General features: G+C 61.1%; 51 protein-coding genes and 1 other RNA gene. 22 read left to right on the top strand and 30 right to left on the bottom strand.

What is annotated here, in order from left to right:
- The first annotated feature begins 124 nt into the window (after positions 1-124).
- The 3 genes from HHJ18_RS07935 to HHJ18_RS07925 all read left to right on the top strand — a co-directional run bounded on the left by HHJ18_RS07935 (position 125) and on the right by HHJ18_RS07925 (position 1,664).
- Positions 125-337, top strand: a complete 213-nt coding sequence (locus HHJ18_RS07935) for a hypothetical protein (protein ID WP_296913656.1) — start codon at positions 125-127, stop codon at positions 335-337.
- Positions 338-339: 2 nt separating this feature from the next.
- Positions 340-588: a hypothetical protein gene (locus HHJ18_RS07930; protein WP_296913654.1), complete on the top strand. Its 249-nt coding sequence runs from the start codon at positions 340-342 to the stop codon at positions 586-588.
- Positions 589-1,346: 758 nt separating this feature from the next.
- Complete coding sequence (locus HHJ18_RS07925; RefSeq protein ID WP_296913651.1) at positions 1,347-1,664, top strand: hypothetical protein; 318 nt, start codon at positions 1,347-1,349, stop codon at positions 1,662-1,664.
- 89 nt (positions 1,665-1,753) lie between these two features.
- Here HHJ18_RS07925 and HHJ18_RS07920 read toward each other — a convergent pair whose 3' ends face one another.
- The 3 genes from HHJ18_RS07920 to HHJ18_RS07910 all read right to left on the bottom strand — a co-directional run bounded on the left by HHJ18_RS07920 (position 1,754) and on the right by HHJ18_RS07910 (position 4,896).
- Positions 1,754-2,662, bottom strand: coding sequence for a sulfurtransferase (locus HHJ18_RS07920; RefSeq protein WP_296913649.1), 909 nt, complete (start codon positions 2,660-2,662; stop codon positions 1,754-1,756).
- Positions 2,663-2,677: 15 nt separating this feature from the next.
- Positions 2,678-3,664: an EamA family transporter gene (locus HHJ18_RS07915; RefSeq protein WP_296913648.1), complete on the bottom strand. Its 987-nt coding sequence runs from the start codon at positions 3,662-3,664 to the stop codon at positions 2,678-2,680.
- 113 nt (positions 3,665-3,777) lie between these two features.
- Entirely contained in the window at positions 3,778-4,896 is a 1,119-nt protein-coding gene (locus HHJ18_RS07910) for an aromatic ring-hydroxylating dioxygenase subunit alpha (RefSeq protein WP_296913645.1), read from the bottom strand.
- Positions 4,897-5,176: 280 nt separating this feature from the next.
- On the opposite strand from HHJ18_RS07910, the gene HHJ18_RS07905 reads away from it, so the two are divergent.
- From HHJ18_RS07905 to HHJ18_RS07890, 4 genes are all read left to right on the top strand, one after another.
- Entirely contained in the window at positions 5,177-5,437 is a 261-nt protein-coding gene (locus HHJ18_RS07905) for an exodeoxyribonuclease VII small subunit (protein ID WP_296913642.1), read from the top strand.
- A 58-nt stretch (positions 5,438-5,495) separates the two neighbouring features.
- Positions 5,496-6,434 carry a polyprenyl synthetase family protein gene (locus tag HHJ18_RS07900; protein ID WP_296913639.1) on the top strand — a complete coding sequence of 313 codons (939 nt, stop codon included), beginning with the start codon at positions 5,496-5,498 and terminating at the stop codon, positions 6,432-6,434.
- A 40-nt stretch (positions 6,435-6,474) separates the two neighbouring features.
- Positions 6,475-8,376, top strand: coding sequence for a 1-deoxy-D-xylulose-5-phosphate synthase (gene dxs, locus HHJ18_RS07895; protein WP_296913636.1), 1,902 nt, complete (start codon positions 6,475-6,477; stop codon positions 8,374-8,376).
- A 253-nt stretch (positions 8,377-8,629) separates the two neighbouring features.
- Positions 8,630-9,712 carry a TRAP transporter substrate-binding protein gene (locus tag HHJ18_RS07890; protein ID WP_296913634.1) on the top strand — a complete coding sequence of 361 codons (1,083 nt, stop codon included), beginning with the start codon at positions 8,630-8,632 and terminating at the stop codon, positions 9,710-9,712.
- A 224-nt stretch (positions 9,713-9,936) separates the two neighbouring features.
- On the opposite strand, the gene HHJ18_RS07885 is transcribed toward HHJ18_RS07890, so the two are convergent.
- The 4 genes from HHJ18_RS07885 to senB all read right to left on the bottom strand — a co-directional run bounded on the left by HHJ18_RS07885 (position 9,937) and on the right by senB (position 14,662).
- The gene (locus tag HHJ18_RS07885) at positions 9,937-11,706 is read right to left on the bottom strand and encodes a TRAP transporter large permease subunit (RefSeq protein WP_296913633.1); all 1,770 of its coding nucleotides are present in this window, start codon (positions 11,704-11,706) and stop codon (positions 9,937-9,939) included.
- 13 nt (positions 11,707-11,719) lie between these two features.
- The gene (locus tag HHJ18_RS07880; RefSeq protein ID WP_296913632.1) at positions 11,720-12,319 is read right to left on the bottom strand and encodes a TRAP transporter small permease subunit; all 600 of its coding nucleotides are present in this window, start codon (positions 12,317-12,319) and stop codon (positions 11,720-11,722) included.
- Between the two features lie 192 nt (positions 12,320-12,511).
- Positions 12,512-13,591 (bottom strand): selenide, water dikinase SelD, encoded by a 1,080-nt coding sequence (gene selD / locus HHJ18_RS07875; protein WP_296913630.1) that lies wholly within the window; start codon positions 13,589-13,591, stop codon positions 12,512-12,514.
- Positions 13,592-13,675: 84 nt separating this feature from the next.
- Positions 13,676-14,662, bottom strand: coding sequence for a selenoneine biosynthesis selenosugar synthase SenB (gene senB / locus HHJ18_RS07870; RefSeq protein WP_296913825.1), 987 nt, complete (start codon positions 14,660-14,662; stop codon positions 13,676-13,678).
- Positions 14,663-14,732: 70 nt separating this feature from the next.
- Between senB and senA the strand changes: the two genes are divergently transcribed.
- Positions 14,733-15,950, top strand: a complete 1,218-nt coding sequence (gene senA / locus HHJ18_RS07865; protein WP_296913628.1) for a selenoneine synthase SenA — start codon at positions 14,733-14,735, stop codon at positions 15,948-15,950.
- 74 nt (positions 15,951-16,024) lie between these two features.
- Here the strand turns inward: senA and HHJ18_RS07860 are convergent, their stop codons facing one another.
- The 3 genes from HHJ18_RS07860 to HHJ18_RS07850 all read right to left on the bottom strand — a co-directional run bounded on the left by HHJ18_RS07860 (position 16,025) and on the right by HHJ18_RS07850 (position 18,978).
- A complete protein-coding gene (locus HHJ18_RS07860) occupies positions 16,025-16,714 on the bottom strand; it encodes a PIG-L deacetylase family protein (protein WP_296913626.1) in 690 nt (229 codons plus the stop codon).
- Between the two features lie 7 nt (positions 16,715-16,721).
- Positions 16,722-17,498: a sugar phosphate nucleotidyltransferase gene (locus HHJ18_RS07855; protein WP_296913623.1), complete on the bottom strand. Its 777-nt coding sequence runs from the start codon at positions 17,496-17,498 to the stop codon at positions 16,722-16,724.
- Positions 17,499-17,874: 376 nt separating this feature from the next.
- Positions 17,875-18,978, bottom strand: a complete 1,104-nt coding sequence (locus HHJ18_RS07850) for a substrate-binding domain-containing protein (protein WP_296913621.1) — start codon at positions 18,976-18,978, stop codon at positions 17,875-17,877.
- 147 nt (positions 18,979-19,125) lie between these two features.
- Between HHJ18_RS07850 and HHJ18_RS07845 the strand changes: the two genes are divergently transcribed.
- The 4 genes from HHJ18_RS07845 (at position 19,126) to HHJ18_RS07830 (ending at position 21,946) form a co-directional block, all read left to right on the top strand.
- Positions 19,126-19,902, top strand: coding sequence for an ABC transporter permease (locus HHJ18_RS07845; protein WP_296913616.1), 777 nt, complete (start codon positions 19,126-19,128; stop codon positions 19,900-19,902).
- Positions 19,899-20,588: a phosphate ABC transporter ATP-binding protein gene (locus HHJ18_RS07840; protein ID WP_296913613.1), complete on the top strand. Its 690-nt coding sequence runs from the start codon at positions 19,899-19,901 to the stop codon at positions 20,586-20,588. The genes HHJ18_RS07845 and HHJ18_RS07840 overlap by 4 nt, the downstream gene beginning before the upstream one ends.
- A gap of 11 nt (positions 20,589-20,599) precedes the next feature.
- Positions 20,600-21,421, top strand: coding sequence for an extracellular solute-binding protein (locus HHJ18_RS07835; protein ID WP_296913821.1), 822 nt, complete (start codon positions 20,600-20,602; stop codon positions 21,419-21,421).
- Between the two features lie 66 nt (positions 21,422-21,487).
- On the top strand, positions 21,488-21,946 hold the full coding sequence (locus tag HHJ18_RS07830; RefSeq protein ID WP_296913611.1) for a copper chaperone PCu(A)C: 459 nt from the start codon (positions 21,488-21,490) through the stop codon (positions 21,944-21,946).
- Between the two features lie 15 nt (positions 21,947-21,961).
- On the opposite strand, the gene HHJ18_RS07825 is transcribed toward HHJ18_RS07830, so the two are convergent.
- Both HHJ18_RS07825 and crcB read right to left on the bottom strand, forming a co-directional pair.
- On the bottom strand, positions 21,962-23,143 hold the full coding sequence (locus tag HHJ18_RS07825) for a helix-turn-helix domain-containing protein (protein ID WP_296913609.1): 1,182 nt from the start codon (positions 23,141-23,143) through the stop codon (positions 21,962-21,964).
- 125 nt (positions 23,144-23,268) lie between these two features.
- The gene (crcB, locus tag HHJ18_RS07820; protein WP_296913818.1) at positions 23,269-23,655 is read right to left on the bottom strand and encodes a fluoride efflux transporter CrcB; all 387 of its coding nucleotides are present in this window, start codon (positions 23,653-23,655) and stop codon (positions 23,269-23,271) included.
- A 177-nt stretch (positions 23,656-23,832) separates the two neighbouring features.
- Between crcB and HHJ18_RS07815 the strand changes: the two genes are divergently transcribed.
- Positions 23,833-27,444 (top strand): hydantoinase B/oxoprolinase family protein, encoded by a 3,612-nt coding sequence (locus tag HHJ18_RS07815; RefSeq protein ID WP_296913607.1) that lies wholly within the window; start codon positions 23,833-23,835, stop codon positions 27,442-27,444.
- A gap of 103 nt (positions 27,445-27,547) precedes the next feature.
- Positions 27,548-28,093, top strand: a complete 546-nt coding sequence (locus HHJ18_RS07810; protein WP_296913605.1) for a DinB family protein — start codon at positions 27,548-27,550, stop codon at positions 28,091-28,093.
- A gap of 16 nt (positions 28,094-28,109) precedes the next feature.
- Here the strand turns inward: HHJ18_RS07810 and HHJ18_RS07805 are convergent, their stop codons facing one another.
- From HHJ18_RS07805 to mtnP, 4 genes are read right to left on the bottom strand one after another with little or no spacing between them, the layout of a single operon-like run.
- A complete protein-coding gene (locus HHJ18_RS07805) occupies positions 28,110-28,850 on the bottom strand; it encodes a TIGR04282 family arsenosugar biosynthesis glycosyltransferase (protein WP_296913603.1) in 741 nt (246 codons plus the stop codon).
- Positions 28,847-29,527: a TIGR04283 family arsenosugar biosynthesis glycosyltransferase gene (locus HHJ18_RS07800; RefSeq protein ID WP_296913600.1), complete on the bottom strand. Its 681-nt coding sequence runs from the start codon at positions 29,525-29,527 to the stop codon at positions 28,847-28,849. The genes HHJ18_RS07805 and HHJ18_RS07800 overlap by 4 nt, the downstream gene beginning before the upstream one ends.
- A 7-nt stretch (positions 29,528-29,534) precedes the next feature.
- Positions 29,535-30,497, bottom strand: coding sequence for an arsenosugar biosynthesis radical SAM (seleno)protein ArsS (gene arsS, locus HHJ18_RS07795; RefSeq protein ID WP_296913597.1), 963 nt, complete (start codon positions 30,495-30,497; stop codon positions 29,535-29,537).
- Positions 30,498-30,541: 44 nt separating this feature from the next.
- Entirely contained in the window at positions 30,542-31,420 is an 879-nt protein-coding gene (gene mtnP, locus HHJ18_RS07790; protein ID WP_296913595.1) for an S-methyl-5'-thioadenosine phosphorylase, read from the bottom strand.
- A gap of 232 nt (positions 31,421-31,652) precedes the next feature.
- Between mtnP and HHJ18_RS07785 the strand changes: the two genes are divergently transcribed.
- The 4 genes from HHJ18_RS07785 (at position 31,653) to HHJ18_RS07770 (ending at position 36,609) form a co-directional block, all read left to right on the top strand.
- Positions 31,653-33,815, top strand: a complete 2,163-nt coding sequence (locus HHJ18_RS07785; protein WP_296913593.1) for an FAD-dependent oxidoreductase — start codon at positions 31,653-31,655, stop codon at positions 33,813-33,815.
- Between the two features lie 163 nt (positions 33,816-33,978).
- A complete protein-coding gene (locus tag HHJ18_RS07780; protein ID WP_296913591.1) occupies positions 33,979-34,677 on the top strand; it encodes a DUF547 domain-containing protein in 699 nt (232 codons plus the stop codon).
- The gene (locus tag HHJ18_RS07775) at positions 34,622-35,401 is read left to right on the top strand and encodes a DUF3047 domain-containing protein (protein ID WP_296913587.1); all 780 of its coding nucleotides are present in this window, start codon (positions 34,622-34,624) and stop codon (positions 35,399-35,401) included. Before HHJ18_RS07780 ends, HHJ18_RS07775 begins: the two co-directional genes overlap by 56 nt.
- Positions 35,398-36,609, top strand: coding sequence for an FAD-dependent oxidoreductase (locus tag HHJ18_RS07770; RefSeq protein WP_296913585.1), 1,212 nt, complete (start codon positions 35,398-35,400; stop codon positions 36,607-36,609). The genes HHJ18_RS07775 and HHJ18_RS07770 overlap by 4 nt, the downstream gene beginning before the upstream one ends.
- A 321-nt stretch (positions 36,610-36,930) precedes the next feature.
- On the opposite strand, the gene HHJ18_RS07765 is transcribed toward HHJ18_RS07770, so the two are convergent.
- The 13 genes from HHJ18_RS07765 to gyrA all read right to left on the bottom strand — a co-directional run bounded on the left by HHJ18_RS07765 (position 36,931) and on the right by gyrA (position 51,689).
- On the bottom strand, positions 36,931-37,404 hold the full coding sequence (locus HHJ18_RS07765) for a helix-hairpin-helix domain-containing protein (RefSeq protein ID WP_296913582.1): 474 nt from the start codon (positions 37,402-37,404) through the stop codon (positions 36,931-36,933).
- Between the two features lie 134 nt (positions 37,405-37,538).
- On the bottom strand, positions 37,539-38,546 hold the full coding sequence (rfaD, locus tag HHJ18_RS07760; RefSeq protein WP_296913580.1) for an ADP-glyceromanno-heptose 6-epimerase: 1,008 nt from the start codon (positions 38,544-38,546) through the stop codon (positions 37,539-37,541).
- Positions 38,547-38,609: 63 nt separating this feature from the next.
- Positions 38,610-39,551 (bottom strand): D-glycero-beta-D-manno-heptose-7-phosphate kinase, encoded by a 942-nt coding sequence (gene rfaE1, locus HHJ18_RS07755; RefSeq protein WP_296913578.1) that lies wholly within the window; start codon positions 39,549-39,551, stop codon positions 38,610-38,612.
- Between the two features lie 4 nt (positions 39,552-39,555).
- On the bottom strand, positions 39,556-40,701 hold the full coding sequence (lapB, locus tag HHJ18_RS07750; RefSeq protein WP_296913575.1) for a lipopolysaccharide assembly protein LapB: 1,146 nt from the start codon (positions 40,699-40,701) through the stop codon (positions 39,556-39,558).
- Positions 40,691-40,987, bottom strand: a complete 297-nt coding sequence (locus HHJ18_RS07745) for a lipopolysaccharide assembly LapA domain-containing protein (RefSeq protein ID WP_296913572.1) — start codon at positions 40,985-40,987, stop codon at positions 40,691-40,693. The genes lapB and HHJ18_RS07745 overlap by 11 nt, the downstream gene beginning before the upstream one ends.
- Before the next feature lie 67 nt (positions 40,988-41,054).
- Positions 41,055-41,369 carry an integration host factor subunit beta gene (locus tag HHJ18_RS07740; RefSeq protein WP_296913569.1) on the bottom strand — a complete coding sequence of 105 codons (315 nt, stop codon included), beginning with the start codon at positions 41,367-41,369 and terminating at the stop codon, positions 41,055-41,057.
- A gap of 75 nt (positions 41,370-41,444) precedes the next feature.
- Positions 41,445-43,133, bottom strand: coding sequence for a 30S ribosomal protein S1 (rpsA, locus tag HHJ18_RS07735; RefSeq protein ID WP_296913566.1), 1,689 nt, complete (start codon positions 43,131-43,133; stop codon positions 41,445-41,447).
- 169 nt (positions 43,134-43,302) lie between these two features.
- Positions 43,303-45,312 carry a bifunctional 3-phosphoshikimate 1-carboxyvinyltransferase/cytidylate kinase gene (locus HHJ18_RS07730; RefSeq protein WP_296913563.1) on the bottom strand — a complete coding sequence of 670 codons (2,010 nt, stop codon included), beginning with the start codon at positions 45,310-45,312 and terminating at the stop codon, positions 43,303-43,305.
- 9 nt (positions 45,313-45,321) lie between these two features.
- The gene (locus tag HHJ18_RS07725; protein ID WP_296913560.1) at positions 45,322-46,200 is read right to left on the bottom strand and encodes a prephenate dehydrogenase/arogenate dehydrogenase family protein; all 879 of its coding nucleotides are present in this window, start codon (positions 46,198-46,200) and stop codon (positions 45,322-45,324) included.
- Positions 46,201-46,272: 72 nt separating this feature from the next.
- Entirely contained in the window at positions 46,273-47,355 is a 1,083-nt protein-coding gene (gene pheA / locus HHJ18_RS07720; protein ID WP_296913558.1) for a prephenate dehydratase, read from the bottom strand.
- 1 nt (position 47,356) lies between these two features.
- Positions 47,357-48,463: a 3-phosphoserine/phosphohydroxythreonine transaminase gene (gene serC / locus HHJ18_RS07715; RefSeq protein ID WP_296913555.1), complete on the bottom strand. Its 1,107-nt coding sequence runs from the start codon at positions 48,461-48,463 to the stop codon at positions 47,357-47,359.
- Positions 48,460-49,041 carry a DUF2059 domain-containing protein gene (locus HHJ18_RS07710; RefSeq protein ID WP_296913552.1) on the bottom strand — a complete coding sequence of 194 codons (582 nt, stop codon included), beginning with the start codon at positions 49,039-49,041 and terminating at the stop codon, positions 48,460-48,462. Before HHJ18_RS07710 ends, serC begins: the two co-directional genes overlap by 4 nt.
- Positions 49,041-51,689: a DNA gyrase subunit A gene (gene gyrA, locus HHJ18_RS07705; protein WP_296913550.1), complete on the bottom strand. Its 2,649-nt coding sequence runs from the start codon at positions 51,687-51,689 to the stop codon at positions 49,041-49,043. Before gyrA ends, HHJ18_RS07710 begins: the two co-directional genes overlap by 1 nt.
- A gap of 255 nt (positions 51,690-51,944) precedes the next feature.
- On the opposite strand from gyrA, the gene ompA reads away from it, so the two are divergent.
- The 4 genes from ompA (at position 51,945) to ssrA (ending at position 54,461) form a co-directional block, all read left to right on the top strand.
- Positions 51,945-52,589: an outer membrane protein OmpA gene (ompA, locus tag HHJ18_RS07700; RefSeq protein ID WP_296913547.1), complete on the top strand. Its 645-nt coding sequence runs from the start codon at positions 51,945-51,947 to the stop codon at positions 52,587-52,589.
- Positions 52,590-52,656: 67 nt separating this feature from the next.
- A complete protein-coding gene (gene ubiG / locus HHJ18_RS07695; RefSeq protein WP_296913543.1) occupies positions 52,657-53,364 on the top strand; it encodes a bifunctional 2-polyprenyl-6-hydroxyphenol methylase/3-demethylubiquinol 3-O-methyltransferase UbiG in 708 nt (235 codons plus the stop codon).
- 33 nt (positions 53,365-53,397) lie between these two features.
- A complete protein-coding gene (gph, locus tag HHJ18_RS07690; RefSeq protein WP_296913539.1) occupies positions 53,398-54,063 on the top strand; it encodes a phosphoglycolate phosphatase in 666 nt (221 codons plus the stop codon).
- 11 nt (positions 54,064-54,074) lie between these two features.
- Positions 54,075-54,461, top strand: a transfer-messenger RNA (tmRNA) gene (gene ssrA / locus HHJ18_RS07685).
- Positions 54,462-54,832: 371 nt separating this feature from the next.
- Here ssrA and HHJ18_RS07680 read toward each other — a convergent pair.
- A partial coding sequence (locus HHJ18_RS07680) for an IS3 family transposase (protein WP_296913537.1) occupies positions 54,833-56,365 on the bottom strand: 1,533 nt, incomplete at its 5' end.

Below are 56,365 nucleotides of genomic sequence, written 5' to 3'. Positions count from 1 at the left end.
TTGGGCTGTGTCAGCCAGTGCCTTACAAAGACAAGGCTTGACGGCCTATAAGCCGTAATCGGCGCTTACGGGAAACTTAAGGACATGGAAGAATATTTACACCATATTGATAGTCAAGCTCTTCATGAACTTCAAATTTTCTGCTGCAGTGCCAATGCTTGGTGACAAAGCTGGCAAAGAGAGCAAAGGCGGTGGCGCCTTTGCAGTTTGGCTGCTGCGCCGGCTTCATTCGCAATGGGCGGCTTCCTCGGCGTTTTTTGCTACCGTGCTGGCCAGTCTGGCTTCTGCTGCTGCGGTGATCAGCAGCGACTTGCCACTGCTGCGGGGAGGGCTGTAGCGATGGCTGACACCCGCTCGTTTGATCAGCGCGACGCGCCCGCCGGTGCCGCGCCAGTCTCGTCCGCTAGAGGGCCTTCTGGGCACGACAAAAATGCTGACGTGCCGCCGTCGCACAAACCTGACAACGAGGAGCCTGTCATGACGCTGGAGGCGGACTTGCCCTCTGATGGTCGCGACGAGGTCGGCGAAGCCATGATCCGGAATTTGCTGCAGCGACCCCCAAAGTCAGAGCCGCCCGTCCTGGGCTGATTCAACCCACCCCTCAACTCGAGAGATTGCCATGGCTACCAATCCGAATGTGCCCCCGCCTGAACCTGTGCCACCCATTTCCTCGCCGCCCGAACCGGGCGAAGTGCAGACCACCCCCATGCCGATGGGATGACCGGGGCGGTCCACTGGCAACACGGTTCGCAGGCGATGCGGTGCCTGCAAGCGAGCGGTGAATTGCAAGGTGTTCGATGAGGCCCATTGATTGAAAGCCGTGTTCTGCCTCCCATGTGAAAACCTTTACACCAGTACCCCGGCGCGGCACTGAAAGCCGCGAGCTTCGCCAAGCTGCTGCTGCTGCCACAGGTCTGTTTTAAGCGTTGCCAGTTCTGCTCAGGAGATTGCTATGAAACACCTCACGCCGATCCGGGAACCCAAATCCAGCCCGTCCAAAAATAGGGCGAGCGAGCGACCAGACAACGGCGCCCAAAGCAGCTGGGGCCAGGGGCCCAGCTCGGGTGCCCATAAGGACAATCCGCACAAACAGCTCCAACTTGTGGGTCACGCTGTTTGAATCGCTAGGCGACCGGTCAATTCCCGCTGCCCCCGGAAATCTCGTTATTTCACGGGTCCTGCAGGCTGTAGCAGGCAAAAACGGGGCCTCTGGGCTGCTTCAGCCTTGCGAAAAATCCTTACAGGTTGCCGCGCGTGTTTCTCTTTAGAAAAACCCGCCGAGCGGATAAATTGGAGTGGGGCTGACCGAAAGTCGGTCCATCGACCATTCTTGAAAGGAAATTGACATGTACGAAAGCAAATTTGCATCAGTTGCCGTGACGGCGCTGGCTCTGGCTGCTGCGCTGGCACTCGGCGCTTGTGGCAAAAAGACGAACGACACCACCACCGCGCCAGGCTCGTCCTCCTCACCCATGGGCAGCCCTTCGAGCGGTAACACCGGCTCAACGGGCTCCTCAGGTGCGGCTCCAGCGTCTCCCATGGGCAGTGGTTCCATGGGTTCGTCTAGCGGAACGTCCCCAGGTGCCATGCCGCCCGCCAACACCAGCAGCGCGCCCGGTGGCGTGATGCCGCCTGAAGGGGCTGCCAGCGGCGGACGCAACTGATTGGAGGGCGGTCAGCCCACTACAAAAACCTGCGGTGCGACTTGTGCCGCGGTTCTTTGGGCTTCGAATGAGCTTAGCGGCTCCAGAGATCAGTCCCGTGCTACCGGCCGGCCCGGGTCGCTGCACCAGTCGCTCCAACTACCCGCGTAAAGGCCAGTTGGGCCCAAGCCGGCGACTTCCATCGCCAGCAGGTTGGGCAGCGCACTGACGCCGCTGCCGCAATGGTGCACCACAGTGGCGGGGTCGCGTCCGCCCAGCAGCGCTTCAAACTCTGTCTTTAATTGCGCTGCAGGTTTGAATTTGCCGTCGGGCGTCAAATTCTGGCCGAACGGGCGGTTCAACGCGCCCGGAACGTGGCCGGCCACCGGGTCCAGCGGCTCGATCTCGCCCCGAAAACGCGCCGGTGCCCGCGCGTCGATCAGGGTTTGGGTCGGGCGCTCCAGCTGACCCAAGACGGTCTGTGCGTTGACCAGTAGGGCCTGCGCCGGGGCCAGTTTGAAACTGGTCTGAAAGTGCGCCGGTTCCTCGCCCCTGTTGACGGCGCCGCCGGCGGCCTGCCAGGCCTGCAGCCCGCCGTCGAGCACGGCCACGTTGCGGTGGCCGGCCCATTTGAGCATCCACCAGAGGCGGCCACAGTAGTTGGCGCCATTGCGGTCGTAGACGACGGCCTGCATGTCGTTGGCAAAGCCGACGCTGGACAGCCAGATGGCAAACTTTTCGCGATTCGGCAGCGGATGCCGTCCGCCCGAGGCGGGCGCGTCGGCGCCGGTCGCCGTGATAACGCCGTGGGCACCCGGCACGCCGTGCCTGGCGCTGAGCGCGGTCTCCAGGTTGGCATACACCGCGCCCGGAATATGCGAGGCCAAATACTGCTGCTCGCCGGCGTGCGCATCCATCAGATCAAAGCTGCAGTCAAACACGCGCAGCTGTACGGCAGGCGGGCCGTCGGCCATCAGCGCCTGCAACTGCGCGGCGGAAATCAGGGTGGTGTAGCTCATCTCGTCCTCCTGCGGTCAATGTTCCTCGGCGGGCGCGTCGGGTGCGGCGCGCGCTCGCAAAGCCGTAGCGGCGACGGCGCTGACGATAATTAGCGCCATGCCGGCCCAGCCCATCAAGGGAATATTGTCGCCAAACAAAATCAGACTGTACAGCGCGGCAAAGACGATGCCCGAGTACTGCAGATTGGCCACCATCAGCGTTCCGCCATGGTTTTCCGACATGGAATAGGCCTTGGTCATGGCAAGTTGACCCAGCGAGGCCAGAATGCCCAGCGGCGGCAGCCACAGCGCTTGCTGCCAGTCCCAGGGCGACACGCCCATCAGCACCATGCCGAGCGCGCCGGCCACCGCCGTGCCGACGGCAAAGTAAAACACCGTGCGCGTTTCGGGCTCGCCCAGGCGGGACAGCGCCATCACCTGCATGTAGGCAAAGGCGGCGCCCAGGCCCGACAGCAGGCCGATCAGGCCGGCAAAAGTCTGGTCCTGGTCCATGGAAGGGCGCAGCAGCAGCACCACGCCGCCAAAGCTGGCCAGGATCGCCAGCACCAGCGGGCCTTGACTGGCTGTTTTGGCCCCCACGCTCCTCGCTTCGCGTAGTTCGCTGCCCCCCGAGGGGGCTGAACTTGCTAGGGGCGGCCCGTCGCGGCGTTCGCCGGCCTTTACCCCTGCTGACATCAGCGCGCCGCCGACCAGAAAGCAGGCAATCCAGACGCTGCTCATGTAGTTGAGCGTCATGGCGGTGGCCAGCGGCAGATGGGCAATCGCGTAAAACCAGGCCGACAGCGCCACCACGCCGACGACGCTGCGCCAGGCATGCATGGCGGGCACGCGGGTAGCCAGCGGGGTGCCGCGCGCGTGCGCATAAGCGGCCATGAAGGCAATGCCGATCAGCCCGCGGTAAAACACCAGCTCGGCGCTGTTGAAGTGCGCCGACGCAAACTTGACGCACACGCCCATGCTGGCAAACAGGAACGAGGAAAGAATCATCCAGACGGCTTGCATGGCGTGTTTTTGCTTCAGGGGCGTTTTTAGGAATGAAATAAGGCTCTAGCCCAGTAAGCACGGGCGCAAGTAGCTATTAAAAAAATAGCAATTAAGTGGCGCGGGCGGTTTGCTCAGATCATCTGGGTGGTTTTGCTGGCGCCCATTTCGCGGCGGTACCACTCGTGAAAGTGCTGCATGCCGTCTTCCATCGGGCTTTGGTAGGGGCCGAACTCGTTGTCGCCACGCAGCATCAGGGCTTTGCGGCCGGCGTCCATGCGCAGGGCGATTTCGTCGTCTTCCACGCAGGTTTCCATGTAGGCGGCCTGCTGCGCTTCGATGAACTCGCGCTCGAAGGCGCAGATTTCCTCGGGGTAGAAAAACTCCACCACGTTGAGTGTCCTGTCGGGGCCCTGCGGATGCAGCGTGCTGACGACCAGCGTATGCGGGTACCACTCCAGCATCACATGCGGGTAGTAGGTGAGCCAGATCGCGCCGTAGCGCGGCGCCACACCGTTGCGGTATTGCAGCACCACGTCGTGCCATTTTTTGTAGGTGTCGGTGCCGGGCTTGCCCAGCTTGTCGGAAACACCAACGGTCTGCACGGAGTAGTGCCGCTGCAGCTCCCATTGCAGGTCATGGGTAGAGACAAAGCCGCCCAGCCCGGGGTGGAACGGGCCGACGTGGTAGTCCTCCAGGTAAACCTCGATAAACGTTTTCCAGTTGTAGTTGCATTCGTGCAGATGCACTTTGTCGAGCTGGTAGCCTGCAAAATCCAGGTCGGCCAGGGTGCCCAGCGGCGCCATTTCGGCCGCAATGTCGCGTCCGTTGTCCTCAAACACCAGGCCGTTCCAGCGCCGTGTCGGGTAGCGGTTCAGGTTCAGGCAGGGGTCCACTTCAAAGTGCGGCGCACCCACCAGTTCGCCGCTGGTGTTGTAGGTCCAGCGGTGCAGCGGGCAGACGATATTGCTGCCGGTGTTGCCGCGGCCCTGCAGCATGGTGGACTGGCGATGCCGGCAGACATTGGAAATCAGCTCGATGCCCGAGGCATTGCGCACCAGCGCGCGGCCTTCGCCCTCATGCGGCAGCGCATAAAAGTCGCCCAGATTCGGCACCGCGAGTTCATGGCCGAGGTAGCGCGGCCCGCGTGCAAAGAGCTTTTGCTGCTCGCGCTGGTACAGGCCCGCATCAAAATAGCTGGAGATGGGCAGCTGGCTGGTGGCCTGCAGCAGGCGAAGGCTTAGATCAGACATGCAGTAGGGTGAGTAGGCCGCCGCGCTCAAGCTGGGAGGCAGTGAAAACACCGGGAAATGAGGCAGGCTCAGAGCACGGAGACGGTGCTTGGGCGCTGATATCAAAACCAACTATTAATTCTACCCGTGCGGCTTGCTGGCGCGGTGCTGAAAAAAGGGTTTCGCGTGGCCGCGCCGGGTGCTGCCGTGCCGCCGCCGATAATGGCTCTATGCCCGGGCTGCTGCGGCGCCTGAGTCCCGATTTCATTGCACGGCCTAAAATCAGGCCTTTTCAAACACCATGGCCAAAAGCACCCCTTCGTCTGCATCTTCCAGCCCCGCGGTCGGTGCGGCATTGCCGGCCACCTATGAGGCGGCGTTGCAAGAGCTGGAAGCGCTGGTTGCCAGCCTGGAAGCCGGCCAGTTGCCGCTGGACCAGTTGCTCACCGGTTACCAGCGCGGCGCCCAGTTGCTGAAGTTTTGCCGGGACAAGCTCGAAGCCGTGGAAACCCAGATCAAGGTGCTGGAAGGCACGGAACTCAAGCCCTGGGTGAGCGAATAGTTTGCAGCAATCCACCCCCTGAATGCCAAAGAAACGCCAAAGCGCAAGAGACACTCGATTGAACGCCCCTGAAAAGATAACCCTGTTCACGCTGAACGGCTGGAGCGCGCAGCAGCTAGCTGCCGTGGAGCAGGCGCTGTCGCGCTGGGTCGCCGGTCCGGCCGATGCACCGGCGCCTGCCGGCCTGGGTGATGCCATGCGTTATGCCGTGCTCGACGGCGGCAAGCGACTCCGTCCATTGCTGGTGCTGGCGGCCTGCGAAGCCGTCGCGGGCAACGCGCAGGCGGCGTTGCGCTCGGCCTGCGCGGTGGAACTGATTCATGCCTACTCGCTGGTGCACGACGATATGCCCTGCATGGACAACGACGTGTTGCGCCGGGGCAAGCCCACGGTCCACGTCAAGTTTGGCCAGGCGCAGGCGCTGCTGGCCGGTGACGCGCTGCAGGCGCTGGCTTTTGAACTTCTAACGCCCGATGACGATTCGGTCGATGTCGCGACGCAGGCCAAGCTGTGCCGCATGCTGGCGCAGGCCGCAGGCTTTCAGGGCATGGCCGGCGGCCAGGCGATAGACCTGGCCAGCGTCGGCCGGCCTTTGACGTCAGAGCAACTGCACGAGATGCACCGCCTCAAGACTGGCGCGCTGCTGCAAGCCAGCGTGATGATGGGGGCGGCCTGTGGCGCCTCTTCACAGGCCAAGCAGGCCACGCCAGCGGCTCAGCGCGCATTGCGTGACTACGGCGCGGCGGTGGGCCTGGCGTTTCAGGTGGTCGACGACATTCTGGATGTCACCGCCGACTCGGCCACGCTGGGCAAGACCGCCGGCAAGGACGCGGCGCAGGACAAGCCCACCTTTGTCTCGCTGCTCGGGCTGCAGGCCTCGAAAGACTATGCGCAGCAGCTGCTGGCGCAAGCGCTGGCCAGCCTGCAGGCCAGTGGATTAAAAAACACCAATGCCCTGCATGCGCTGGCCGACATGCTGGTCAATCGCGCGCACTAATGTTGCGTCCCGACCTACCCGACAAGCCCATCCCCACACGATGTACCAACTGCTAGACACCATCAACAGCCCCGCCGATCTGCGGCGACTGCCCCGCGCCCAGCTCAAGACTCTGGCCGATGAACTGCGCGCCTACGTCATCGACACGGTGTCCAAGACCGGCGGGCACTTGAGCTCCAACCTCGGCACGGTCGAGCTGACGGTGGCCTTGCACTACGTCTTCAACACGCCCGACGACCGGCTGGTCTGGGACGTCGGCCACCAGACTTACCCGCACAAAATCCTAACGGGGCGGCGCGAGCGCATGAGCACGCTGCGCCATTTAGGCGGGCTGTCGGGTTTTCCGCGGCGCGACGAGAGCCCCTACGACACTTTCGGTACCGCCCATTCGTCAACCTCGATTTCCGCGGCGCTAGGCATGGCGCTGGCGTCACGGCAAAAGGGTGAAGAGCGGCAGGCTGTTGCCATCATCGGCGACGGCGCCATGAGTGCCGGCATGGCTTTTGAGGCCTTGAACAACGCCGGCGTGCATGACGACTGCCGACTGCTGGTGGTGCTCAACGACAACGACATGAGCATCAGCCCGCCGGTCGGCGCGCTCAACCGTTACCTGGCCCAGTTGATGAGTGGGCGCTTTTATGCGTCGGCCAAAAATGTTGGCAAGCAGGTGTTGCGTGTGGCCCCGCCATTGCTGGAGCTGGCCAAACGGCTGGAAGCGCATGCCAAAGGCATGGTGGTGCCGGCCACGCTGTTTGAAAATTTCGGTTTCAACTACATTGGCCCGATTGACGGCCACGATCTGGATTCGCTGATCCCCACGCTGGAAAACATCAAGCACCTCAAGGGCCCGCAGTTCTTGCATGTGGTCACCAAAAAAGGCCAGGGCTACAAGCTGGCCGAAGCCGACCCGATTGCCTACCATGGCCCCGGCAAGTTTGATCCGGCCATGGGACTGCAAAAATCCAGCGCGCCGGCCAAACAGACCTTTACACAGGTCTTTGGCCGCTGGCTGTGCGACATGGCCGAACACGATAGCCGGCTGGTCGGCATCACGCCGGCCATGCGCGAAGGCTCGGGCATGGTGGAGTTTCACCAGCGCTTTCCCGAGCGCTACCACGACGTCGGCATTGCCGAGCAGCACGCGGTGACCTTTGCCGCCGGCATGGCCTGCGAGGGGCTGAAACCGGTGGTGGCGATCTACTCGACTTTTTTGCAGCGCGGCTATGACCAGCTGATCCACGATGTGGCGCTGCAAAATTTGCCGGTGGTGTTTGCGCTGGACCGTGCCGGTCTGGTTGGCGCCGATGGTGCCACGCATGCGGGTGCCTACGACATTGCTTATTTGCGCTGCATCCCGAACATGAGCGTGGCTTGTCCGGCCGACGAGAACGAGTGCCGCAAGCTGCTCACATCGGCCTTCGAGCAGAACCACCCGGTGGCGGTGCGCTACCCGCGTGGTGCCGGTGCTGGCGTTGAGCCGGAAGCCGGCCTGCAGTCCCTGCCTTTCGGCAAAGGCGAGGTCCGGCGCGAAGGCGCGACGGTCGCCATTCTGGCCTTCGGCACGCTGCTTTACCCTGCGCTGCAAGCCGCTGAAAAACTCGGCGCCACGGTACTCAATATGCGCTGGGCCAAGCCGCTCGATATTGAACTGCTGCTCAAGGTGGCCGCCAGCCACGAGGCCCTGGTCACGCTGGAGGAGGGCGCCATCATGGGCGGCGCCGGCAGCGCCGTGAGCGAAGCGCTGCAGGCTGCAGGCCTGGTCAAACCGCTGCTGCAGCTGGGCCTCAGGGACGAATTTATTGAGCATGGCGATCCGGCCAAATTGCTGGCCTTGCAGGGTCTCGATGCGGCTGGTATCGAGGCCGCCATCACGGCGCGTTTCGGCGCCTTGTTCCAGCAGTCCGACAAGCCTGGCAAGCTCGCGCTCAAGTCGGTGGGCTGAGCTGGTTCGCTTCAGCGTGGATGAGTGGGCACGGTGCACACCCTGTCTTGACCGTCAAGAAAGCCGCCTTCTGCAGGCGGCTTTCTTGTTGCTATACGGGTAACAACCGGTCATCTTGCGGTAAAAGACTGACAAAATATAAAGGTTCTGCCCACCGCTGCAAGTCATTGTGCCGAGCGCAAAAAGGCTCGATCTATGATCCCGCAGATCACTGCAGAACTCAATATCAGGTAACTTTTAGGAGAGAGTATTCATGGATCGTCGATCACTCATTAAAAACGCCGGTATTGCCGGTGTGCTGGCAGCTGGCGTGGCGCCTGCTGTGCATGCGCAGGCAGCCGTTCGCTGGCGCATGGCTTCGAGCTTTCCCAAATCGCTTGACACAATTTTTGGCAGCGCAGAGATGTTTGCCAAGACGGTGAAGGCCTTGTCCGGCGGTAAATTTGAAGTTTCCGTGCATGCCGCGGGCGAATTGATGCCGGCCTTTGGTGTGGTCGATGCCATTCAGAACGGCACCATCGAGATGGCGCAAACGGCTCCTTACTATTTCACCGGCAAGAACTCGATTTTTGCTTTCGGTTGTGCCGTGCCTTTCGGGCTTACCGCACGCCAGATGGACTCCTGGATGGAGCATGGCAACGGCCGCAAACTGATGGATGCGTTTTACGCCAACTACAACATCAAGAGCCGCAGCGCGGGCAATACCGGCACCCAGATGGGCGGCTGGTACCGCAAGGAAATCAAAACGATAGCCGACCTGAAGGGTTTGAAAATGCGTCTGGGTGGCGGCCTGTTCGGTGAAGCCATGCAAAAGCTGGGCGTGGTGGCGCAGAACATGCCTGCCGGCGAGGTATACCAGGCCCTTGAAAAGGGTACGCTGGATGCTGTGGAGTTCGTCGGTCCCTATGACGATGAAAAACTGGGCTTTAACAAAGTGGCGCCGTACTACTACTATCCCGGCTGGTGGGAAGGTGGCGCGGAACTGGAGTTCTTCATCAACACCAAAGCCTATGCGGCATTGACGCCGGAATTCCAGGCGATTGTTGACGCGGCCACCGCGGTCGCTGCGCGTGACATGACGGCCAAATACGATGCGGTCAATCCGATTGCCTTGAAAAAACTGGTTGCTGCAAAGACCCAGCTCAAGGCGTTCTCGAAGGATCTCATGGATGCAGGCTTCAAGGCTTCGATGGAGGTGTTTGCCGAACACGAAGCCAAATCTGCCGAATTCAAGAAGATTCACCAGGACATGCGCGCCTTCCAGCGCGATCAACTGCTGTGGGCGCGCTTCTCGGAGTTCCGTTACGACAGCTACATGGCCGGCGTCAAGCTGTAAGTCACTGTATGGCCGTGGCTTCGGTTTCGCAGCGCGGCCACCGGCTCGCAGGCAGCTGACAAATGCTATGAATATAATAGCTGCTAGCGCCCGTGGTTATTAGTCTGTAGCCGGATTCTATTGAAATAGGCAGGCTGGACTGTGCAACAAAAAGCCCCGCTCGGCGGGGCTTTTTGTTGACGGTGGCGTCAATCCACGGTGCGGGACGACGCGCGCACTGCGGCTTATTTTTTCCCGTCAAAGGCCGCGTCTGCCGGGGGTTTGAGCGGGTCGTTCTCATCGACATTGGCCGGCGCCATGGGTTCGGGCTCGGTCCACCCGGGCATTGGTCCCGCACCCGAATCCTTGAGCAGGTCGGACTCCATCTGCAGGCGGATCTTGTCCATGTCGTAGACCTCGACCTTGTCCAGGCCACTGGAGACGATCCCCGGAAAAGTGATGATGATGCCCACCATGATGATCTGGATTAGCACGAAGGGCACCGCGCCCCAGTAGATCTGCATGGTCGTCACCGGCTGGATCAGCTTTTTGGTGAGCTTGTCGGTGTAAGGCATGGTGGGCGCGACGCTGCGCAAATAAAACAGCGCAAAGCCGAAGGGCGGGTGCATGAAGGAGGTCTGCATGTTCACGCCCAGCAGCACGCCGAACCAGATCAGGTCAATGCCGAGCTTTTGCGCCACCGGTGCCAGCAGCGGCACCACGATAAAGGACAGCTCGAAGAAGTCGAGGAAGAAGGCCAAAAAGAAGATCAGCAGATTGACCACAATCAGGAAGCCCACCTGGCCGCCTGGCAGGCTGGTCAACAGATGCTCCACCCAGCGCGGGCCATCCACTCCCTGAAACACCAGGCTGAAGATGGTCGAGCCAATCAAGATGAACATCACGAAGCACGACAGCTTGGTGGTGGTGTTGAGCGCTTGCTTGAGCAGTGAAAAGCTCAGACGGCCGCGCACCAGGGCCATGATCAAGGCGCCCAGTGCGCCCATGGCGCCACCCTCGGTCGGCGTTGCCACGCCCAGAAAAATGGTGCCTAGCACTAGAAAAATCAGCAGCAACGGCGGAATCAGTACGAAGGTCACGCGCTCGGCCATGCGCGACAGCAGGCCCAAACGGGTAACTTTGTTGATCACGGCAATCACGAAGGCCAGCGTCACACCCACGCAGAGCGACACGACGATGGTCTCGTCCTTGGGCACACTGGTGACCGGCTGTCCGGTCCACCAGGTATGGACGTCGGCAATGTGCTGGCCGAAGAAGATCGCGGCGCCTGCCGACACGAGGGTCAGCAGCAGCAGTGAAGGCGTGCCGCTGGAGCCGCTCGGCTCGCGGAAAGTGCGAGCCTCAAGCGGCAGCGCTGGCACCCATTTGGGTTTGAAGACGGCCAGCAAAATCACGTAGAGGGCATAAAAGCCTGTCAGCATGAAGCCCGGCAAAAACGCGCCCTTGTACATGTCGCCCACGCTTTTCCCAAGCTGGTCGGCCAGGATGATCAGCACCAGCGAAGGCGGAATGATTTGCGCCAGCGTGCCGGACGCCGCAATCACGCCCGCGGCAAGCCGGCGGTCGTAGCCATAGCGCAGCATGATGGGCAGCGAGATCAGGCCCATTGAGATCACCGAGGCGGCGACCACGCCGGTGGTAGCGGCCAGCAGGGCACCGACAAAGATCACAGCCAGTGCCAGACCGCCGCGCAGGGGCCCGAACAACTGGCCAATGGTGTCCAGCAGGTCCTCGGCCATGCCGCTGCGTTCCAGGATCAGGCCCATCAGGGTGAAGAAGGGAATTGCCAGCAGCGTGTCGTTCTGCATGATGCCGAACAGGCGCAGCGGAAGGGCTTGCATCAAGGCCTGAGGCAGCAAGCCCAGTTCAATGCCGATGAAGCCAAAGAACAGCCCGCAGGCGCCCAGGCTGAAGGCGACGGGAAAGCCCATCAGCAGGAACACGACAAGACCCGCGAACATGATCGGGGCGAAATTTTGAGCGATGAATTCCATGGGTTTTTACCGTTCAGCCCGCTTTGGCCTTGGATGCAGCCAGGCGGCGAATCGCCTCAGCCAGTTCTTCTTCAGCTGTTTTCTCCTCTCGTTTAAGGCTAGGGTCGTCAATCAGGCCGTTGAGAAAAGCAATGCGCTTGATCAGCTCCGACCAGCCCTGCAGCATCAGCAGCGTGAAACCGATGGGGATCATCGCGTACACCGGCCAGCGGATCAGGCCGCCCGCGTTGCTCGACGTTTCACCCGACTGCCAGCCCTGCAGGAAGAACGGAATGCCGTACCAGAGCACCACCAGGCAAATGGGCGTGAGAAAGAAGGAGAAGCCGATGATGTCGATCCATACTTGCCCTCGTTTGGACAGACGGCTTGAAATCACATCAATCCTCACGTGTTCATTGTTCAGTAGGGTGTAGCCTGCCGCGATCAGAAAGGAAGCGGCGAAAAAATACCACTGCACCTCCAGGTAGGCGTTGGAGCTCATGTTGAACACTTTACGGACCACCGCGTTGACACCGCTGATGACGGTAGAGGCCAGAATCAGCCAGATGACATATTTGCCAATCTGGGTGTTCAACCAGTCCACGGCGTTTGAAAATTTCAGTAGTGCACGCAATTTGTCTCTCCAGGCTAAAGAACGATGACGCGTAAAAAGTCATCCGGAGGACGTGAAAGAGTCATTCCGGATGAACGTTGGCGTGTGGCGAGATTGTATAAAAAATGGAAGTCCAGCGGCCGGCGAGGCGACGCTGTTGTCCAGCAAGCCGCGGCGAATCGCGCGGCGCTGGTCCGGTTTTTTTTCGTAAATTCAATAAACGCTGACGCCGCGCCCTGTGGTGACCTCTCCGATCACGGCGGCATCGGCAAAACCCTGCGCGTGGAAAATTGCCAGCACTTCGGCCGCACTGTCGGCACTGCAAGACACCAGCAGTCCACCCGAGGTTTGCGGGTCGCTCAGCAGTGCCTGGTCGACCTCGGCAAATGCAGCGGGCAAGCTGATCTCATGGCCGTAGCTGGCCCAGTTGCGCCCCGAGGCGCCGGTGATGCAGCCTTGCTGCGCCAGCGCGCGCGCACCCGCGACCAGCGGCGTGCGCGTCCAATCAAGCCTGATCTGCACGCCGGCGCCGCGCGCCAGTTCCAGCGTATGGCCGGCCAGGCCGAAGCCGGTGATGTCGGTCAGCGCATGCACACCTTCGAGTTGGGCCAGCGCAATGCCCGGCTTGTTGAGCTGCGTGGTCAGGGCGATCATGCGGGCATAGCCCTCAGTGCTCAGCACTTCCTTTTTTAACGCCGCCGACAGGATGCCGATGCCCAGCGGCTTGCCCAGCACCAGCACATCGCCCACTTTGGCGCCCGAGTTTTTCTTGACGCGCGAAGGATGCACCAGGCCCATCACCACCAGCCCGTAAATCGGTTCCACCGAATCAATGGTGTGGCCGCCCGCGATCGGAATGCCGGCGTCGCGGCACACGTCCTGGCCACCTTGCAAGATCGCGCCTATGGTCTCCAGCGGCAGCACGTTGATCGGCATGCCGACCAGCGCCAGCGCCATGATGGGCGTGCCGCCCATGGCGTAGACGTCGCTGATGGCGTTGCAGGCGGCGATGCGGCCAAAGTCATACGGGTCATCGACGATGGGCATGAAGAAATCCGTGGTGGCGATCAGCGCCTGTTCGTCATTGAGCTGGTAGACCGCCGCATCGTCAGCGGTTTCATTGCCCACCAGCAGCTGCGGCGGCAAATTGAAACCGGGCAGGTTGCTGGCCTTTTTGAGAATCTCGCTAAGCACGCCCGGCGCAATCTTGCAGCCACAGCCGCCGCCGTGCGACAGGCTGGTCAAGCGGGGCTGGAGCGTTGCGGATGTTTTCAGGGCGTCAGGGGCGTTCATGGGGAGTCTTTCAAGTGCAGTTCTACAAATCGTTAGCGTCGTCATTCCCGCGAAGGCGGGAATGACGGATTGATGCAAGCGCAGTTAAGGTTCTAAGGCAGTTTTGAACAAGTTTATGACAAGGCGTTGTTCTTCCCGGGGCTCAAACAGATACGCGCGCGCCTGGCACTGCCTTTGCAGCAGCGCCAGAAAATCCGCTTCGGCGGCGCAGCGCCGCAGCAGCGCCGCCAGCTGCGCAACGTCGCCCAGCGCAAAGTAGCCCGCATAGTCGGCCCCCAGCATGCCGATGTTGCCGCTGATGCGCGAGGCCAGCACCGGCGTGCCGGCCTGCACCGCCTCCAGAATGACGTGGGCGCCACCTTCCATCTGCGAGCAGTTGACCAGCACATGCGCGTGTTTGATGCGCTGGCGTGTGGCCGCGCGCGGCATGCCGCCCAGCCAGCGGTAGCGCGGCGTGCACTGCTCGGTGGCGCGCGCGGCCTGCGCGAAATGCGGCGCCAGCGCCTCGCCCACCTGTTCAAAATGAAGGCCCCTGGCAAGGTCATGGGCCGCCGCCCGCATAAAGGTCTGCGGGTCTTTTTCTTCGCGCAGATGGCCCACCATGATCGCGACAAAGCGGCGGCTGGATTTGCGTGCGGGTTTCAAGGCCGCTGCCGACTGGTAGATCACCCGCGCCTTGCTGCGCCAAGCCTCGGGCACTTCCGCCAGCCCGGCGTCTTGCAACACCACCAGCTGGGTCGCCAGCGCCAGCGATCGCTGCGCCTCAGCATCGCGCTGAATATCGCGGTACAGATCGGTGCCGGTCAACACCACGATGAGAGGTTTGTCGGGCCAGGTTTCGGCCCAGGCCTGGATCGATGCGGCCGAGCGGCGCGCGTGCAGCGCCAGCAGGGCCTGTGGCGCGCCATGGCGTGCTGCCTCAGCGGCCGGTGCAGGCCATTTTTTGAGCAGCACAATGTCACAATAACCAGACAAAAATTTTGCCCAGCGCTGCGCGGTTTGCCAGTTGCCGTTGTTGGCCTCTGCCAGCGCCGGGCTTACCAGGACAATTGTTTTGGCTTCAGATTCCATACCTGATTTATCGTCCGGCTTGCCCGGTTCGCCGTCAATGGCCAGCCCGGAGCTGATTGATTCTCCCCGCATGCGCAGTGCCGGCCGGGAGTTGCTGTCGCTCGCGCTGATCGACGCGCGCAATCATACGCTGCAGCTGTTTGGCCAGTACCAGAAGGCGCTGGAGGCGGTGAATTTCGCCGTGCCGCAGCTAGCGACGCTCAATCCCCCGCTGTGGGAGCTCGGCCATATTGGCTGGTTTCAGGAGCACTGGATCGGCCGCAACCTGCAGCGCGCGCTCGGCCCACGCTGCCAGCCCGGGCGCGCCAGGCTCGCCTCGATTGAGCCCGACGCCGACCGCTGGTGGGACTCCGACCATGTGCCGCACGCCACGCGCTGGACGCTGGACCTGCCCGACGTCGGCAGTTGCCGGGCCTATCTGCTTGACACGCTGGAAAGCACGCTGGAACTGCTTGAAAAAACTGGCGACAGTGACGACGCCCTGTACTTTTACCGCCTTTGCCTGTTTCACGAAGACATGCATGGCGAAGCCTTCAGCTACACCGCCCAGACCCTCGGCTTGCCGCTCGACCCGCCCCTGCAGGCCGCGTTTACACCGGCGCCGATGGCGCTGCGCGAGCCCCTCTTGATGCCTGCCACGGTCTGGCAAATGGGCAGCGCCGGTAGCGTTTTCGCTTTTGACAACGAAAGGACAGTGCATGCTATTGGCATTCCCGAGTTTGAAATTGACGCCCAGCCCGTGACGTGGGCGCAGTATGTCGAGTTTGTCGGCGATGGCGGCTACGATCGCGAAGAATTCTGGCAGCCAGAAGGCTGGCAGTGGCTGCAGGCCGCCGCAGCCAGCGAGGGCCGCAGAGGTCCGCGCTACGTCGACCAGATCGGCATCGCCAGCGGCGCCGTCATGCAGACCCGCTTTGGCCAGCCCAGGCGCATGGCGGGCAACCAGCCAGCGCTGCACATGACCTGGTGGGAAGCCGACGCCTGGTGCCGCTGGGCCGGGCGTCGCTTGCCGGCCGAAGTCGAGTGGGAAGCGGCCGCGCATCTGGCGGCGCACCGGGGCTTTCGCTGGGGTGATGTCTGGGAGTGGATGGGCACGACTTTTCGGCCCTACCCAGGTTTTGCAGCCGACCCGTACCTGGCCTATTCGCAGCCCTGGTTTGGCACGCACAAGGTGCTGCGAGGCGCCTCCTTTGCCACCCGCGCCCGCCTTAAACATCCGAAATACCGCAATTTCTACCTGCCTGAGCGCGACGACATTTTTTGCGGCTTCAGATCGTGTTCGCTATGAAAATAATAGCTGCTTACGCCCATGGGTAATGGGCTAGAGCACTATTTAATAGGTAAATTGAGTTATGGAAGGCGTCATGCGGCGTCTCCGCCAGGGGCTGCACCGAGCGAATCGAACACCAGCTTGCGGCAGTGAAAGCCTTCTGCCAAACCACTTGGCGAGCGGCATTCAAGTCCGCGCAGCCGCATCATGGCCAGCAGGTTGTCTGCCGTGAACCACGACTTGCCACGCTGCGAAGCGAAAGCCTTCACGATCACGCGGACCTTTCGCGCCGCGTCTGCGGCCGACACCGGTACGTACAGGTTGGGCGAGACCAGGTCACCGTCGTACTTGGGAATCTCATACTCCCAAATCATGTGCTCACGAAAAGTCTGCCAGGTGACCTGGCTCACCAGGCTGTGGTCCTGGTGGCGGTCCAGGCCGTGGTGGGTCAGGATCAGGTCCGGCTCGACCCGGGCCTTGACCGCTTCGAAGCGCTCCTTAACCTGCACCAGATGTCCCGGCAACATGCCGTCGGGGAAGTCGCAGACCAGCGTTTCGCCCCGGCAGGCCGGCTTCACGAAGGCCCGCGCGGCCACCAAGGCTTCGCTGCGGCGCGTCGGCACCGAGGTCAGAATCAGCCAGTGCACCCGGCAGTCGGGGTAGCGGCGTTGCAGAGCCAGCACCGTGCCCCCGCAACCGATCTCGATGTCGTCGCAATGCGCCCCGATGCACAGCACATCGAGGCGGCCTTTGTGTGCCTTGGCCAGGTTTAGAGATTGCACGCCGACCTCAGCGCTTCCAGACCATCCAGGGGCAGTCGCCCCGGGCTTCGAGTCGGTCAAAGGTGATTTTGTCCTTGAAGGTGTCCATGGCGCGCCAAAATCCGGCATGCCGGTACACGCCAAGCAATTGTTTGGCGATCAGGCGCTGAAATGGCTGCTCGACGAGTTCGTCGCCGGGCTCAATATAGTCAAAGATGTCCTGGCGCAGCACGAAGTAGCCGCCGTTGATCAGCAGTTCCTTGCTCGATAGGGCACTCATGCTCGTGGCGATGCCATCGGAATTCGCATCCACGCTATGAAAACTGTTCCAGCCGTTCACACCGGCAAAGGTTGCCGCGACCTGTTTGGCCTCAAAGTCGGCAACCATCCGATCTATCGGCACGTCGGACAACCCGTCAGCGTAGTTGGCCAGAAAGGCTGGCTCGTCTTGCACATACTTGCGTACCTTGAGGAGTCGCTCGCCGATGTTCGAATGCAGGCCTGTATCCACGAAGGTGATGCGCCAGTCGCTGATGTCGGTGGAGTGAAGTTCAATCCTCTTTCCGCCCTCCGACATCGTGAAGTCGTTGGACATCGTTTCCTTGTAGCTTAGAAAATAATCGCGGACGAGGTCGCCCCGGTAGCCCAGGCAAAGTACGAAATCCTTGTGACCATAATGCGCGTAATAGCGCATCAAATGCCAGATGATGGGCCTTGATCCAATGCTGACCAAAGGTTTGGGAATGGTATCGGAATGCTCACGAAGGCGCGTTCCGAGTCCGCCGCAGAACAGGACAACTTTCATAAAATGGGCTCCCTTTTGACGTAACCGGTGAACGACGATAGCCATCCCAAGCTGATCGACATTTCATCGTTATTTAATTTTTTATTTCTGACTGCCCCTGTAGCCAGGCAGTAGCAGAAACCAGTTGTTTTGTGGCAAACATGGTACCGCTTTTAGGTTGTCAAGGCTGTTGCGCTTGGACACTGGAAACAAAGGAGAAGGGACGTTTGCTAAATCGGACAGGCTTGAGGCGCGCTGAGACTTCGATGCGGCTTTGCAGCTTGGCGGCAGTTGCCGGCAGCCTTCGTATCCTGGTTTGTGTGCCAAATTGGCCCATAGCCCAATAAATACGAGCGCTGGTAGCTATTAATATGATAGCGTTGTGGTCTTTTTCAAATCATGGTGCCTTGGCTTGACGGTAGCGCCACCAAGGCAAGGCTGCGCGCAGCGACAGCACCTGGCCACTTTGCGCCAGTGCGCCGGTATAACCCGGCAGACTGTCCAGCGTGATCTGCCACTCGCGGCTTTGCAGCTCTCTCAGCAAAGCCTGCACCGGCGGCGTCAAGAGGTTCGACTTCAGGCAGACCAGGTGGTAGCGCTCCTGCGCCAGCGGCACGAAACCCAGGCCTTTCTCGCGCGCCGCCGCCTCAATGCCCAGGCCGGCATCGGCCGCGTTGCTGGCTACGGCCTGGGCTACCGCCGCGTGCGAGGGCTCCTGACTGGCGTAGCCTTGAATGTCCGCCGCCCGCAGGCCGGCTTCGGCCAGCAACTCGTCGAACAGCACCCGCGTGCCGGTGCCCTGGGCGCGGTTGACGTAGCGAAGTCCCGGCCGCTGCAAATCTGCCAGGCTGGCCAGACGCAGCGGATTGCCTTTGGCGACGATCAGGCCCTGCTGCCGGTGCGCAAAGCCGATCAATTTGTGCAGGCCGGGCTTGAGAAGGCGCCGGTAGGTGTGGGCGCTGACTGACTGGCTGCCGGGCTGATCCCGCGTATGAAACCCGGCGATTCGGCAGCGCCCGGCGTTCAGCGCCGCAATCGCATCGACGCTGCCCATGAAGCGGATGTCCAGTTGCAGGCCGTGCGGGCTGGCCTGATCGCGTAGCGCCGACAGCGCGGCATCGTGGCTGGCGTACAGCGTGAGCAAGTGGGCGTTCTCGTCAAAAGCCGTTGAAAAGGCGCGTTCAATATCACCGCGCAGGGCTTCGATCTGCGGCGCGAGCCGGGCCTGCGCCTGGCGCTCGGCCCACAACAGTTTTTCGGCAAACTCGGTCAGCAGCGCGCGCTGGCCCTTGTCCCAGACGATGAGTTCCCGGCCCAGCGTCTGCTCCCACTTTTTGAGTGCGCCCCAGACATGCCGGTAAGACAAGTTCAGTGCCTTGGTGGCTTTGGAGATGGAACCTTGTTCCTGCACCGCATGCAGCAGGTCCATCAGCGGATTGCGTATCAACGCGTCTTTGCCGCGCTGCGGCGTCAAGAGGTAAGAAAGTTCGATTTTGTGCATGGGGGGCGTGCAGGGTGCACTGATTATGAATGTCCGGGCTCGCGGCGCCGCCATCAGTCAGGGCTATGCAAAGTACTTCATAACGGAGATTACCGATGCGGGCGCCGGGCCTTGTACCCTACGATGCAGGCTCACCCCATCCTTTGCATGAACACTTTCTCAAGCAGCGCCGTCACGGCCTTTTCGCTCATCACCTCGTTTGACCCCATGCTGGCAGCCATCGTCGCCCGCTCGCTGGCCGTCAGCGCGCTGGCCTGCGTGATCGCCTGCAGCGCTGGCCTGCTGCTGGGCAGCTGGCTGGGTGTCGTGCGCTTCAGGGGGCGCGGCGTGGTGCTGGCGCTGCTCAATACCGCGCTGGCCCTGCCTTCGGTGGTGGTCGGGCTGGTGGTCTACCTGCTGCTGTCGCGCAGCGGGCCGCTGGGCTTTCTGGGCTGGCTGTTTTCCTTCAAGGCCATGGTGCTGGCCCAAAGCGTGCTGGTGCTGCCGGTGGTCATGGCGCTGGTGCGCCAGACCATTGAAGACGCCGAGCGCAGCCACGGCGAGCAGTTCCAGTCGCTGGGCGCGCGTCGCTTCATGCGCGGCCTGATCCTTTTGTGGGATGAGCGCTATGCCTTGCTGACGGTGCTGATCGCCGCCTTTGGCCGCGCCATTTCAGAAGTCGGCGCCGTGATGATTGTGGGCGGCAATATTGACGGCTTCACGCGCGTCATGACGACCTCGATTGCGCTGGAAACCAGCAAGGGTGACCTGCCGTTGGCCCTCGCCCTGGGCATCGTGCTGCTGGCCGTGGTGCTGCTGCTCAATACGGTGATTGCGCTGGTGCGGCGCTGGCGTGAACGGCTCGACGATCCTCTGCCGGAACTGCGGCCCGCGCTGGTCGCTGGCCTGCCAGCCGGCGCCGCAACGCGGGGGACGCAGCCATGACGATGCTTTTCAAGCTGCAGTCCGTGGCGGTGCGTTTTGGCCGCGTGCAGGCGCTCAGCGCTTGCACGCTCAAGGTCAATGCCGGTGAACGGCTGGCGCTGGTGGGTGCCAACGGCAGCGGCAAAAGCACCTTGCTGCGCACGCTGCACGGGCTGCTTCAACCGGTGGCGGGCAGCCTTCAGTACGATGCCAACGCACGCCAGGCCATGCTGTTTCAGCGCCCTTACATGCTGCGCGCCAGCGTGCTCAACAACGTCGCGCTGGGTCTGTGGCTGAACGGGGCGCGCTGGCATCTGGCGAAGGCGCAGGCGCTGCTGGCGCTGGAACGGGTCGGGCTGGCCGATTTGGCACGGCGCAATGCCAGGGCGCTCTCTAGCGGGCAACAGCAGCGCGTGGCGCTGGCGCGGGCCTGGGCGCTCAAGCCACAGGTCCTGCTGCTCGATGAACCAACGTCCAGCCTGGACCCGGCGGCCAAGCGCGAGGTCGAGCGCCTGATGGCCGAGTTCGCCCAGAGCGGCATGACGCTGATCTTCAGCAGCCACAACCTCGGTCAGGTCAAGCGCCTGGCCAGCCGCGTGATTTATCTGGAGCAGGGCCACCTGGTGGCTGATCTGCCCACCGAAGCTTTTTTTAACGGGCCTTTACCCGCGGCAGCGGAAACTTTCTTAAAAGGGGAACTTGGATGACCGGTTTACACATGATCTCGCGTACTTTGAAGTGTTTTAGGGCTGCAGCCATTATTCCACTTGCGCTAGTAGCTACTGTTTCGATAGCGCAAACGCCATCGATCGTGATGGCTTCGACCACTTCGACCGAGCAGTCCGGGCTTTTCCCGTATCTGCTGCCCGAGTTCAAGAAAGCCACGGGCATAGAGGTCAAGGTGGTGGCGGTTGGCACCGGCCAGGCCATTGACATGGGCCGGCGCGGCGACGCCGACGTGCTGTTTGTGCACGACCAGGTGGCCGAGGAAAAAGTCGTGGCCGAAGGCTTTGCCGTCAAGCGCTTTCCGGTCATGTACAACGACTTTGTGCTGATTGGCCCCGCCGCCGACCCGGCCAAAACCAAAGGCAAGGACATTGCCGAGGCACTGACGAAACTCAATGCGGGTAATGCCAGTTTTGTCTCGCGCGGCGACAAGAGCGGCACGCACGCGGCCGAGCTGCGCTACTGGAAAGCGGCGGGTGTGGAAACCCCCCAGTTTGCCAACTACAAAGCCTGCGGCTGCGGCATGGGCCCGGCCCTGAACATGGCCGCCAGCATCGGCGCCTATGTGCTGGCCGACCGCGGCACCTGGCTCAACTTCAAGAACCGCGCCGACCTGGCCGTGCTGGTTGAGGGCGACAGCAAGCTCTTTAACCAGTACGGCGTGATGCTGGTAAACGCCGCCAAACACCCGCAAGTCAAAACTGCCGAGGGCCAGCGATTTGTAGACTGGGTAACCTCACCCGCCGGGCAGGCCGTGATTGCGGGCTACAAGATCAACGGCGAGCAGCTGTTTTTCCCCAATGCCACAAAATAGGAATTTTTGCCGCGTGCCCCGACAGCCGCAGTGACGCGTATTTTTAACCCTATCGAATAGAGCACCATGAAACTTAACCTATTGACCGCCACCTTGCTGCTCAGCTGCAGCGCGCTTTATGCCCAAACCGTCGAAGTCAAAGACGCCTGGGTGCGCGCCACCGTGCCGGGGCAAATGGGCACCGGAGCCTTCATGAAGATCACCGCGCGCGAGGGCACGCGCTTGGTCGGTGTTTCGTCACCGGCGGCGGGCGTGGCTGAGTTGCACGAAATGAAAATGGAGGGCGACATCATGCGAATGCGCGCGCTGCCCATCCTCGATTTGCCAGCAGGCAAAACGGTGGAGCTGAAGGCCGGTGGCAACCACGTCATGATGATGGACCTGAAGCAGCCCCTGCCCAAGGGCAGCAGCGTGCCGATGACGCTGCGCTTCAAGGACGCCAAAGGCAAGGAAAGCAAAATTGAGCTGGTGGTGCCGGTGAACGCCGTTGCGCCGTCCGTTGACGCCGCCATGCACAAGCACTGAACCTAGAACCTGGCGCTATTTCTGCCGGCCCAGCCTGCGGTAAACAGTGGCGCGGCTGATACCCAGCGCGCGCGCGGCTTGCATCACGTTGCCGCGTGCCTCCGTGACAGCCTTGCGTATCAAGGCGGTCTCGACGTCTTTCAGGGGCAGCGGCGGCGCAGGTGGCGTCGCACCGCCCATCCTCTGCAGGCTTCCTTCAAGCAGCGGCAATGCGTGCAGTCGCAGGCCCGACCATAGCGGGACTTCGAGGGCTTGCTGATAACCCAGTGCGTCCCGCCGGCCCGCGTCAAAAAGCATTTCAAACGGGATGGCCAGCAGCTCGCTGCAATGAATAGCAGCCGGGCTCTTGCTGGTCTTGCCGCTTGTGCCGGTGAGCGCTGCCACCATCAGCCGCGCCACCGGGTTGGCACCGGTGACCCAACCGTCCGCATCCAGGCAGATCAGTCCATCCGTGTCTTCACCCAGGCAGCGGCTTGACCAGTTCAGCCGGAGCAGCAGCCTGTGCGGCTGGTTCAGCATCAGCGCGTTTTCAATACTGCGCGCCGACTGTTCGACGAGGTGTTTGAGTTCGGGCCGCTCCACCGCGTCCACGCCGGTCAGGTCCAGCATGCCCGCGCACTCGCCGTCCGGCCCGAACAGCGGCGCGCCGGCACAACTATAGGCCGTGTTGGCATTGAAAAAATGTTCGCCACGGTGCAGCCAGACTGACCGCAACTCGGTCAGCGCGGCGCCTATGGCGGTGGTCCCCACGCTTTGTTCGGACAAATCCACGCCAATGCGCGTGATGAGGTCGACACGCCGGTCGCGCCGGTCGATCTGGCCGTTGACATCGACGACCACACCGTGCGCGTTGGTCAGGATGGCAAAGTAGCGCGTGTTGGCAATGGCCTGCCCGAGCTTTTCAAGCACCGGGCGAGCGGCTTGCACCAGCCCGTGGTTGGCCTCTTCGGTGCGGCGCGGCGTTTGCGGCGCCAACATCTCGAATATGAGCTCTTGCTCAGGTTTTTTGCCGCGGGCCAGGCAGCGCTGCCAGGAGCGTTCGATCCAGCTTTCAAGCACAGGCGCTGTGCCGGCGACCTGCCCGACGCCATACAAAATGGCCTGGCGCGCGTGCCCAATCTGCGCCAGACGATCCCGCCCGCCCGCAATCACGGCGGGGTAAGCGGAGGCGGGGTCAAGCGGGGCGAGGGAGGCCATGGGGCATTGTGGCTATTTTCCTTGGTTTGTGCGCAAGCCGTGTTGGTTGACAGCTTTGCTCGGGCAAGATGCTGCCGCATCACTGCAGCCGAAGATTGGCAATAAAAAGTCTCGCTCGCCCAATACTAGTGGGCACGAGCAGCTATAAAAAACATAGCAGATTTGACCCCCACCACCGTCATGATCAGGGAACCCAGCACATGCAGCAGGGCCGTGACGATGGCTAGGCCGTAGCGTTCTTCCATCAGGTAAATCACGACCTCCGCCGAGAATGTGGAGAAGGTCGTGAGGCCGCCTAGAAATCCGGTGATCAGCAGCAGGCGCCAGACTGGATCCAGCTGGGGCATGGACTGAAAAATGGCGAGGCACACACCAACCAGGTAGCCGCCAATCAGGTTGGCGGCCAGTGTTCCCCAGGGGATCACGCCGCCGGGCGTCAGCCACAGAGCCAGACCCCAGCGGGACAGTGCGCCCACGGAGGCGCCGATACAGATTGCTAGAACAGGCAGCATGGCTTCATTTTGCCCGACAGCGAGGGTGCCGATGCCCGGAAAGAACCACGGCAGCAGCACCATGCCGCACATCAGCAGCAAGCAGGGCAGGGGACACGCGCGCTGGCAACGATTTCCTTGCGCCGTCAGCAACCGCTTTAACATTTCCTCTATTCTTCAGGAAACAGGTTCAAAGAAATGACGCAAGAAAACACATCAACCACAGGCAGTGGGCGCTGGCAGTTCTGGGTTGACCGCGGCGGGACGTTCACCGACGTGGTGGGCAAGCGTCCTGACGGAACGCTGGTCACGCACAAGCTGTTGTCGGAAAACCCCGAGCACTACAAAGATGCGGCGGTCGCCGGTATCCGCCACCTGCTGGGCCTGAAAGCCGGTGAGCCGATTCGCGCCGATGTGGTCGATTGCGTGAAGATGGGCACCACTGTGGCGACCAATGCGCTGCTCGAGCGCAAGGGCGAGCCCACGCTGCTGGTCACCACGCGCGGCTTTCGCGATGCGCTGCGCATCGCCTACCAAAATCGCCCGCGCCTGTTTGATCGCCACATCGTGCTGCCCGAGCTGCTCTACAGCGCCGTGGTGGAAGCCGACGAACGCGTAGGCGCGCAAGGCGAAGTGCTGCGGCTGCTGGATGAGGTGCTATTAAAAAAAGAGCTGCTTGCGCACTACCTGAAAGGCTTGCGAAGCGTTGCGATTGTTTTCATGCACGGCTACCGTTTCACCGATCACGAAAAATCCGCCAGCCGCATCGCAGCTGTTGCCGGCTTCACACAAATCAGCACATCGCACGAGACCAGCCCGATGATGAAGTTCGTCAGCCGGGGCGACACCACCGTGGTCGATGCCTATCTGTCACCCATCCTGCGCCGCTATGTCGAGCAGGTGGCCGGCGAGATGCCGGGCGTGAAACTGTTTTTCATGCAGTCCTCGGGCGGCTTGACCGATGCGCATGCTTTCCAGGGCAAGGACGCGATTTTGAGCGGACCGGCCGGCGGCATTGTCGGCATGGCGCGCACAGCAGCTATTGCCGGCATCGAAAAGGTGATCGGCTTTGACATGGGCGGCACCTCCACCGATGTGTCGCATTACGCCGGTGAATTCGAGCGCGAGTTTGAAACCCAGGTGGCCGGCGTGCGCATGCGCGCGCCCATGATGAGCATTCATACCGTGGCGGCGGGCGGCGGATCAATTCTGAAGTTTGATGGCGAGCGTTTTCGGGTCGGCCCCGAAAGCGCCGGCGCCAACCCCGGCCCGGCGAGCTACCGGCGCGGCGGCCCGCTGGCGGTGACCGACGCGAACCTGATGGTCGGCAAGGTGCAGCCGCGTTACTTTCCCAGCGTGTTTGGACCGGATGCCGACGAGGCTTTGAGCTTTGAAGCGGCGCGGTCAAAATTCGACGAGCTGGCGTTGCAGACCGGCCGCAGCACAGAACAAGTGGCCGAAGGCTTCATCCACATCGCGGTGCAGCAGATGGCCAATGCCATCAAGAAAATTTCGGTCGCGCGCGGCTACGACGTGACGCGTTACACGCTGCAGTGCTTTGGTGGCGCGGGCGGCCAGCACGCCTGTCTGGTGGCCGATGCGCTGGGTATGACGCGGGTCTTTGTGCATCCGCTGGCGGGGGTTTTGAGCGCCTACGGCATGGGCCTGGCCGACCAGAACGTGATTCGCGAGCAGGCGGTGGAGCGCACGCTCTCAAGCGCTGCATTGCCTGCAATAGCCGACACGCTCAAGGCCCTGGCCGCCACGGCAGAAGCCGAACTGCAGCGCCAGCAGCTCAGCAGCGGCGCCATCACCACGCATCAACGCGTGCATGTGCGCTACGAAGGCAGTGACGCGGCTTTGATCGTTACTTTTGGCACGCTGGACCAGATCGAAGCCGGCTTTGAAGCCGCCTACCGGCAGCGCTTTTCATTCCTCATGCAGGGCAAGGGCCTGGTCGTCGAAGCCGTGTCGGTCGAGGCCGTGGTGGCGGGCGATGCGCCGGCTGAGCCGCGCCACGCACTGCACGATGCGCGCGACATGGCCGATGTGCGCCGCGATACCGTTCGCATGTACTCTGGCGGCCAGTGGATTGATGCGGCACTGGTGGTACGCGAAGACCTGCGGCCCGGCGACATCATTGTCGGCCCGGCCATCATTGCCGAGAAGAATGCGACTACGGTGGTGGAGCCCGGCTGGGAGGCAAACTTGACAGCGCTGGACCATCTGGTGCTAAACCGGCGGGTGCCGCGTGCTATCAAATTTGCAGCAGGCACCACGGTGGACCCGGTGCTGCTTGAAGTGTTCAACAACCTTTTCATGAACATTGCCGAGCAGATGGGACTGCAGCTGCAAAACACCGCCTATTCGGTGAACATCAAGGAACGGCTGGACTTCAGCTGTGCGCTGTTTGACACCGAAGGCAACCTGATTGCCAACGCGCCGCACATGCCGGTGCATCTGGGTTCCATGGGTGAAAGCATTAAAACGGTGATTCGCGAGAATGCCGGAAAAATGCGGCCGGGCGATGTCTATGTGCTGAACGACCCCTACCACGGCGGCACGCATTTGCCCGACATCACCGTGATCACGCCGGTCTATCTGGGAACTGCAACGCAACCCACGTTTTACGTCGGCTCGCGCGGTCACCATGCCGACATCGGCGGCATCACGCCGGGCTCGATGCCGCCGTTTTCCACGCGGATTGAAGAAGAGGGCGTGCAGATCAACAACTTCTTGCTGGTTGACCGGGGTGCACTGCGCGAAACCGAGATGACGGCCTTGCTTGAAGGCGGCAATTGCCCGAGCCGCAATCCGCAGCAGAACATGGCCGATTTGAAGGCCCAAATTGCCGCCAATGAAAAAGGCGTGCAGGAACTGCGCAAGATGGTGGAGCAGTTCAGCCTGGACGTAGTGCTGGCCTATATGCGCCATGTTCAGGACAACGCCGAGGAGTCGGTGCGCCGCGTCATCACGCGGCTGAAAGATGGCCAGTTCACGCTGCCACTCGACAACGGCGCGCAGATCCAGGTAGCGATTCGCGTCGACACGCAAAACCGCAGCGCCGAGATCGACTTCACTGGCACATCAAAGCAGCAGAGCAACAATTTCAATGCGCCGACGGCGGTCTGCATGGCGGCGGTTCTGTACGTCTTTCGCACGCTGGTGGACGATGACATTCCGCTCAACGCCGGTTGCCTGAAACCGCTCAGGGTCATCATTCCGGCGGGTTCCATGCTTAATCCGAATCCGCCAGCCTCCGTGGTGGCGGGCAATGTGGAAACCTCGACCTGCATCACCAACGCGCTGTATGGCGCGCTCGGCGTGATGGCGGCCAGCCAGTGCACCATGAACAACTTCACCTTCGGCAATGCGCGGCATCAGTATTACGAAACCATTTCGGGTGGTTCCGGTGCCGGCGAGGGTTTCAATGGCACCAGCGTCGTGCAGACCCACATGACCAATTCGCGCCTGACCGATCCCGAGGTGCTGGAGTTCAGATTTCCGGTGCGGCTGGAGAGTTACGAGATTCGTCCCAACTCCGGCGGCGCCGGACGCTGGACGGGCGGCAACGGCGGCGTGCGCCGCGTCAGGTTTCTGGAAGTCATGACGGCCAGCATCCTGTCCAACGGCCGCAAGCACGGCGCTTTCGGCATGGCCGGTGGCGAGCCCGGTCAGGTCGGCCGCAATGTGGTGGTGCGGGTTGGCGGCGAGGTTGAAGCGCTGGACCACATCGGGCAGACCGAGATGCGGCCGGGCGACATTTTCGAGATTCACACGCCGGGTGGCGGTGGTTTCGGAAAAATCTGAGGCCGCAGCGTGGTGGCCGCTGCTTTTGCCGTGTTTTAGGAATAAAAATGGCCTATAGCCCATATAGGGCGGGCGTTAGAAGCTATCAATTCAGGAGTAATGCATGGCTTTGGCGTTTCTCGACAACTTCCGCTTGCTGGCCCGTTACAACCGCTGGATCAACCAGCGCCTGTACGACGCCTGCGAGGCCCTGAGCGATGAGGAACGCAAGCGCGAGCGCGGCGCATTTTTCGGCTCGATTCACCGCACGCTCAATCACCTGGTCGTCGCCGACCAGATCTGGCTGCGGCGCTTTGTACAGTGCGGATTGGACAACGGCGCGACGTTAGCCAGCCTGAGCGCGTCGGTACTGGATCTACCGGCGGGCAGCCGGCTCGACACCGTGTTGTTCGACGACTGGCCGGCGCTGCGCGTCAAGCGCGAGCAGTTAGATGCCGCCATAGAGGCCTGGGTGGCCGAGATGCCGGACGGCCACCTGCAGTTCACCATGCGTTATGGCAACAGCAAGGGGGTCCAGCGAGCGCACCCGTTGTGGCAGGCGATCTCGCATTTTTTCAACCACCAGACGCACCACCGCGCCCAAGTGACCACGCTGCTGACGCAGGCGGGCGTGGATATTGGCGTAACCGATTTGATTGCGCTGCTGTGAAGCGCTTGACGCGCTGTCATCTGCTATGTAATTGATAGCTGCTTGCTCGCGTACTTATTGGGCTAGAGGCCTGTTTTATTGGTATTCCGGCTTGCGCTGCGCCAACCCGTCCTGGCGGGGAATGGAACTGCTTTTCGGCTGTGAAGCCGGCCGGCAGTTGGGCCAGGTCGGCGGCCTCGTCGATGTCGTGCAGCTGTGGCCCCTGCCACACGCGCAGGCCAAGAGCCGCCATGCGGCGCAGCGTCTCGGCGGCCACGGCGGAGGTGCTCCACGGCATCTGCGTGAAAAGTTCGGGGCAGGGCGCCTTCAGCCCGATCAGCACATAGCCGCCGTCGGCCACGGGCAACAGCACCGCGTCATGCTGCGCCAGCTGTGCGGCCGCTTCGCTGAGGTGCGCGGCGGTCAATCCCGGGCAGTCGGCGCCTAGCAGCAGCAGCGGCTGGCGCTGCTCTGTGGTGACGCGCTGCACGGCTCTGGCCATGCGCTGACCCAGGTCGCCTTCGCCCTGCGCGCTGCGCGCTACCGCGTCGGGCAGCGCCATGCCTTGCCAGGCTGGATCATCGGGCGCCGGGCTCATGCACAGCTCGACCGGTCCGGCGCTGGCGGCCAAGGCTTGTTGAAGGGTGTGCTCGAGCATGCGACGCGCCAGCGCGGCGGCGCCCTCAGCGCCCAGCGCCGGGATCAGCCGGGTCTTGGCCAGGCCGGCTTGCGGCGCTTTGGCGAAGATCACGAGCCGGGGCTGGTCTTTGAGCTTCACCGGTACAACTCCGCCAGTTGATCCGGTGCGGCGCCGCGCCAATAGGCAAAGCGCAGCCGCCACATCAGCAGCAGGGTGCGCCACACGCCGCGGCTTTCCCAGCGCCGGCCTGAGGTGACTACCCGCGCGTGCAGGCAGACCGGGCGCGACAGCCGCAGCAATCGCTTTGACATTTCGATGTCTTCCATCAGCGCTTGCGCCGGGAAGCCGCCCACCGCGTCAAACGCCGCGCGCGTCATGAACATCGCCTGGTCGCCGGTGGCAATGCCAGTGCTGCGCGAGCGCAGATTCATGAAGGCGGCGATCACGCGCAGCAGCTTGGGCTGACCGGCAATGCGCACATCAAAACGGCCCCAGACCTGCGGCCCAGCGAGTGCTTGCCGGATCAGCTGGTCAGCATCGGGCGGCAGCAGTGTGTCGGCGTGCAGGAACAGCAGCACAGCGCCGCTGGCCTGCTGCGCGCCCGCGTTCATTTGAACGGCGCGCCCGCGCGCTGAGCTGACGACCGGCACAGCGCAGGCCTGCGCGCGCGCCAGCGTGTCATCGCTGCTGCCGCCATTGGCCACGACGACTTGTGCACCGCGCGCCAGCAGCGGCGCCAGCGCCTGCAAGGCAGCAGCGATGCCGGCCGCCTCGTTCAGCACCGGCATGATGATGGACAGGCGAGCGGGCGTCATGGTGCGTTCAATGTTCCAGCGCCCCGCCGCAGCTGCTGCCTTGCCCGGCCGTACAGCCATAGCAGTGGCCGGCCACGCGGATGGCCTGACCCTCAAGGTCGATTTTCAGCAGATCGCGCAGATGCCGGCGAACGCCCGAGCGGCCCAACGGCAGGCCGAGCTGCTGGTTGAAGTCGCAGTCGGACAGCCAGCCCTGCCAGTCGACGCTGACCATGTTGCGGCACATCACGCCGGCCAGATTGTTGGGATGAAAGCTGCCCTGCAGCAACTGCATGTAGTCGTCAAACTGGCCCTTGGAAACCAGCGTGGAGCCGAAGCGCTGGATCGGCATGTTGGTCAGTGCAAACAGCTCGTTGAAGACGATGCCAAAGTGCGCCAGCAACTCGCGCTTGTAATCGGCCTGTAGCGTTTGCTGGTTCGGCGGCAACGAGGCGCCCTGCGGGTTGTAGACCAGGTCCAGCACCAGGCCAGAACCGGCCTGGCCGTAGCCGAGGGCATTGAGCTGCTGCAGTGCGGCGATGCTCTTGTCAAACACGCCCTCGCCGCGCTGCCTGTCGACGTTGACTGCCGAGTAGCAGGGCATGGACGCGACGACATCGACCTGCTGCGCCGCCAAAAACTGCGCCAGACCGTCTTGTCCGGGCTCAAACAAAATGGTCAGGTTACAGCGGTCGATCACGCGCACGCCCTGCGCCCGCGCCGCACGCACCAGGGCGCGAAAGCCCTCATGCAGCTCGGGCGCGCCGCCCGTCAGGTCCAGCGTGGCGATGTCGCGCGCGGCCAGCACCTGCGGAATTAGCGCCAGCGTGGCCTCGTCCATCATCTCGGTGCGGTTCGGGCCGGCGTTGACGTGGCAGTGCAGACAGCTCTGGTTGCATTTGTAGCCCAGGTTGACTTGCAAGGTCTGCAGGCGCATGCGATGAAGTTCTGGAAAGCTGATTTTTTTCAGCAGGGCAAGGGTGTCGTGCATGTGTGGATAGGTCGTTATGCGTCGCGAAAGTTCAGTTCAAAAATTCAGTAAAGAAGAGCGGCCAGACGCGCGTGCACCTCGGGTGCCATGGCTTCAGGCTGGGTCACCAGCGCATTTTTCAGCGCGCTGTGCGCCTCGCTTGCCGGCTGCTCGCTACCCAGCAGGCGGATCGCCTCGGCCACCACCTGCTGTGCGCGGTCGGCGTTTTTGAACAGGTTGGCCAGTGCCAGGTTGGCCGTCACATGCGCCTCGCGCGGGTGCCAGCAGTCGTAGTCGGTCACCATCGCCAGCGTGGTGTAAGCCATTTGCGCCTCGCGTGCCAGTTTGGCTTCGGGCATGTTGGTCATGCCAATCACGCCGGCGCCCATGGCGCGGTACCAGTTGGATTCGGCGATGCTGGAAAACTGCGGGCCATCTATGCACACATAAGTGCCGCCCTGGTGCAGCGTCACGCCGTGATCTGAAGTTTCTGCAGCCAGCACATTGCGTACCGCGCGCCCCAGCACTTCGGCCGCCGCCGCGCACACCGGCTGCGCCATCGACACATGGGCGACGGCGCCGCGCCCAAAAAAAGTGCTGTCGCGGCCTTTGGTCAGGTCAATGAATTGGTCGGGCAGCACCATGTCCAACGGCTTGAAGTCTTCGCGCAGCGAGCCCACCGCCGACACCGACAGCAGGTAACGCACGCCCAGCTGCTTCATGGCGTAAATGTTGGCACGGTAGGGCACCTCGGACGGCAGCAGGCGGTGGCCGCGCGCATGCCGCGCCAAAAAGGCCACGGCCACACCGTGCACGCGCCCGGTCACAAGCACATCCGACGGTGCGCCGAAGGGCGTGCTGATCTGCTGCTCGCGCGCGTCCTGCAGCGCATCCATCTGGTAAAGGCCGCTGCCTCCCATCACACCCACAAGTGCCTGCGTCATGCCTGTTGTTTCCTTGGTCAAAATGAAGGGGCGAATAGGGGCGAATGGCCCGAAAGCCGGTCAAGTGGCATCTTCCGTCGATTTTGTGCCATTTCCACGAGAACCCGCGCGCGCTTTGCTGTTAGCCTTTTAGTCGACAGTGTTGGCTGCGTCTTACAAGCCGAAGTGATTAATTTTGCAAGAATCACAATGGCGGTCCGACTGACTGACAGAAAAACAAATAAGGGCATTCGTGAACTCACGCAAACTCATCATCGCCGCGCTCTTGCTGGCAGGCGCAGGCGCCTTTTTTGCGCTGGACCTGGGCCGCTATTTCAGCCTGGCCTTCATCAAGGACAGCCAGATCAGCTTCGCGGCGCTGTACGCGCAGCAGCCGGTTTTCGTCACGCTGGTTTATTTTTCCGTTTACGTGGCGGTCACCGCGCTGTCGCTGCCGGGCGCCGCCATCATGACGCTGGCGGGCGGCGCCATCTTCGGGCTGCTCTGGGGCACGCTGGTGGTGTCGCTGGCCTCTACGCTGGGCGCCACGCTGGCCATGCTGGCGGCGCGCTACCTGCTGCGGGACTCGATGCAACAGCGCTTTGGCCGGCGCCTGGACGAGGTCAACAAGGGCATAGCGAAGGAGGGCGCGTTTTACCTGTTCACGCTGCGCCTGATCCCGGTGATTCCGTTTTTTGCGCTGAATCTGCTGATGGGCCTGACGCGCATGAAAACCCTCACGTTCTTCTGGGTCAGCCAGCTTGGCATGCTGGCCGGCACCGTGGCCTATGTGAACGCCGGCACGCAGATCGCCAGGATAGATTCCCTCAAGTCCATCCTCTCGCCGGGGCTGATCGGCTCCTTCGTGCTGCTGGGCCTGCTGCCGCTGTTGGTCAACAAGGTGCTGGATTTCTTCAAGCGCCGCAAGGTCTATGCGCCCTGGCGCGCACAGCGCCCGGCCAGCTTTGAGCGCAACCTGGTCGTCATCGGTGCCGGCGCCGGGGGCCTGGTTTCAGCCTACATCGCGGCCGCAGTCAAGGCCAAGGTGACGCTGGTGGAAGCCCACAAACTGGGCGGCGACTGCCTGAATTACGGCTGCGTGCCTTCCAAGGCGCTGATACGCAGCGCCAGACTGGCCCACCAGATGAAGCATGGCGCCAATTACGGATTGACCGACACGACGGCCAGCTTCAGCTTGCGGGCCGTGATGCTGCGGATTCAGGAAATCATCCGCACCATAGCGCCGCACGACAGCGTGGAGCGCTACGCCAGCCTGGGCGTCGAGGTGCTGCAAGGCCATGCGCGCATCGTCAACCCGTGGACGGTGGAGATCGCGCTCAATGATGGCGGCACGCAGACGCTTACTACGCGCAGCATCGTGATCGCTGCCGGAGCGCGCCCTTTTGTGCCGCCGCTGCCCGGGCTGGAAGAAGTGGGTTACGTCACCAGCGACACACTGTGGGACGCCTTCGCGCAGCTTGATGCGGTGCCGCGGCGCCTGCTGGTGCTGGGTGGCGGCCCGATAGGCTGCGAGCTGGCGCAAGCCTTTGCGCGGCTCGGCGCGCAGGTCACGCAGCTTGAAATGGCGCCGCGCCTGCTGCTGCGCGAGGACGAGGAGGTCGCAACGCTGGCCAGCGCGGCGCTGCAGGCCGATGGAGTGCGCGTACTGACGGGTCACAAGGCGCTGCGCTGCGAAAAAACGGGTGACGTGAAAGCCCTGGTGGCAGAGCATCAGGGCAGCGAAAAGCGCATCGAGTTCGACCAGCTGATCTGCGCCGTTGGCCGCGTGGCCCGCCTTGAAGGCTACGGCCTGGAAGCGCTCGGCATCGCGACGCAGCGCACCGTGCCTACCAACGATTATCTGCAGACGGTTTACCCCAATATCTACGCCGCCGGCGACGTGGCCGGGCCCTACCAGTTCACCCATGTGGCGGCGCACCAGGCCTGGTACGCCGCGGTCAACGCGCTGTTTGGCGACTTCAGGCTGTTCAAGGCCGACTACTCGGTGATTCCCCAAGCCACCTTTATAGACCCCGAAGTGGCCAGGGTCGGCCTGAATGAGCAGGAAGCGAAGGAGCAGGGCATCGCCTGCGAGGTCACGAGGTACGGCATGGACGAGCTGGACCGCGCCATTGCCGACAGCGAGGCGCGGGGTTTCGTCAAAGTGCTGACGGTGCCCGGCAAAGACAAGATTCTGGGCGTCACCATCGTCGGCAGCCATGCCGCAGAGTTGCTGGCCGAGTACGTGCTGGCCATGAAGCATGGTCTGGGGCTTAACAAGATTCTGGGCACCATCCATACTTACCCCACGCTGGCCGAGGCCAACAAGTACGCGGCTGGCGAATGGAAGCGCGCGCATCAGCCCGAGCGCCTGTTGGCCTGGGCGCGCCGCTACCACGACTGGAAAAGGGCCTGAAATGAAACTGCGTCACGCCCCACAGGGCCAGCCACGGCGCCGCAATGCTATGCTTTTAATAGCTTCTTGCGCCCTATCAGTAAGGGTTACAGCCGTTTTCGGCCAAGATTCAGGGGCTTTCGACGCCAGCTACGCGGGCTGGGACGCGCTACTGAAAAAGCATGTGCAATGGCTGCCTGACCAGCGCCAGTCGCGCGTCAATTACCGCGGCTTTGCGGCTGATCGTGCCGAACTCAAAAAGGTGTTGGACAGCTGGTCGGCCGTGCCGTCCACCATTTTCAACAGCTGGAGCCGCGAGGTGCAGATGGCGTTTTTGATCAACGCCTACAACGGCTTCACCATCGAGCTGATCCTCACGAAATACCCGAACCTGAAATCGATCAAGGACCTCGGGTCGCTGCTGCAAAGCGCCTGGAAAAAAAAGTTCTTCACGCTGCTGGGCGAACAGCACCACCTCGACTGGATCGAGCATGAGCAGCTGCGCCCGCGTTACGCCGACCCGCGCGTGCACAGCGCGATGGTCTGCGCCAGCATCGGCTGCCCGGCGCTGCGGCCCGAGGCCTACATTGCGGCCAGGCTGGAGGCGCAGCTCGAAGACGGCATGGCGCGTTTCATGGCTGACCGCACGCGCAACCGCTATGCGGACGGCCAGCTGCAGGTCAGCGCCATCTTCAAGTGGTTCCGCGAAGACTTCGAAAAGCCAGGCTCGGACGGCCGGGGCTTCAAGCAGGTGGAAGACGTGTTTGCCAAATACGCCGATCTGCTGGCCGATGCAACGGCCGACCGGGAAAAAATCAGGACTAAACATGTGGCTGTCACGCATCTGGATTACGACTGGTCTCTCAACGATCTGGCTCGCTAGCGCGCTGGCCCAGCCGCAGCCCCATCCCCATCCCCATCCTGTATTGCAGGGCCCGGCCCTGCCGCTCACGCCGTTCTCATCGGCCAGCGTGGGCGAAGCACCCGCGCCATGGCGCGTCGTCGCCCTGCCCAGGGCCAACAAGCCGCTGACACGTTTCGACATCACGCCCATCGACGGCCAGCGCGTGCTGCGTGTGCAGACCGATCGTTCCTACGCCAATCTGGTGCATGAACTGCCCCATCTTGTGCCCGCGCCCGGCACGCAGCTGCGCTGGCGCTGGCGGCTCGACCAGCCGCTGCTTGACACCGACCTGCGTCGCCGCGAGGGCGACGACAGTGCGCTCAAGGTCTGCCTGCTGTTCGACATGCCGCTGGAGCGGCTTGGGCTGCTGGAGCGCAACTTGTTGCGCGCGGCCCGGTCGCTGAGCGCTGAAAACCTGCCTTCGGCCACGCTGTGTTACGTCTGGGACCATACGCTGGCACCCGGCACGCTGCTGCACAACGCCTTCAGCCACCGTCTGCGCATGATTGTGGTGGACAGCGGCGAGCAACAGCTGGGCCAGTGGGTCACGCACACGCGTGATCTGGCGGCGGATTTTCAGCGTGCCTTTGGCGAAGAGAGCGCCACGCTGCCGCCGCTGCAGGCGCTGCTTGTAGGCGCAGACGCCGACAACACCGGCGGCCAGAGCTTGGGCTACGTGGGAGATGTCACACTCTCCCCATGACTTCGACCCCCACGACACCTTTGACACCTACGACCTCCGCGTCTCCTGAGACCCCTGAAACACTCGAAACTCCTGATTTATCGGCTGGCAGCCAGCACCTCGTCCTGCTGGGCGCTGGCCACAGCCATCTGCACGTTCTGCACGGCCTGGCGAAAAGTCGGCCGGCCAACCTGAACATCACCGTGATCGCCCCCTTCCCGCAGCAGCTGTACTCTGGCATGCTGCCGGGCTTTGTGGCGGGCCACTACACGCTGGAGCAATGCGCCATTCCGCTGGAGGGGCTGCTGGCGCGCTGTGATGCGCGCTACATCCAGAGCATGGGCGTGGCAATCGATGCGGCGGCGCAAAGCGTCACGCTGGCCAACGGCGACAGCCTGGCCTATGACTGGCTGAGCCTGAATACCGGTCCGGTGATGGACCGCGAGAAGATCGAGGCCAGCCTGCCCGGCGCGCGCGAGCACGCGCTGTTCGTGCGTCCGATCGAAGCCTTCGGCCAGCTCTGGCCTCAGGTGGCGGCGCTGGCGCACAGCCGTCCGATTCACCTGGCGGTGGTGGGTGCTGGCGCGGCCGGGCTGGAGTTGGCCATGGCCGCCGCTCACGCCTTGCGCGGCCCGGCCTATCCGGCGGGCAGCCGGGTGACGCTGCTAAGCGGCGGCGTGGCAGCGGCGCAGAATTACCCGGCAGGCGTGCAGCGCCGGGTGCTGAATGCCCTGCAGCGCCTGCGCATCAGTGTGCTGCCAGACGTCTGCGTGGGCATAGGGCCGGGCGAAATCTTGCTGGAAAGCGGCGCGCGCTTGGCCTGCGATGCCCCGCTGCTGGCGCTAGGCGCACAGGCGCCGGCGTGGCTGGCGGGCAGCGGTCTGACGCTAGACGCGGCGGGCTTTGTCGCGGTGAACCGCTTTCAGCAAAGCACCAGCCACCCGCAGGTCTTTGCCGCCGGCGATGTGGCCAGCCGCGCTGATGCACCGCATCCGCGCAGCGGCGTGCACGCGGTGCGCGCTGGTCCGCCCTTGCTGGACAACCTGCGCGCCGCGCTGCAGGGCGAGCCGCTCGAGCCCTATGTGCCGCCGACGCGCACGCTCAACCTGCTGTCGTGCGGCGAGCGTTACGCGATTGCTGCGTGGGGTAGCCTCAGCGTGGAAGGGCGCTGGGTCTGGCAATTGAAAGACTACATAGACCGCCGCTTTGTCGCCAGCTACGCGGTTTGAGCCTGCGTGAGCCTGCGTCGAACCCGCCGCGCCGCAATTCCCGAACGAAATAGGGCGCTAGCCCAATAAAGACGGGTGCAGGTAGCTATTAAATCAGGAGCGATCCGGGGGGCGCCGCGGTACCCGACGCTCCCGTTGTCTGGCCGATAAGCGTCGCCGGGTCGGTTGCCCGGACTGATCCGGCGTCCCCAGCGCTGAAAGCTCAGTGCGGTTTTTGCTATTTAATTAATAGCTGCTTACGCCCTATTTATAAGGGTTGAAGGCCGAAAAGGTATGAAAAAACCCGCCAATGGCGGGTTTTTTGCTGAACGCAGGCCGGAATTATTTCTTGGCGGCGCTGGCGGCAGGTTTGGCGGCATCGGCCTTGGCATCGGCTTTCACTTCGGCCTTGGCTTTGCTGTCGCTTTTTGGCATGACAGCGGCTTTGGCGTCCTTGGCGGTTTCCTTGACAGAGTCCTTGGCGCTGACTGCGGCATCCTTGACTTTCTCGGTCACGGGCTTGTCGGCCTTGGCTGGCTTAGCGGCGGCGCCGGGGTAGCTGGCGCCACCGACTGTCAGGCCTTCGGCGGAGAACTTCGCGGCATTTTTATCACCCACACCTTTGACGCGGGTGACAAAATCTTCCCAGTTCTTGAACTCGCCTTTTTTGCGCTCGGAAACAATCAGCTTGGTGGTCACGGGACCTATACCCTTGAGGCCGTCGAGTTCGGCTTCACTGGCTTTGTTGACATCGACCGCGGCAAATGCCGCGACGAGAGACATGGCGGCGAAAAATGCCAGCAATTTCTTGAACATAGGAGGACTCCTCAAAATATCAGGGTTGAAAAACCAGGTGGATCACCCCGCATGGCGGATGTGAATCTGCTTAACGGGCGGGTTTCCGCCAAGGTTGACCTGCCTGGCGGCTTTTGCAAAGAGAAAATCCTGACCTACGGTTTGCGCAGGCTGTTCATGTAGGAGGCCACGCCGTTTTGTACATTTGCAAACAGATGCGTGCAGCCCGCCGCGCGCAGGGCTGTCAGGTCGGCCTGGGTATGGCACTGGTACTTTCCGACCAGCGCTTCGGGAAACGGTACGTAGTCGATCAGGCCGCCGCGCGTGGCTTCTTCCAGACTGAGCGGCGCCAGCGCCGGCACCTGCAACTGGCGCAAGCTGTTGACCACCGTGAGCGCGATGTCGTTGAAAGGCTGCGCCTGCCCGGTGCCCAGGTTGAAAATACCCGAGGCTTGCGGGTGGTCGAAAAACCACAGGTTGACCGCCACCACATCGTCAATGAAGACAAAATCGCGCATCTGGCCGCCGGCGCTGTAGCCGCCGTAATCGCCGAACAGCTTGACCTTGCCTTCCGTCTGAAATTGGTTGAACTGGTGAAACGCCACGCTGGCCATGCGGCCCTTGTGCTGCTCACGCGGGCCATAGACGTTGAAATAGCGGAAGCCGGCCACCTGCGTGCCGGTGTTTTCGAACTTCGCGCCGAGCTCGCGGCGCAGCCGCTGGTCAAACAGCAGCTTGGAGTAGCCGTAAACATTGAGCGGCTTCTCAAATTCGGGGACCTCTCGAAAGCTGTCGGAGCCGCCGTAGGTGGCAGCCGACGAGGCGTACAGCAGCCGGCTGCCCTGTTCCTGGCAGGCCTGGAACAGCTCGCAGGACAAGGCGTAGTTGTTGTCCATCATGTATTTGCCGTCCAGCTCCATGGTGTCGCTGCAGGCGCCCTCATGAAACACCGCTTCGACCTGGCCAAAAGCGGCTTCGGCAAACAGCTCGTAAAAGTCATCGACATCGACGTAGTCAGCAATTTGCAGATCGGCCAGATTGCGGAATTTGTCGCCGTCGCGCAGGTCATCGACGGCGATGATGTCGTCAATACCGCGGGCGTTGAGCCCTTTGACAATATTGCTGCCTATGAAGCCGGCGGCGCCGGTGACTACGATTTTCATGGGGAATTCCTCGGGTTCGATGTGCAGCGGCTGGCTGTGCGCTGGCGGGTTTAACTGGTGGATTTAACGGTCGGCGAACAGTTCGTTGTAGCTGACGGTGGCGGTACCGAACTTGCCGACCACAATGCCACCGGCGCGGTTGGCAATTGGCACCGCTTCCCGCAGGCTCATGCCGGTGGCGGCCATGGCGGCCAGCGTGGCAATCACGGTGTCGCCGGCGCCAGTGACGTCGAACACCTCGCGCGCCACAGCCGGTACGTGCAGCGCGCCGGCTGCGTCAAACAGCGTCATGCCTTCTTCGCTGCGCGTCAGCAGCAGGGCCTGCAGGCCCAGTGTGTTGCGCAGGTTATGCGCCTTGACGTGCAAATCGGCTTCATCACGCCAGTGCCCGATGAGGTGCTCTAGTTCGGTGCGGTTGGGGGTGAGCACGCTCGCGTTTTTGTAGCGTGCGTAGTCCGCGCCTTTGGGGTCGACCAGCACCACTTTTCCGGCAGCGCGTGCCTGGGCAATCATGGCGCCAATGTCCGCCAGGCCGCCCTTGCCATAGTCGGAGAACAGCACCGCGTGGTGCTGCGCGTACAGGGTTTCGAAGATGGCGGACTGCGACGCCAGCACCTCGGTTTCCGGCGTGTTCTCAAAATCCAGGCGCAGCAATTGCTGCTGGCGCCCAATGACGCGCAGCTTGACGGTGGTTTTGAGTTGCGGGTCGCGGCCAAAGTAAGGCGTGATGCCGGTTTGGGCGACCATGGATTCAAGCTGGTGGCCGGCTTCATCGTCGCCCACTACGCTTAGCAGTGAGGCCTGGGCGCCCAGAGTCACGATGTTGTAGGCGACGTTGGCGGCGGCGCCAATGCGTTCTTCGGTGCGCGTGACGCGAACCACGGGTACCGGCGCTTCGGGCGAGATGCGGTCGACCGCGCCATACCAGTAGCGGTCCAGCATGGTGTCGCCGACGACCAGCACGCGGGCCGAGGAGATTTTTTCTGGCGTCAGTTGCAGGGTCATGGTGTCAAAGTTCTTCAATGCGGCGGGTTGGGTAGCTGTCCCAGGCCTGGCAGCCGGGACAGTGCCAGAAATGCTGGGTGGCTTCAAAGCCGCAGGCTGCGCAGCGGTAGCGTAGCAGCGGTTTGGTGGCCTGGTCCAGCGCGCGCTGCACCAACGCGTGGTGGTGTTCATCTTCGAGCTTTTCGCCAGCCACCCATTTGCTGGCGGCCACCAGCGACGACTGGTGCTCCAGGTGCTGCACATACCAGTGGCGCGCCATGGCCGGGTCTTTTTCAAGCTTGACGATGGCCTCGATCACATCGATGGACGGTGCTTGGGCATAGCTGGCCTGCAGCAGCGCCAGCGCGGCCGGCTGCTGCCCGCTGGCGAGGGCGATGTTGGCGAGCAGGCCAGCTGCCAGCGGCAAGCCCTGCGGGGCGGTCTGCTCAAGCTTGAGCAGGGTCTGCAGCGCGTCCTGCGGCTGGCCCAGCTGGTTTTGCAGCTTGGCCAGATCAATCAGCGGACGACTGGAGGCGGGCGCCAGGGCCACCGCTTCGTGCAGCGTGCTCAAGGCCTTGCCGGTATCGCCTGCGGCGGCGGCGGCGGCGGCTTGCTCACACAGGTAGTGCGACTGCCGGGTGCTGAAACTGCCGCGGCTGGAACTGCCCAGCCTGGCGGCAATTTCCGTGGCATTGGCCCAGTCGCTGGAGCGCTCATAAATCGACAGCAGCGCGAGCCGGGCCTCTTCTTCAAATGGCGTGTGTTCGAGCTTGCGCAGTGCGGTTTCAGCGCGGTCGAGCAGACCGGCTTTCAGGAAATCAAGCGCCAGCGCATGCTGCGCACGGTCGCGTTCAGGCTGCGTCAGGTCGCCGCGCGACAGCAGGTGTTCGTGCACGCGCACGGCGCGCTCGTACTCGCCACGGCGGCGAAACAGGTTACCCAGGGCAAAATGCAGTTCGGAGGTTTCGGGGTCGTTCTGCACGGCTTCGATGAAGGCATCGATAGCCTGGTCCTGCTGTTCGTTCAGCAAGAAGTTCAGGCCCTTGAAGTAAGCCTTGGGCGCCTGCCGGTTTTCAATGCGCAACTGCCGCAGGTCCAGCCGCGAAGCCAGCCAGCCCAGCGTGAAGGCGACCGGAAACCCGAGCAACACCCAGGTGAAATCAAAGTCCATGGTGGTAGGTCGACGGGTTGTCAGTCACGCTTTTGCTGCTGCCGAACGCCGAAGCGTCTGCCGGGTGGCGGCGCGCCGCTTTGCGCTTTTTCCACCAGCGCGGCATCATCAGCAGCACTCCGAGAGCGAGTCCGAAGGCGAAGGCGGCCAACACCACCAGCACCAGCGGGGCCTGCCACAAGGTGCCAAAAAAGAACTTCACCGCTACCGTCTGTTGGTTATTCAGTGCAAAAGCAAACAGCGTAAAAAAAATGGCTGCCTTGAGCAGCCACATCAGGTATTTCACTTGGCGATCCTTCTCGTAGTCTGGCGATTGTAGCCAGCCCACTTAAGCAAAGCACCCGTGAGAGACCTTATGGGACAGACGTGCGCGCCAGCAATTCCTCGGTGCGTGCATCGACGGCTTCACGCAAGGCCTTGCCTGGCTTGAAATGCGGCACCCGTTTTTCAGGAATGGCGACACTTTCCCCAGAGCGCGGGTTGCGGCCCATGCGGGGCGGACGCCGGTTGATGGAGAAACTGCCAAAACCCCGGATTTCAGTCCGGTGGCCGCGCACCAGCGCGTCGCTCATGGCATCAAGAATGGTTTTGACGGCATATTCGGCATCGCGGTGCGTCAGCTGGCTGAATCGGGCTGCCAGTTCTTCAACTAAATCGCTGCGGGTCATGAAGAAATAAGACTAGCTTGTTGGGGCCAGAGCACGCAGGCAGCGTCGCTGCGTCGCGTGCTCTGGCCAGCAAGGCTATTTAGTTTCGTTGCTGTCCAGCTTGGCACGCAACAGGGCGCCCAGGCTGGTCAGACCGGCGCTTTCACGCGATGATTGCTGGCTCAGGTTGGTCATGGCTTCCTGCTGGTCAGCATTGTCCTTGGCCTTGACCGACAGCTGGATGTTGCGGGTCTTGCGATCCACGTTCACCACGACTGCAGAGACTTCGTCGCCTTCTTTCAGCACGTTGCGCGCGTCTTCGACGCGGTCACGGCTGATTTCGCTGGCCCGCAGGTAGCCAATGATGTCTTCGCCCAGATCAATCTCGGCGCCTTTGGCGTCAACCGTCTTGACCTTGCCGGTCACAATCGCGCCTTTGTCGTTGATCGACACGAAGGTGGTGAACGGGTCGGAATCGAGCTGCTTGATGCCCAGCGAGATACGCTCGCGGTCGACGTCGACAGCCAGCACGATGGCTTCAACTTCCTGGCCCTTTTTGTAGTTACGAACCGCGGCTTCGCCGGCTTCGTTCCAGGACAGGTCAGACAGGTGCACCAGACCGTCGATGCCGGCAGCCAGACCGACGAAGACGCCGAAGTCGGTGATCGACTTGATCGGGCCCTTGACGCGATCGCCGCGTTTGGTTTCCTGAGCAAACTCTTGCCATGGGTTGGCCTTGCACTGTTTCATGCCCAGGCTGATACGGCGCTTGTCTTCGTCAATTTCCAGAACCATGACTTCAACTTCATCGCCCAGGGCCACGAGCTTGCTCGGTGCCACGTTCTTGTTGGTCCAGTCCATTTCTGACACGTGGACGAGGCCTTCAATGCCTGGCTCGAGTTCGACAAATGCGCCGTAATCGGCAATGTTGGTGATCTTGCCAAACAGCCGGGTGCTTTGCGGGTAGCGGCGGTTTACGCCCATCCATGGGTCGTCGCCCATCTGCTTCAGACCGAGCGACACGCGATTTTTCTCGGTGTCGAACTTGAGGATCTTGGCAATGATTTCCTGACCAGCCGTCACCACTTCGCTTGGGTGACGCACGCGGCGCCACGCCATGTCGGTGATGTGCAGCAAGCCGTCAATGCCGCCCAGGTCAACGAAGGCACCGTATTCGGTAATGTTCTTGACGATGCCCTTGACCGCAGAGCCTTCTTTCAGGGTTTCCATCAGCTTGGCGCGTTCTTCGCCCATGCTGGCTTCGACCACTGCGCGGCGTGACAGCACGACGTTGTTGCGCTTGCGGTCGAGCTTGATGACCTTGAATTCCATGGTCTTGTTCTCGTACGGAGACAAGTCCTTGATGGGGCGCGTGTCGATCAGCGAACCGGGCAGGAAAGCGCGGATGCCGTTGACCAGAACGGTCAGGCCGCCCTTGACCTTACCGCTGGTCTGGCCGGTGACGAATTCGCCGGATTCCAGGGCTTTTTCCAGGCTCATCCACGATGCCAGGCGTTTGGCCTTGTCGCGGCTCAGCAGAGTGTCGCCATAGCCATTTTCGACGGAGTCGATGGCCACGGAGACAAAGTCTCCGACCTGGACTTCGAGCTCGCCCTGGTCGTTTTTGAATTCTTCGAGGGGGACATAAGCCTCGGATTTGAGTCCGGCATTGACGACCACATGGTTGTGGTCGATGCGCACTACTTCGGCGGTGATGACCTCACCGGTACGCATTTCAGAGCGTTGTAGCGATTCGTTAAACAGGTCGGCAAAAGATTCAGACATGATTTTCCTAATCCACAGAACAGGATTCCAATAGCGAAATTGCTATTGTTTTTATAGCTGCTTGCGGCGGTTTGGTGTGGTTTGTGCGGTCAAACGAGTTGTAAAACCGCGAGTTACGTGAGGGTTTCTGCTGACCCAAGCGCACCAAAAGAAAGGTGCGCACCTAGGATCAGAAGGGCCGGGCGTCCTGCCACCAGTCAATCACCAAATCTGTCGATTTTTCAATCGACAACTCAGAGTTGTCCAGCAACCGGGCATCATCAGCAGGCTTTAAAGGGGCGACTGGCCGGGACATGTCCCTGGCGTCTCTGGCCTCCAAATCCTGCTGAATGGCCGCTATTGTAGACGGAATTCCCTTTGAAATCAATTGCTTATGCCGGCGTTCGGCACGGTGCCGGGCGCTTGCAGTCAGGTAGATTTTGAGTGCGGCGTCGGGGAAAATGACGGTGCCCATGTCGCGCCCGTCGGCTACCAGGCCGGGCAACTTACGAAAGCTGTGCTGCAGTGCGATCAGAGCTGAGCGAACCTGGCTGTGAGCCGAAACTTTGGAGGCGGCCATGCCGGCTTCTTCCGTGCGGATGTCCGCTGACACATCCTCGCCGCCCAGAAAAATCCGGTCGTCCTGAAATCGGACGGGCAGTGCGCGCGCAATCCGAGCCACACCTTCCGCGTCGTCCAGCGCCACACCGGCCCGTGCCGCGGCAAACGCGCTCAAGCGGTACATGGCGCCGGAATCGACAAAGTGGTAGCCCAGCCGCCGCGCGACCAGGGCTGCCAGCGTTCCCTTGCCGGAGGCTGTGGGACCGTCAATGCAGATCACCGGAATGTTGGCGGTGTCTGTTTCGGCCACGGAGAACAACGTTTCGAAATAGTCAGGGAAAGTCTTGGCGACGCACTTGGGATCGAAAATTCTGATCGGCAGTTGCGCCGGATTGAAAACGGCCAGTGAAAAACACATGGCCATGCGGTGGTCGTCGTAGGTGTGGATGGCGGCTGCCTTCCAGTCTTTTCGATGGATTGGCGGCGTAATCTGGAGGTAATCGACGCCTTCCTCAACCGTCGCGCCCAGCTTGCGCAATTCGCAGGCCATCGCGGCAATGCGGTCGGTTTCCTTGACGCGCCAGCTGGCGATGTTGCGCAGCGTGGAGGTGCCATCGGCGTAGAGCGCCATCACGGCCAGCGTCATCGCGGCGTCGGGGATATGGTTGCAGTCCAGATCAATCGCCTTGAGCGGCCACCCTTTGCCGGATTGACCGCGCGAGATCCGCAGCGAATTCGGCGTGCTGTCGATCTGCGCGCCCATCATCCGGGCGGCTTCCACAAATCGGATGTCGCCCTGGATGGAGGCATCGCCAACCCCCAAAATTTCTATGCCATTTCGGCCTTCAGCGCTTTCTGCTATTGCGCCAAGCGCTATGAAATAGCTAGCAGAAGAGGCGTCGCCTTCCACATGAATGTCACCCGGCGACTGGTACTGGCTGCCGGCCGGAATGGTAAAACGCTGCCAGCCCTGGCGTTGAACATGGATGCCGAAACGCTTGAGCAGATTCAGCGTGATTTCAATGTAAGGCCGTGAAATCAGTTCGCCGACCACCTCAATCTGGATGTCGTGCCTGGCAACCAGCGGCAGCGCCATCAGCAAGGCCGTCAGAAACTGGCTGGAAACATCGCCTTGAACCTGAATTGGCGCCTTCAAGTTCAAGGCTCCCAAGCCGGGTCGCAGGCGCAGTGGCGGAAAGCCCTCATTGCCGAGGTAATCAATCGAACAACCGAGTTGCCTGAGCGCGTCGACCAGATCGCCAATCGGTCTTTCGTGCATGCGCGCAACACCTGAGAGTTCAAAATCGCCGCCGAGCAGCGCCAACGCCGCCGTCAGCGGCCGCATGGCGGTACCGGCATTGCCCATGAAAAGTCGGGCCTGGGTCTGGACCAGCCGGCCAGCCAGCCCGTCGATGACTGCAGTCGTCCCGTCCTGCATCACGGTGCAACCCAGCTGCCTGAGCGCAGCCAGCATGACGGCGGTATCGTCGGAGGCCAGCAGGTCATGCACCGTGGTTTGCCCTTGGCTCAGGGCGGCCAGCAGAAGGACACGGTTGGAAATGCTTTTGGAGCCGGGCAGGCGGACCGTGCCCGCCGCCCGGGCCAGCGGCGGTATATCCAGGTACTCGATATCGAACATGACCGGGGCTTATTTGGGCAATTTTTGCGAGGTGAGGCGCCAATTGGCACGCGTTTCGCTGGCTAGCTCAATCTGGTCTTCCAGTGCATCAGCGCTGCTGCTGGAAATGAGCAATTCGAGGGACTGCAGAGTTCGCTGAAAGATTCTGGACTGCTCCAGCAATTCTTCGCGGTTGGCAATCAGGATGTCACGCCACATTTTAGGGTCGCTCGCCGCAATCCGGGTGAAGTCGCGAAAGCCGGGGCCTGCCAGCGCCATGTAGTCTTTGCCGTGGTCCTGACCGGCAATGCCGTTGATCAGGGCGAAAGCGATCAGATGGGGCAGATGGCTAACCGCCGCGTAAGCTGCATCGTGCGCCTGCGGCGACATCTGCACCACATGGCTGCCCAGCGCGGTCCAGATATCGCTGGCCTTTTGCAACTGGACGGTGAACGTACGCTCAATTGGCGTCAGGATCACCTGCTTGCCGCTGTACAGGTCTGCGTCGGCATACTCGACCCCGGAAACCTCCTTACCGGCGATGGGGTGGCAAGGGACGAAAGAGCCGACGTTGTCGCGCAGAACACGGCGCGCCGCATCCACCACATCACGTTTGGTCGAGCCTACGTCCATGATCAAGGTGTTGGGCCCCACCAGATGCCGGATCGCCTTGAAAGTGGCTTCGGTGGCCGATACCGGTATCGCCAGCAAGACGATGTCGGCCCCGGAAACCGCCAGCAGGGCGGAAGGTGCTGCCACGTCGATCACACCCATCTGGCGGGCACGCTCGGTGGTAGAGGGGGACTTGCTGTAGCCGACGACGCGTTTGACGAGACCAGCGCGTTTGAGCGCCAGCGCAAAAGAGCCACCCATCAATCCGCAGCCGATGAGACCTAGTTGTTCAAACATGTCGGGATACCAGAGTTTTTAGGGGTCATTGCATGGGTCGCTTTCGCGAAATTGGCGCGGAATCATCGCGCATCAATCGCTGACCGGATAGGTTCCGAGAACTCTGTAAAACGCGCAAAGCTGCTGCAAGTCAGTCAGCGCAGCTTTCACGTGCTGCTGCGAGGGGTGGCCTTGCAGATCAATATAGAAGTAATAGTCCCACTGACCCGAGCGCGCCGGACGCGATTCGAAGCGGGTCATGGAGACCCCGTGGGTCTTGAGCGGAACCAGAATGTCGTGCACGGCGCCCGGTAGGTTGGGCACTGACACCACCAAACTGGTGCAGTCTTTGCCGGAGGCGGGCGGGGACGGCAGCGTTTGCGGCAAGCACACCACGGCAAAGCGCGTGCGGTTAAATGCATCGTCCTGAATGGCGTGTGCCGCCGTATGCAGCCCGTACTGGGTGGCCGCACGATCGCTGGCGACGGCGGCCCAAGCTGAGTTGGTTGAGGCCAGCCGTGCGCCCTCGGCGTTGCTCGACGCGGCACGGCGTTCTGCCTGGGGCAGGTGGGTGGTCAGCCACCCCTGGCATTGAGCCAGCGCTTGAGGGTGGGCATAAACCACCTCAATGTCTTCCTGCGATTCGAGCAGTCGCAGTAGATTGTGTCGCACCATCAGGCTGACTTCGCCAACGATGTGCAGCGGCGAGTTCAGCAATAGATCTAGCGAGCGTGATACCACCCCCTCGGTCGAGTTTTCCACCGGTACCACGCCATAACTGGCGCTGCCGGCTGCAGTGGCGCGAAACACTTCATCAATGCTAATGCAGGGAACATGTTCAATGCTTGCGCCAAAAAACTGCAATGCCGCCTGTTCGCTGAAGGTACCTGCAGGGCCAAGGTAGGCGACACGCACTGACGATTCAAGGGCCAGGCACGCCGACATGATTTCACGCCAGACCGCTGCCACATGCTCGGTTTTGAGCGGGCCGGTGTTGTTCTGCTGAACCTGTTCAATCACTTGGGCGACGCGGTCAGGACGAAAAAAAGGCGTGCCTTCACGCTTCTTGATCTCTCCCACCTGCTCGGCGACCTGCGCGCGGCGGTTCAAAAGGGCGAGTAGTTCTTTGTCCAGAGCGTCAATCTGAACGCGTAAGTCGGCAAGGTTGGGCGTCATGTCAGGCTTTTTTTTGTTCGAATTCTCGCATGTAGCCAATTAGCGCCTCGACACCTGCCAGCGGCATGGCGTTGTAAATGCTGGCGCGCATGCCGCCTACCGATTTGTGTCCCTTGAGTTGCAACAGTCCGCGCGCATTTGCTCCGGTCAAAAAAGCCTCGTTGCGCGATTCGTCACGCAGGAAAAACGGCACGTTCATGCGTGAACGGCAATCGCGATTGATTTTGTTGACATACAGCTGGGAATGGTCGATGGCGTCGTAAAGCATTTGCGCTTTGACGATGTTGCGCTGTTCCATCGCAGCGATGCCTTCGAACTCGCCTTCCTTTTGGCGTTTCAGCCACTGAAAGGTCAGGCCGGCAACGTAGATGGCATAGGTCGGAGGCGTGTTGTACATCGACTGGCTGTCGGCCACCGTTTTGTAGTCGAAGGCGCTGGGGCATGCAGGCAGCGCGTGACCGAGCAAATCTTCTCGAACAACAACCAGCGTCACCCCCGCCGGACCCAGGTTTTTCTGGGCACCGCCAAAAGCCAGCCCGACTTTTGACCAATTTACCGGCCTGGAGGCTACGTGGGACGAGAAATCAATGACTAGCGGCGCATCGCTGCCCAGCGCCTTCAGGTCAGGCAGCTCCTGAAATTCCACGCCATGGATGGTTTCGTTGGTGCAAACATGCACATAGCTGGCATGGCGCCTGATCTTCCAGCTGGCCGGTGGCGGCAGACCGGTGTGGCTGCTGCTTTGATTGCTGGCGGCAATCTGCACGTCGCAATATTTGCGCGCTTCTTTTTGCGACTTGTCGCTCCAGCTGCCAGACACCACGAAATCGGCGCAGGCACCGCGCGACAGGTTCAGCGGCACGATGGCGTTTTCTGCGAGTCCGCCCCCCTGCATGAACAATATCTTGAAGTGGGGTGGAACCGCCATCAATTCGCGGAAATCAGCTTCTGCGTTCTCATAAATGGACAAGAACTCTTTGCCGCGATGGCTCATTTCCATGACGCTCATGCCGCTGCCATGCCAGTCCAACATTTCGGCGGCTGCATGCCGCAGAACCTCTTCAGGCAATGTGGCAGGTCCGGCCGAAAAATTGAAAGGCCGAATCATTTTTTGGCTGGCTTGCTTGCTCCGGCTGCCGCGGGGGCGGTGCCGACAATTTTCACTGCCGCGTCATCGAACTGCTTGACGCGCGCGACGACGTCGGCGCGCGATGCTTCGACCAGTTTCTGTATGAAAGCATTGCCCAGTTCAGGCGCGGTTGCCTGGTATTTCTTGATGGCGGGAGATTCGAAGAATGCCGCAATCTGCTTGAGCTCTTCCAGGGTAAAACGTTCGGCGTAAGCCGGCACCAGTATTTCAGAGCTAACTTTGCCAACCTGCTTGCCAATCAGCTGTTTGGCGTCCCCGGCATAGGTTTTCAGTTCTGCATTGAGCGCTTCCGACGCCTTTTGCTGTTTGGCCTTGGGCACGTTGGCCTCCAGTTTGGGGCCCCAATTGGCGATCATGTCCTGAGCCGTGCTGCCTGCGAGTTGCTCTACCAGGCGGTCAAGTTCCGGGCCTTGCTGCAGGGCAACGACCTTGGTCGCCCATTCGGTTTTTGGATCTGTCGTTTGCGCCTGCAGGGCGGTGGAGAAAGTCAGGCTGGCCAGACTTGTGATGGCGAATGCAGTGATCAGTTTTTTCATCAATCGGTTTCCGGGTTGGAGGCATCGTTGCCTGTGTTGACTTCTGTGTCGCTGTCGTCCAGGGAGGCATCGTTTTCGACGATGCGTTGGAGGCCGCTTAATTGTGAGCCCTCGTCAAGGCCAATAAGCGTAACGCCCTGGGTGGCCCTCCCCATTTCTCGAATTTCGCTAACTCGCGTGCGAACCAGCACGCCCTTGTCGGTAATCAACATGATCTCGTCATCAGCGTGGACCAGTGTCGCAGCAACAACTTTGCCGTTGCGCTCGCTCTGCTGAATGGCGATCATGCCCTTGGTGCCGCGGCCGTGACGCGTGTATTCCGTGATGGACGTGCGCTTGCCATAACCGTTCTGGGTGGCGGTCAGCACGCTTTGCTGTTCGTCCTCAGCCACCAGCATGGCGATAACGCCCTGGCCCTCTTCCAGAGTCATGCCGCGCACACCGCGCGCCTGACGGCCCAGTGGACGCACGTCGTTTTCATCAAAGCGCACCGCTTTCCCGCCGTCCGAGAACAGCATCACATCGTGTTGGCCATCCGTCAACGCAGCGCCAATCAGGTAGTCGCCGTCGTCCAGATCGACGGCAATGATGCCGCCTTTGCGCGGGTTGTTGAACTGGTCCAGTGCTGTTTTTTTGACCGTGCCCATGCTGGTAGCCATAAAGATGTACTGATGGGCTGGAAAAGTACGTTTCTCACCAGTTAAAGCCAGAACGACCGTGATCTTTTCATTCTCCTGAAGGGGAAACATGTTAACGATAGGCCGACCGCGCGAACCGCGGGAACCTGCAGGCACCTCCCAGACCTTGAGCCAGTAAAGTCGGCCTCGGTTGGAAAAGCACAAGATGTAGTCGTGCGTGTTGGCAATGAATAGCTGGTCGACCCAGTCGTCTTCCTTGGTGGCAGTGGCCTGCTTGCCACGACCGCCACGTTTTTGCGCCCGGTACTCCGAAAGTGGCTGACTTTTGATATAGCCGGTGTGCGACAGCGTGACCACCATGTCGGTCGGCGTGATCAGGTCTTCAGTGCTCAGGTCGAACGAGCTGTGTTCAATATGGCTGCGCCGCGCGCCCAGCTTGGTCTGGCCAAATTCAAGCTTGATGGCCGACAGCTCATCGCCAATGATGATAGAAACACGCTCTGGTCGAGCCAGAATATCGAGCAGATCGTCGATTTCCGACATGACTTCCTTATATTCGGCAACGATTTTGTCTTGCTCCAGACCCGTCAGGCGTTGGAGTCGCATCTGCAGAATTTCCTGAGCCTGCGTTTCCGAAAGGCGGTAGAGCCCATCGCTGCCCATTCCAAAGGCCTTTTCAAGCCCATCGGGACGGTAATCGTCGGCGTTTACAACACCGCCATCGGCCCGGGCACGCGTGAGCATATCGCGCACCAGACTGCTATCCCAAGGCCGCAGCATCAACTCGGCCTTCGCCACCGGCGGGGTCGGCGCATTGCGGATGATGGCAATAAAGTCGTCGATATTGGCCAATGCGACGGCCAAGCCTTCCAGTACATGGCCGCGTTCTCGCGCCTTGCGCAGTGTAAATACTGTGCGACGTGTCACCACTTCGCGGCGGTGCGACAGGAAGACCGCAATCAGGTCTTTCAGATTGCATAGCTTGGGCTGGCCGTTGATAAGCGCCACCATATTGATGCCGAAGGTATCCTGAAGCTGCGTCTGTTTGTACAGGTTGTTCAGCACCACTTCAGGCACTTCGCCGCGCTTAAGATCGATCACCAAACGCATGCCCGACTTGTCGCTTTCGTCTTGGATGTGGCTGATGCCCTCGATTTTCTTTTCGTGTACCAGCTCGGCCATACGTTCTTGAAGCGTCTTTTTATTGACCTGGTAGGGCAGTTCGTCAACGATGATGGACTGCCGCTGGCCTTTGTCGATATCTTCAAAATGACATTTGGCGCGCATTACCACCTTGCCGCGGCCCGTGCGGTAACCATCCCTGACACCGTTGATGCCGTAAATAATGCCGCCTGTGGGGAAATCGGGCGCAGGGATGATCTCCATCAGTTCATCAATCGATGCGTCGGGGTTTTTCAGCAGATGCAGACAGGCGTCCACCACCTCATTGAGGTTGTGAGGTGGAATATTGGTGGCCATGCCTACAGCAATACCGCCTGAGCCGTTGACCAGCAGGTTGGGCAAGCGTGTCGGCATGACCAGCGGTTCCTGCTCGCTGCCATCGTAGTTAGGGCCGAAATCGACGGTTTCCTTGTCGAGGTCGGCCAGCAATTCGTGGGCGATTTTGGAGAGGCGGATTTCCGTGTACCGCATGGCGGCGGCATTGTCGCCATCGACCGATCCGAAATTGCCCTGGCCATCCACCAGCAAGTGGCGCAGCGAAAAATCCTGGGCCATGCGCACGATAGTGTCGTAGACCGATTGGTCGCCGTGCGGATGGTATTTGCCAATGACGTCGCCCACGATACGGGCGGATTTTTTGTACGGACGGTTCCAGTCGTTGTTCAGCTCGTGCATCGCAAACAGTACGCGTCTATGTACTGGCTTGAGGCCGTCACGGGCATCGGGCAACGCCCGACCCACGATAACGCTCATCGCGTAATCGAGATAGCTTCGTCGCATTTCCTCTTCAAGACTGATGGGCAGGGTTTCTTTTGCGAACTGGGTCATGCGAGGCCTGGTTGGGATTTTTCAAGATTCTTGAGGGCAATCGTTGATTTTAGGGCTTGAGTGCAAACTGGTGTTTTGTGGCAAAGCAGCAACAAATAACGAAGAATGTGGGGCACTCTGTCAGATGAAACCGATAGCGAGCTTGATGGTGCGGGTTGCTATGGCACAATCAATGTAACGCTTTGGGTGATGGTCATTCACGGCGTGTATCTTACTAATCGCAGCGAGTCTGCGGCTTTTCTCTAGAGGAGAACCATGAAGAAACTCAACAAAGTGGCAATGTTGTTTGCTTCCGCAGCGCTTGTTACCGCCGCTGGTGCACAAACTATTGACAACTGGAAAAACGGCAGCAACGAACTGGTCTGGAAAAACGGTACCAATGAATTGTGCTGGCGTGATGCCAATTGGACACCTGCGACTGCAGCTCCAGGTTGCGATGGCGCAATTGTCCCGGTTGTAGCTCCTGCGCCTGCTCCTGTTGCAACTCCGGCCCCTGCGCCTGTGGCAGCTGCTCCGGCTCCAGCTCCAGCTCCTCCGGCCGCAACTAAAGTCACCTACGCTGCTGATGCGTTCTTTGACTTCAACAAATCGGTGATCAAACCAGCTGGCAAAGCCAAGTTGGATGACCTGGTTGGAAAAATCAAGGACATCAACCTGGAAGTCATCATCGCCGTGGGTCATACTGACTCTGTTGGTAGCGACGCTTACAACCAGAAACTGTCGGTTCGCCGCTCTGAAGCCGTCAAGGCTTACTTGGTGTCCAAAGGCATTGAGAAAAACCGCGTTTACACTGAAGGTAAAGGCGAGAAGCAGCCTGTTGCTGATAATAAGACGTCGGAAGGACGTGCGAAGAACCGTCGCGTAGAAATCGAAGTGGTTGGCACCCGCGCCAACAAGTAGTCTTTACGAATTACCTATAAAACCGCGCTACGGCGCGGTTTTTTTATGCCTGAACGATAATCGCTTTATGTCTATAACTGATAACTTCGACCCCGCTGAATTGGCCAAATTTTCTGATCTTGCCCATCGCTGGTGGGACACCGAAAGCGAATTTCGTCCTTTGCACCAGATCAACCCGCTTCGGCTCGACTGGATTGAGAGTTTGCTGCCGTTAAGAGGGCTGCGTGTGCTCGATGTGGGGTGTGGTGGTGGCATCCTGGCCGATGCGATGGCCCGCAAAGGTGCCGAGGTGCTGGGAATTGATCTTGCCGTCAAAGCCCTTAAGGTGGCGCAGCTCCACGCTCTGGAAGCCCAGACCAAGGGCGTGCAGTACCGCGAAATTAGCGTAGAGGCGCTGGTCGCAGAGCAAGCCGGCAGTTTTGATGCGGTTACCTGCATGGAGATGCTAGAGCACGTACCCGATCCGTCTTCCATTGTCAAAGCCTGCGCGGCGCTGGTTAAACCCGGTGGCTATGTATTTTTTTCCACAATCAACCGCAATGCGAGAGCTTTCCTGCTTGCTATCGTTGGGGCTGAATATGTTCTTAATATGCTTCCTCGCGGCACCCATGAATACGCCAAGCTGGTCAAACCGAGCGAACTGGCTGGTTATTGCCGTGCTTCTGGGTTGGTCTTGCAGCAAACTAAGGGTTTGGAATACAACCCTTTGAGTCGTCATTACTGGCTTAGCGCCGACACCCGCGTGAACTATCTGATGGCCACGCAGAAAATCTGAGCTGCTTTTCCTTCTCGTCCTTTTTCTTCCCATATGCTACAGAACATCGAAGTCGTCCTGTTCGACCTCGACGGTACCCTGATTGACAGCGCTCCTGACCTGGCGGCGGCGGCTGACAAGATGCGTACCGACCGGGGTTTGGCGCCTCTAGCCATGTCGCTGTACCGCCCTATGGCCGGCGCTGGCGCCCGTGGCATGATTGCCGTCGCCTTTAATCTGGCGCCTGATGACGCCCGCTTTGATGCGCTGAAAGAAGAGTTTTTCTTCAATTACGAGTCGCGGTTGACCGAACTCACCTACGTGTTTGAAGGAGTGGCTGAACTCATCGCCCATATCGGCGAGGCTGGCCTCAGATGGGGTGTCGTGACAAACAAGTCGGCCCGCTTCACTGAGCCACTGACCCAAGCCATGTCGCTGTTCAATACAGCTAAAGCTATTGTTAGCGGGGACACCACAGCCCACGCGAAACCGCATCCGGCACCCCTGCTTGAGGCCGCGCGGCAACTTGGAATTCTACCCGCGCGATGTATATATGTAGGCGACGACGAACGTGACATCGTTGCCGGCCGTGCCGCGGGCATGCCCACGGTGGCGGCGGCTTATGGGTATCTGGGGCAAACCGCCGATACACGAGGTTGGAACGCCGATTTCACTATTTACGCACCCTTAGGCCTATTGAATTTGCTCCGAATGGCTTAAGATCGAGGATTGGGGCTGCATTGGTTTCGACGTGGGTTCGGACGCGGTGTGGTGCATGTCGAGCTTAGTGCGCTCGTAAAACTGACTAAAACAAACTAACTGCAAACGACGAACGTTTCGCACTCGCTGCTTAATTGCCAGTGAGCTTTACAACAGCAGGCCGATAGGCTGGGCAAGGGGTCTTTGACGAAAGTTGGGGGCTCCCGGCTGTAAAGATAATTTTATCGGCTGGCTTCGGGCTGGGTACCTTAACCCGGGGCGAGAAAATAGGGTGCTGGCGTCCTGTATAGCGTGCGACTGTGCGATACAGGTGGCGAGACTTAAATCAGACCGCTAAACATGTAGATCTGCTCGAAGAAGGCTTGCGGACGGGGGTTCAAATCCCCCCAGCTCCACCATATATCAAATCCAACCGGTCCTCCGGTTGGATTTTTTTCGCCTATACCCGCGTGTTCATTGGGGTTCCCGAGGGTTCTTGCGGACTTCGCGGTTATTCCGGGCACCCAGAAATTCGCCACTTTTGCTCTCTCCGGGCCGATAGTCTCCGTAGCGGAGAGCACCCCAACGACCCGAAGTCCGCAAGATTTTCGGTTCATACCCATAAAAATTAATGGGTTACGTCCGGACTAATCAATCAGTTAGATTGCGTCATTGCTACCCGGAGGGAGCAACTTCCGCCACCCCTACCGTCGGTGCGTCGGAGCAGCAGCTCTGTTCTCGCCGATTGAATAATGAGCCACCGGGGGTGCGGCGGAAAACTTGGACTGGGTTATGCCGTAAGTCCGAGGCTCGCTCGGTATTCGAGGGGACTGAGTGATCCAAGGGATATTTTGATGCGCTTTTCGTTATACCAGTGGATGTACGCGTCAACGACCTGGATGAATTGCTCGATGGTTGTCGCCTGCCAGTCCCGAGGGTAGAAGAGCTCCGTTTTCAGCCGCCCGAAGAAACCCTCACAGGCCGCATTATCCGGTGAGCACCCTTTGCGCGACATTGAGCGAATCAGCTTCGCATTGCTTATCCGAATGAGCCAACCAGGCCATCGATAGTGGGCACCGCGATCAGAGTGGACAACGGGCCGGTCATGGCTCTGGGCTACCGTCTCGATGGCGGCATCCAGCATGTTGTTCACAAGAACGGCGTCAGGACGCGTGCCGATGGTCCAGCTGATCACCAGCCCATCGAAGCAGTCGATCATGGGCGACAGGTACACCTTGCCCGCCGGGATCTGGAACTCCGTGATGTCGGTAAGCCACTTCTCATTCGGGGCAGCCGCCTGGAAGTCGCGGTTGATGAGATTTTCTGGCGCTGGGCTGATTTCTCCCAGGTAGGAGCCATACCGACGCCGCTTCGGAGCTGCCACGATCAGGCCTTCCTGCTTCATCAGACGCCGCACGACTTTCTCCGAGATCAAGACGTGTTGCCTGCCCAGTGACGCCCGTAACCGACGGTACCCGTAGCAACTGTGATTGCGTTCGAAGACGTCTGTGATGGCAAGGCGCACCTCCGCATACTTATCAGCGCCCCGCATCTGTGCTCGATGATAGAAGTAGGAGCTGCGCGCCAGGTCAAGTTCGGCGAGGAGCTCCGGCAGCGCATAAGTTTCTCTTAGGGCGTCAACCAGAAACGTCTTCTCCCGGTTGCTCAGGAGTGGCAGGTCGACGCCCAGGCCTTTTTTTAACAGTTCGTTCGCCTTCTTCAAGAGATCGTGTTCAAGCTGCAATTGCCGGATGTCACGTCGAAGCGATTCGACTTGCCGCTCCAAGTCCGTTCGTTGAGGATCGGGCGGTGAATCGTTGTGGAGTTTCATGGATGCGGGCACCTCACGGCCGAGTAATTGATTCTTCCATTTGTACAGCGTCGGCCTGCTCACGGCCAGCTTTTGAGCAACGGCTTGTGCACTTACCTGTCGAGTGCACAGCTCAATAACTGCCGCCTGCTTGAGCTCTGGTGAGTGCTGTACACCGCCCGCTTTGCCGACAACGTGAATCCTCGCCTCGGGGTGCAGCTCATCGATCCAGGCCGCGAGCGTGTCCCGGCATGGATAGCCCAGTGCTTTTATGGCTCCTGTAATGCAGCGATCATGATTGAGGTAATGCTTGACCACCACCTGCTTCTGTTCGTCAGAATACTTCTGCCATGAGCGCACATAGCCAGTCGGAAAATCCTCGCCTTGTTCGAATGCCCGATGCCAGTTCTTGAGACTATTCTTTGTCGGATAACCCAACCGTCGAATGGTCGCTCCAGTGCGTTTCCCGAGCTTTATATAAAGCTTGACTGCTCGAATGCGGTCTTCGTAAGA

Source organism: Polaromonas sp., from assembly GCF_012927455.1.
Classification (GTDB): domain Bacteria; phylum Pseudomonadota; class Gammaproteobacteria; order Burkholderiales; family Burkholderiaceae_C; genus Polaromonas.
Note: the sequence above shows the minus strand (reverse complement) of the source record. Positions and strands in the feature narration are given on the sequence as shown.

Coding starts and splice junctions, on each gene's coding strand:
- HHJ18_RS07935 (WP_296913656.1), top strand. CDS start 125: ATGAACTTCAAATTTTCTGCTGCAGTGCCAATGCTTGGTGACAAAGCT.
- HHJ18_RS07930 (WP_296913654.1), top strand. CDS start 340: ATGGCTGACACCCGCTCGTTTGATCAGCGCGACGCGCCCGCCGGTGCC.
- HHJ18_RS07925 (WP_296913651.1), top strand. CDS start 1,347: ATGTACGAAAGCAAATTTGCATCAGTTGCCGTGACGGCGCTGGCTCTG.
- HHJ18_RS07920 (WP_296913649.1), bottom strand. CDS start 2,662: ATGAGCTACACCACCCTGATTTCCGCCGCGCAGTTGCAGGCGCTGATG.
- HHJ18_RS07915 (WP_296913648.1), bottom strand. CDS start 3,664: ATGCAAGCCGTCTGGATGATTCTTTCCTCGTTCCTGTTTGCCAGCATG.
- HHJ18_RS07910 (WP_296913645.1), bottom strand. CDS start 4,896: ATGTCTGATCTAAGCCTTCGCCTGCTGCAGGCCACCAGCCAGCTGCCC.
- HHJ18_RS07905 (WP_296913642.1), top strand. CDS start 5,177: ATGGCCAAAAGCACCCCTTCGTCTGCATCTTCCAGCCCCGCGGTCGGT.
- dxs (WP_296913636.1), top strand. CDS start 6,475: ATGTACCAACTGCTAGACACCATCAACAGCCCCGCCGATCTGCGGCGA.
- HHJ18_RS07890 (WP_296913634.1), top strand. CDS start 8,630: ATGGATCGTCGATCACTCATTAAAAACGCCGGTATTGCCGGTGTGCTG.
- HHJ18_RS07885 (WP_296913633.1), bottom strand. CDS start 11,706: ATGGAATTCATCGCTCAAAATTTCGCCCCGATCATGTTCGCGGGTCTT.
- selD (WP_296913630.1), bottom strand. CDS start 13,591: ATGAACGCCCCTGACGCCCTGAAAACATCCGCAACGCTCCAGCCCCGC.
- senB (WP_296913825.1), bottom strand. CDS start 14,662: ATGGAATCTGAAGCCAAAACAATTGTCCTGGTAAGCCCGGCGCTGGCA.
- senA (WP_296913628.1), top strand. CDS start 14,733: ATGCGCAGTGCCGGCCGGGAGTTGCTGTCGCTCGCGCTGATCGACGCG.
- HHJ18_RS07855 (WP_296913623.1), bottom strand. CDS start 17,498: ATGAAAGTTGTCCTGTTCTGCGGCGGACTCGGAACGCGCCTTCGTGAG.
- HHJ18_RS07850 (WP_296913621.1), bottom strand. CDS start 18,978: ATGCACAAAATCGAACTTTCTTACCTCTTGACGCCGCAGCGCGGCAAA.
- HHJ18_RS07845 (WP_296913616.1), top strand. CDS start 19,126: ATGAACACTTTCTCAAGCAGCGCCGTCACGGCCTTTTCGCTCATCACC.
- HHJ18_RS07840 (WP_296913613.1), top strand. CDS start 19,899: ATGACGATGCTTTTCAAGCTGCAGTCCGTGGCGGTGCGTTTTGGCCGC.
- HHJ18_RS07835 (WP_296913821.1), top strand. CDS start 20,600: ATGATCTCGCGTACTTTGAAGTGTTTTAGGGCTGCAGCCATTATTCCA.
- HHJ18_RS07830 (WP_296913611.1), top strand. CDS start 21,488: ATGAAACTTAACCTATTGACCGCCACCTTGCTGCTCAGCTGCAGCGCG.
- HHJ18_RS07825 (WP_296913609.1), bottom strand. CDS start 23,143: ATGGCCTCCCTCGCCCCGCTTGACCCCGCCTCCGCTTACCCCGCCGTG.
- crcB (WP_296913818.1), bottom strand. CDS start 23,655: ATGCTGCCTGTTCTAGCAATCTGTATCGGCGCCTCCGTGGGCGCACTG.
- HHJ18_RS07815 (WP_296913607.1), top strand. CDS start 23,833: ATGACGCAAGAAAACACATCAACCACAGGCAGTGGGCGCTGGCAGTTC.
- HHJ18_RS07810 (WP_296913605.1), top strand. CDS start 27,548: ATGGCTTTGGCGTTTCTCGACAACTTCCGCTTGCTGGCCCGTTACAAC.
- HHJ18_RS07800 (WP_296913600.1), bottom strand. CDS start 29,527: ATGACGCCCGCTCGCCTGTCCATCATCATGCCGGTGCTGAACGAGGCG.
- arsS (WP_296913597.1), bottom strand. CDS start 30,497: ATGCACGACACCCTTGCCCTGCTGAAAAAAATCAGCTTTCCAGAACTT.
- mtnP (WP_296913595.1), bottom strand. CDS start 31,420: ATGACGCAGGCACTTGTGGGTGTGATGGGAGGCAGCGGCCTTTACCAG.
- HHJ18_RS07775 (WP_296913587.1), top strand. CDS start 34,622: ATGTGGCTGTCACGCATCTGGATTACGACTGGTCTCTCAACGATCTGG.
- HHJ18_RS07770 (WP_296913585.1), top strand. CDS start 35,398: ATGACTTCGACCCCCACGACACCTTTGACACCTACGACCTCCGCGTCT.
- HHJ18_RS07765 (WP_296913582.1), bottom strand. CDS start 37,404: ATGTTCAAGAAATTGCTGGCATTTTTCGCCGCCATGTCTCTCGTCGCG.
- rfaD (WP_296913580.1), bottom strand. CDS start 38,546: ATGAAAATCGTAGTCACCGGCGCCGCCGGCTTCATAGGCAGCAATATT.
- rfaE1 (WP_296913578.1), bottom strand. CDS start 39,551: ATGACCCTGCAACTGACGCCAGAAAAAATCTCCTCGGCCCGCGTGCTG.
- lapB (WP_296913575.1), bottom strand. CDS start 40,701: ATGGACTTTGATTTCACCTGGGTGTTGCTCGGGTTTCCGGTCGCCTTC.
- HHJ18_RS07740 (WP_296913569.1), bottom strand. CDS start 41,369: ATGACCCGCAGCGATTTAGTTGAAGAACTGGCAGCCCGATTCAGCCAG.
- rpsA (WP_296913566.1), bottom strand. CDS start 43,133: ATGTCTGAATCTTTTGCCGACCTGTTTAACGAATCGCTACAACGCTCT.
- HHJ18_RS07730 (WP_296913563.1), bottom strand. CDS start 45,312: ATGTTCGATATCGAGTACCTGGATATACCGCCGCTGGCCCGGGCGGCG.
- HHJ18_RS07725 (WP_296913560.1), bottom strand. CDS start 46,200: ATGTTTGAACAACTAGGTCTCATCGGCTGCGGATTGATGGGTGGCTCT.
- pheA (WP_296913558.1), bottom strand. CDS start 47,355: ATGACGCCCAACCTTGCCGACTTACGCGTTCAGATTGACGCTCTGGAC.
- serC (WP_296913555.1), bottom strand. CDS start 48,463: ATGATTCGGCCTTTCAATTTTTCGGCCGGACCTGCCACATTGCCTGAA.
- HHJ18_RS07710 (WP_296913552.1), bottom strand. CDS start 49,041: ATGAAAAAACTGATCACTGCATTCGCCATCACAAGTCTGGCCAGCCTG.
- gyrA (WP_296913550.1), bottom strand. CDS start 51,689: ATGACCCAGTTCGCAAAAGAAACCCTGCCCATCAGTCTTGAAGAGGAA.
- ompA (WP_296913547.1), top strand. CDS start 51,945: ATGAAGAAACTCAACAAAGTGGCAATGTTGTTTGCTTCCGCAGCGCTT.
- ubiG (WP_296913543.1), top strand. CDS start 52,657: ATGTCTATAACTGATAACTTCGACCCCGCTGAATTGGCCAAATTTTCT.
- gph (WP_296913539.1), top strand. CDS start 53,398: ATGCTACAGAACATCGAAGTCGTCCTGTTCGACCTCGACGGTACCCTG.